The 55,233-nt window shown below is 35.2% G+C and carries 42 protein-coding genes, 1 pseudogene and 1 riboswitch (1 of these 44 cut by a window edge); of the genes and pseudogenes, 10 read left to right on the plus strand and 33 right to left on the minus strand.

What is annotated here, in order from left to right; all coding sequences use genetic code 11:
• The 7 genes from H8718_RS08445 to H8718_RS08475 all read right to left on the minus strand — a co-directional run.
• Positions 1–414: the beginning of a transposase gene (locus H8718_RS08445; RefSeq protein ID WP_249332565.1), read on the minus strand. 699 nt of this gene lie to the left of the window's left edge; 414 of the gene's 1,113 nt are visible here — the first part of the coding sequence; its start codon is at positions 412–414; its stop codon lies beyond the left edge, outside the window.
• Positions 415–517: 103 nt separating this feature from the next.
• Positions 518–1,021, minus strand: coding sequence for a response regulator transcription factor (locus tag H8718_RS08450; protein ID WP_249332566.1), 504 nt, complete (start codon positions 1,019–1,021; stop codon positions 518–520).
• A gap of 18 nt (positions 1,022–1,039) precedes the next feature.
• The gene (gene mgtA, locus H8718_RS08455) at positions 1,040–3,745 is read right to left on the minus strand and encodes a magnesium-translocating P-type ATPase (RefSeq protein WP_249332567.1); all 2,706 of its coding nucleotides are present in this window, start codon (positions 3,743–3,745) and stop codon (positions 1,040–1,042) included.
• 255 nt (positions 3,746–4,000) lie between these two features.
• Positions 4,001–4,159: riboswitch (M-box (ykoK) riboswitch) on the minus strand.
• 204 nt (positions 4,160–4,363) lie between these two features.
• Positions 4,364–5,179 (minus strand): EcsC family protein, encoded by an 816-nt coding sequence (locus H8718_RS08460; RefSeq protein ID WP_177671592.1) that lies wholly within the window; start codon positions 5,177–5,179, stop codon positions 4,364–4,366.
• Between the two features lie 19 nt (positions 5,180–5,198).
• Complete coding sequence (locus H8718_RS08465) at positions 5,199–6,446, minus strand: histidine phosphatase family protein (RefSeq protein WP_249332568.1); 1,248 nt, start codon at positions 6,444–6,446, stop codon at positions 5,199–5,201.
• 71 nt (positions 6,447–6,517) lie between these two features.
• Entirely contained in the window at positions 6,518–6,844 is a 327-nt protein-coding gene (locus H8718_RS08470; RefSeq protein WP_249332569.1) for a thioredoxin family protein, read from the minus strand.
• A gap of 34 nt (positions 6,845–6,878) precedes the next feature.
• Positions 6,879–8,720, minus strand: coding sequence for a sensor histidine kinase (locus H8718_RS08475; RefSeq protein ID WP_249332570.1), 1,842 nt, complete (start codon positions 8,718–8,720; stop codon positions 6,879–6,881).
• A 185-nt stretch (positions 8,721–8,905) separates the two neighbouring features.
• On the opposite strand from H8718_RS08475, the gene H8718_RS08480 reads away from it, so the two are divergent.
• Positions 8,906–10,957 (plus strand): alpha-N-acetylglucosaminidase, encoded by a 2,052-nt coding sequence (locus H8718_RS08480; RefSeq protein WP_249332571.1) that lies wholly within the window; start codon positions 8,906–8,908, stop codon positions 10,955–10,957.
• A 159-nt stretch (positions 10,958–11,116) separates the two neighbouring features.
• Here the strand turns inward: H8718_RS08480 and H8718_RS20795 are convergent, their stop codons facing one another.
• The 9 genes from H8718_RS20795 to H8718_RS08520 form a co-directional block, all read right to left on the minus strand.
• A complete protein-coding gene (locus H8718_RS20795) occupies positions 11,117–12,034 on the minus strand; it encodes a helicase-related protein (protein ID WP_330597612.1) in 918 nt (305 codons plus the stop codon).
• 33 nt (positions 12,035–12,067) lie between these two features.
• On the minus strand, positions 12,068–12,886 hold the full coding sequence (locus H8718_RS20800; RefSeq protein ID WP_330597613.1) for a DEAD/DEAH box helicase: 819 nt from the start codon (positions 12,884–12,886) through the stop codon (positions 12,068–12,070).
• Between the two features lie 64 nt (positions 12,887–12,950).
• A complete protein-coding gene (locus tag H8718_RS08490) occupies positions 12,951–13,961 on the minus strand; it encodes a glycoside hydrolase family 18 protein (RefSeq protein ID WP_249332572.1) in 1,011 nt (336 codons plus the stop codon).
• Positions 13,962–14,082: 121 nt separating this feature from the next.
• The gene (locus H8718_RS08495) at positions 14,083–15,027 is read right to left on the minus strand and encodes a YybS family protein (RefSeq protein WP_177671598.1); all 945 of its coding nucleotides are present in this window, start codon (positions 15,025–15,027) and stop codon (positions 14,083–14,085) included.
• 36 nt (positions 15,028–15,063) lie between these two features.
• Positions 15,064–19,197 carry an AAA domain-containing protein gene (locus H8718_RS08500; RefSeq protein WP_249332573.1) on the minus strand — a complete coding sequence of 1,378 codons (4,134 nt, stop codon included), beginning with the start codon at positions 19,195–19,197 and terminating at the stop codon, positions 15,064–15,066.
• Positions 19,198–19,356: 159 nt separating this feature from the next.
• Positions 19,357–21,003: a Na/Pi cotransporter family protein gene (locus tag H8718_RS08505; protein WP_249332574.1), complete on the minus strand. Its 1,647-nt coding sequence runs from the start codon at positions 21,001–21,003 to the stop codon at positions 19,357–19,359.
• 157 nt (positions 21,004–21,160) lie between these two features.
• Positions 21,161–21,403 (minus strand): hypothetical protein, encoded by a 243-nt coding sequence (locus H8718_RS08510; protein ID WP_249332575.1) that lies wholly within the window; start codon positions 21,401–21,403, stop codon positions 21,161–21,163.
• A 181-nt stretch (positions 21,404–21,584) separates the two neighbouring features.
• The gene (gene queG, locus H8718_RS08515; protein WP_249332576.1) at positions 21,585–22,574 is read right to left on the minus strand and encodes a tRNA epoxyqueuosine(34) reductase QueG; all 990 of its coding nucleotides are present in this window, start codon (positions 22,572–22,574) and stop codon (positions 21,585–21,587) included.
• Between the two features lie 92 nt (positions 22,575–22,666).
• Entirely contained in the window at positions 22,667–23,371 is a 705-nt protein-coding gene (locus H8718_RS08520) for a Crp/Fnr family transcriptional regulator (RefSeq protein ID WP_249332577.1), read from the minus strand.
• A gap of 195 nt (positions 23,372–23,566) precedes the next feature.
• Here H8718_RS08520 and H8718_RS08525 point away from each other — a divergent pair, with 195 nt between their 5' ends.
• Genes H8718_RS08525 through H8718_RS08540 form a run of 4 tightly spaced genes read left to right on the plus strand, consistent with a single transcriptional unit; the run spans position 23,567 to position 27,007 of the window.
• Positions 23,567–24,421, plus strand: coding sequence for a DUF3100 domain-containing protein (locus H8718_RS08525; protein WP_249332578.1), 855 nt, complete (start codon positions 23,567–23,569; stop codon positions 24,419–24,421).
• Positions 24,422–24,868, plus strand: a complete 447-nt coding sequence (locus H8718_RS08530; protein ID WP_249332579.1) for a hypothetical protein — start codon at positions 24,422–24,424, stop codon at positions 24,866–24,868.
• 14 nt (positions 24,869–24,882) lie between these two features.
• Entirely contained in the window at positions 24,883–26,217 is a 1,335-nt protein-coding gene (locus H8718_RS08535) for an amidohydrolase family protein (protein WP_249332580.1), read from the plus strand.
• A gap of 13 nt (positions 26,218–26,230) precedes the next feature.
• Positions 26,231–27,007, plus strand: a complete 777-nt coding sequence (locus tag H8718_RS08540; RefSeq protein WP_249332581.1) for a sulfite exporter TauE/SafE family protein — start codon at positions 26,231–26,233, stop codon at positions 27,005–27,007.
• A gap of 93 nt (positions 27,008–27,100) precedes the next feature.
• On the opposite strand, the gene H8718_RS08545 is transcribed toward H8718_RS08540, so the two are convergent.
• The 7 genes and pseudogenes from H8718_RS08545 to H8718_RS08575 form a co-directional block, all read right to left on the minus strand.
• Positions 27,101–28,624: a sulfatase-like hydrolase/transferase gene (locus H8718_RS08545; RefSeq protein WP_249332582.1), complete on the minus strand. Its 1,524-nt coding sequence runs from the start codon at positions 28,622–28,624 to the stop codon at positions 27,101–27,103.
• A gap of 507 nt (positions 28,625–29,131) precedes the next feature.
• Positions 29,132–29,449, minus strand: a pseudogene (locus tag H8718_RS08550) (LamG domain-containing protein); the annotation flags it as partial.
• A 263-nt stretch (positions 29,450–29,712) separates the two neighbouring features.
• The gene (locus H8718_RS08555; protein ID WP_249332583.1) at positions 29,713–29,925 is read right to left on the minus strand and encodes a DUF5348 domain-containing protein; all 213 of its coding nucleotides are present in this window, start codon (positions 29,923–29,925) and stop codon (positions 29,713–29,715) included.
• Positions 29,926–30,124: 199 nt separating this feature from the next.
• Positions 30,125–32,056 carry a bilirubin reductase, long form gene (gene bilR, locus H8718_RS08560; RefSeq protein WP_249332584.1) on the minus strand — a complete coding sequence of 644 codons (1,932 nt, stop codon included), beginning with the start codon at positions 32,054–32,056 and terminating at the stop codon, positions 30,125–30,127.
• A gap of 80 nt (positions 32,057–32,136) precedes the next feature.
• Positions 32,137–33,000, minus strand: a complete 864-nt coding sequence (locus H8718_RS08565) for an AraC family transcriptional regulator (RefSeq protein WP_177671612.1) — start codon at positions 32,998–33,000, stop codon at positions 32,137–32,139.
• Between the two features lie 182 nt (positions 33,001–33,182).
• On the minus strand, positions 33,183–36,692 hold the full coding sequence (locus H8718_RS08570; RefSeq protein WP_249332585.1) for a TIM-barrel domain-containing protein: 3,510 nt from the start codon (positions 36,690–36,692) through the stop codon (positions 33,183–33,185).
• Positions 36,693–36,721: 29 nt separating this feature from the next.
• Positions 36,722–38,011 (minus strand): Gfo/Idh/MocA family protein, encoded by a 1,290-nt coding sequence (locus tag H8718_RS08575; RefSeq protein ID WP_249332586.1) that lies wholly within the window; start codon positions 38,009–38,011, stop codon positions 36,722–36,724.
• Positions 38,012–38,183: 172 nt separating this feature from the next.
• On the opposite strand from H8718_RS08575, the gene H8718_RS08580 reads away from it, so the two are divergent.
• A complete protein-coding gene (locus H8718_RS08580) occupies positions 38,184–39,104 on the plus strand; it encodes a helix-turn-helix domain-containing protein (protein ID WP_249332587.1) in 921 nt (306 codons plus the stop codon).
• A 169-nt stretch (positions 39,105–39,273) separates the two neighbouring features.
• On the opposite strand, the gene H8718_RS08585 is transcribed toward H8718_RS08580, so the two are convergent.
• The 3 genes from H8718_RS08585 to H8718_RS08595 all read right to left on the minus strand — a co-directional run bounded on the left by H8718_RS08585 (position 39,274) and on the right by H8718_RS08595 (position 41,987).
• Positions 39,274–40,662 (minus strand): phosphodiester glycosidase family protein, encoded by a 1,389-nt coding sequence (locus tag H8718_RS08585; protein WP_249332588.1) that lies wholly within the window; start codon positions 40,660–40,662, stop codon positions 39,274–39,276.
• A gap of 63 nt (positions 40,663–40,725) precedes the next feature.
• Complete coding sequence (locus tag H8718_RS08590) at positions 40,726–41,004, minus strand: helix-turn-helix domain-containing protein (protein WP_249332589.1); 279 nt, start codon at positions 41,002–41,004, stop codon at positions 40,726–40,728.
• Positions 41,005–41,351: 347 nt separating this feature from the next.
• The gene (locus H8718_RS08595; protein ID WP_177671618.1) at positions 41,352–41,987 is read right to left on the minus strand and encodes a hypothetical protein; all 636 of its coding nucleotides are present in this window, start codon (positions 41,985–41,987) and stop codon (positions 41,352–41,354) included.
• Positions 41,988–42,269: 282 nt separating this feature from the next.
• Here H8718_RS08595 and H8718_RS20955 point away from each other — a divergent pair, with 282 nt between their 5' ends.
• Positions 42,270–42,629 carry a DUF454 family protein gene (locus tag H8718_RS20955; protein WP_249332590.1) on the plus strand — a complete coding sequence of 120 codons (360 nt, stop codon included), beginning with the start codon at positions 42,270–42,272 and terminating at the stop codon, positions 42,627–42,629.
• 44 nt (positions 42,630–42,673) lie between these two features.
• Positions 42,674–42,967 (plus strand): nitrous oxide-stimulated promoter family protein, encoded by a 294-nt coding sequence (locus H8718_RS08605; protein ID WP_249332591.1) that lies wholly within the window; start codon positions 42,674–42,676, stop codon positions 42,965–42,967.
• A gap of 672 nt (positions 42,968–43,639) precedes the next feature.
• Here the strand turns inward: H8718_RS08605 and H8718_RS08610 are convergent.
• The 3 genes from H8718_RS08610 to H8718_RS08620 form a co-directional block, all read right to left on the minus strand.
• Complete coding sequence (locus tag H8718_RS08610; RefSeq protein WP_249332592.1) at positions 43,640–43,918, minus strand: GNAT family N-acetyltransferase; 279 nt, start codon at positions 43,916–43,918, stop codon at positions 43,640–43,642.
• Between the two features lie 108 nt (positions 43,919–44,026).
• On the minus strand, positions 44,027–45,844 hold the full coding sequence (locus H8718_RS08615; protein WP_249332593.1) for an ABC transporter ATP-binding protein: 1,818 nt from the start codon (positions 45,842–45,844) through the stop codon (positions 44,027–44,029).
• Between the two features lies 1 nt (position 45,845).
• Positions 45,846–47,570 carry an ABC transporter ATP-binding protein gene (locus tag H8718_RS08620; RefSeq protein ID WP_249332594.1) on the minus strand — a complete coding sequence of 575 codons (1,725 nt, stop codon included), beginning with the start codon at positions 47,568–47,570 and terminating at the stop codon, positions 45,846–45,848.
• A gap of 209 nt (positions 47,571–47,779) precedes the next feature.
• Between H8718_RS08620 and bsh the strand changes: the two genes are divergently transcribed.
• On the plus strand, positions 47,780–48,769 hold the full coding sequence (gene bsh, locus H8718_RS08625; RefSeq protein ID WP_249332595.1) for a choloylglycine hydrolase: 990 nt from the start codon (positions 47,780–47,782) through the stop codon (positions 48,767–48,769).
• Positions 48,770–48,780: 11 nt separating this feature from the next.
• Positions 48,781–50,052 (plus strand): conjugated bile salt MFS transporter, encoded by a 1,272-nt coding sequence (locus H8718_RS08630; RefSeq protein WP_249332596.1) that lies wholly within the window; start codon positions 48,781–48,783, stop codon positions 50,050–50,052.
• A gap of 132 nt (positions 50,053–50,184) precedes the next feature.
• Here H8718_RS08630 and H8718_RS08635 read toward each other — a convergent pair whose 3' ends face one another.
• From H8718_RS08635 to sdaAB, 4 genes are all read right to left on the minus strand, one after another.
• Entirely contained in the window at positions 50,185–51,540 is a 1,356-nt protein-coding gene (locus H8718_RS08635; RefSeq protein ID WP_249332597.1) for an MATE family efflux transporter, read from the minus strand.
• A gap of 208 nt (positions 51,541–51,748) precedes the next feature.
• Complete coding sequence (locus H8718_RS08640; RefSeq protein WP_177671624.1) at positions 51,749–52,783, minus strand: PTS sugar transporter subunit IIC; 1,035 nt, start codon at positions 52,781–52,783, stop codon at positions 51,749–51,751.
• A gap of 33 nt (positions 52,784–52,816) precedes the next feature.
• Positions 52,817–53,698, minus strand: a complete 882-nt coding sequence (sdaAA, locus tag H8718_RS08645) for an L-serine ammonia-lyase, iron-sulfur-dependent, subunit alpha (RefSeq protein ID WP_249332598.1) — start codon at positions 53,696–53,698, stop codon at positions 52,817–52,819.
• On the minus strand, positions 53,685–54,377 hold the full coding sequence (gene sdaAB / locus H8718_RS08650) for an L-serine ammonia-lyase, iron-sulfur-dependent subunit beta (RefSeq protein ID WP_249332599.1): 693 nt from the start codon (positions 54,375–54,377) through the stop codon (positions 53,685–53,687). The genes sdaAA and sdaAB overlap by 14 nt, the downstream gene beginning before the upstream one ends.
• Positions 54,378–55,233: the final 856 nt, after the last annotated feature.

Consider the following 55,233-nt stretch of genomic DNA (forward strand, 5'->3'; position numbering starts at 1 on the left):
ATCCGTTACACCTTCATCTAAATCATAGTACTCTGCTGACCATAAATGATCAAAAATCTTTTCAATCCTAATGTCTACCTCTGAAGGATTTTGATTTATACTTGTTATTACATACGTCTTATCCCACAAATCCCCGTCTGTACTTTTAAGCTGAGTAAACTTTTTGCTTAAAGATTTGTAGGTTTTCTTCTGCATATTTTTAAGTATTTTAGTAATATTAAGCTGTTTTTTTGAGCTAATAAGTAAAGAAAATGTATCAGGTTTTAACTTTATATGCTCTACCTGTATACATAGCTCATCACATAGCTGATGGATAAGCTCCACAAATCTTCTTTCTACTTCCTCTACTAAAACTGCTTTGTGCTTATAGGTATACCATATCATACGATACTGCCATGTATCTCTTTTATTCATCTTATTTCCTCATTACATATTTTTGATGTATAAGCATTATACTACCACTAGCTAAAAGCTTCAACATCTATAAGGTTTGTACCCTTTAAAAGCACTGTTTTTTCTACTCTATGTTGCTACTACATTTATAGCCAACCCCCCAGACAGTAAGTATGAATATAGGATTCTTTGGATTAGGCTCAATCTTTTTTCTTAGCTTTCTTATATGAGCCATAATATTACTATCATCAAAAGTATAGCTCTCTTTCCAGACACTATTATAAATCTGATGTTTTGAATAAACTTTCCCTTTATTACTTGCTAAAAGATAAAGAATATCAAACTCTTTTGGTGTAAGTTGTATGATCTGATCTCTATAATAAACACTTCGATTGGCACCATCTATTAGTAAATCACCACATTTTATTTTTTCTACTTTTCCCTCCTCATAAGACATAACATCCATCTTATTTATAATTAATGAACCATACTCATTTTCCTTTAATCCACTCAGCCCTTCTAATAAATCATTAGCAGCTTCAATATCGTTATTACCTTCTTTAAGCTGGTGGTAGATCCATTCACATAGTTTTTGATCTATAGATATTACTAAAGCTTTTTTATTCATTTTTCTCACTCCATCCTATTAAAGTAATTCACCATATTTTCTTACATACAATTTCTTTAATAAGGTGGCTAATATCATATAGCAAAGTATAGTACCTATTAACCATACAAAATAAACAGGTGGCATCCTATACATTCCCAGAGCTGTTCCTACTGTTGTATAAGGAATAAGGGTTCCTACCAATATAGCAAGGGTTGTAATAAGTGTTACTGGCAATGATGCCTTACTTTGAATAAATGGTATTTGAGGTGTTCGAATCATATGGATAACAAGTGTTTGAGACCATAAAGATTCTACAAACCATCCTGCATTAAAAAGTGCCATAAATAAGGCTTTATCTACACTTGGGTCATTATAATAACCTCCACAAACCATTGGACAAATTACAAAGAACATCAAAATATAAGTTGTAATATCAAATACTGAACTGATTGGCCCAATCCATAGCATAAACTTACCAATAGATGAAGCATCCCATTTTCTAGGTTTCTTTAAAAAATCTTCATCCATGTTATCCCAAGGTATAGAGATACAAGAAATATCATAAATAAGATTGAGTACAATAAGCTGAATAGAACGCATTGGAAGAAATGGTAAGAATGCACTTGCTACTAAGACTGAAAACATATTTCCAAAGTTTGAACTTGCAGTCATTTTAATATACTTAATCATATTACCAAAGGTCTTTCTTCCTTCAATCACGCCATCTTCCAGCACATTTAGATCTTTTTCTAAAAGAATAATATCAGCTGATTCTTTAGCAATATCTACTGCTGTATCTACTGAAATTCCAACATCTGCCTCCTTCATAGCAGCTGCATCATTAATACCGTCTCCCATAAAGCCAACAACATGGCCATTATTTCTTAAAGCTCTTACAATTCTTGATTTCTGCTGAGGTGAAAGCTTAGCAAAGATATTCTTTTTCTCTACTGCCTGCGCTAACACTTCATCACTCATCATTTCAATCTCTCCACCAAGTACAATTTTATCTGTACTTAATCCTACTTGTTTACAAACAGATTTTGTAACTCTTTCATTATCCCCTGTTAAAACTTTTACTGCTACTCCATATTCCTTTAAGGATTCTATAGCCTTCTTAGTACTTTCTTTTGGTGGATCTAAAAATGCTAAGTAACCCATAAGAACCATATCTGACTCATCTTGAATAGAAAATACACCTTCTACTGATGGATTTGTTTTTTGAGCTACAGCTATAACCCTCATTCCTGAATCATTAAGTTTGGCTACTGTTTCTAAAATTTCTTTTTTAATTTCTTTAGTAAGTGCTTTAACTTCTCCTTTATACTCAGCATAGGCACTTATACCCAGCATTTCCTCAACTGCACCTTTAGTGATAAGCTGAGTTTTTCCCTTCTCATCTGCTAAAACAACGCTCATACGACGTCTTTGAAAATCGAAAGGAATTTCATCTACTTTATTATAAATAGTGAATAAATCTTTTTTACCCATTTTTTCTGCAAAGTCAATAATTGCAATATCCATTAAATTCTTTAATCCTGTTTGATAATAGGCATTCATAAATGCATGTCTTAAAACGCGTTCATCTTCATTGCCATGAATATCAAGATGATATTCTAAAACCACTTTATCTTGTGTCAAGGTTCCCGTTTTGTCTGTACATAAAATATCCATAGCTCCAAAGTTTTGAATAGCATTAAGGTTTTTTACAATCGTTTTCTTTTTTCCCATTTCAATTGAACCCTTAGCTAAGCTTGTTGTAACAATCATAGGTAGCATTTCAGGTGTTAATCCTACCGCTACAGATAGAGCAAACAGTATTGCCTCCATCCAATCACCTTTTGTAAATCCATTTACAAATAGTACAACGGGTGCCATAATCATCATAAATCTAATTAAAAGCCATGAAACTGAATTCACCCCACGCTCAAAGTTAGATTCTGTTTTCGTTTCAATAATAGCCTTTGATAAATTTCCAAATAGGGTATGGTCACCAGTAGCTACTACAACACCTAAAGCTGTACCACTTATGACATTTGTCCCCATAAACGCTAAATTAGGACATTCCATTGGTGTTTTATACTGTGTATCTCTTCTAATCTCTACTATCTTTTCTACTGGTTCACTTTCTCCTGTAAGGGCTGATTCACTTATAAATAAATCTTTTGCTTCTATAATTCTCATATCAGCTGGTACCATATCACCTGCTGATAGACACACAATATCTCCATGTACTACTTCCTCAAGTGGTATCTCTACTTTACCCACTCGCTTTCTTTGTACGCAAGTAGTTATTTTAACCATTGCACTTAATTGTTCTGCATCTTTACTTGACCTTGTTTCTTGAACAAAACGAAGTGTACCACTAATAGTAACCATAGTTAAAACAATGATTACTGTTGTAAAATCTGCTTCTCCTTGTCCTGCAAGAATAATATCTGTAAAAACTGAAATCGTTGCTAATACAAATAGTACAATAATAAAGGGATTAATAAATGCTTTTGCAAATCTCTTCGCTAAAGAATTTTTTTGCTCATGAGTAATTTTATTATCTCCCCATTCCTCCCTTAGTTTTGTAACTTGCAGCTCATCAAGTCCATTTAGAGAAGTATTAAAGTTCTCTAAAACAATTTCCTTATTTGTACCTGCTACATTTAATAGCCATTTATTTATGCTAATAGCCTGCAATTCTTGTCTATCAACTATTCTTGCTTTTTGTCTTCTTAAAATGCTTTTTTTCATGTCTTTATCCTCCAATCATTTTCTTGAAATAAATTTAGATTTGGAAAGACACGAAATCCGATAACTCAGTTATTTAAATAGCTAAATATTCAGTTTTAAAATTGTACGGCAGGAAAATGGAATCGTTCTCCTACCATTATCCGATCCCGTGCCTATACTACTACTTCCTGCTTCCATTTTCCTCACCTCCTTAAGACAAATGCACATAAAAAAACCCCTTTGCCAAAGCATCACAATGACAAAGAGGGGTATCCTTACTAATCTCATCGTTCAAGCTTTAGCATCGTAGGGCGGTGAAATTGTGTTAGGTTATGCCTTGGTTTCGACATCTCCTGCTGACCAACTCATAGTGTCTCCACTATTTCGCGGTAACAATCCATATCCCTACGGTAGCCTCACCTACCGAAGTTATTTTATTTTAATGATACTCTTATTATAGCAAAAAAATCTTATCTTTCTAGGACTTTTTTCTTGCTTTTTCCTTGCTTTTACACCCCCTTCCTACTTCCTAAAGATCAGCTTTATGTTACCCTCTAGCTAAATGCTTCAATACGTATAAGCTCTACATCCTTTGAAAGATAATTTAATCCTACCTAAAAGTTTTATGACCTAAGGTTTTTAATTTATGAGTTTTTCTTTTAAATAGCGCTTTTTGTACTTTACTTTCGCCATCTCACTAATATCTTTCATAATGGTAAAATTAGAAAAGCCACCTACGACACCTACAACAGGTAATCCTTGTATAAATTTAGCTATAAGCATAGCTTCTGCCAAGCAATGTGCAGTTTCTTTAATAACAGAATCTAAATGCTGCGTGTCCTTTAGCCTCTGTTCGTCACCTTTTGTAATTTCATCTAGATGCCTATTGTACATAGCCTGCACTTCTTCTTTGGTAACCCCTGCACAAATTAAGTAAAGAATATAAAGCTTCTCCTTATCTTCTGTATAGTCAAAACCATAGGATAAACTAATTTCATAAATATTTTTAAGTAGCATACCTATAAGGAGCGGAATATCTGGCAATCCTATACCAAGTACCCCTAACACACCACCTTCTACTGTAGTAAGTAACTGATTAAGTAAAATACCCTTACTAGCACTCTTATCTATTTTATTAATATTTTTATGACTCATTTGCCTTTGCACAGCATAATGCTTAATATCAAAAGCCGCACGTTTATCTTCCTTATTATAGCTTTTCTCTATAACGCCTATACCCTTTTCAAATACTAGCTTAAAACCGGATTCAAAAGCAGCTTCTAAGGTCCGTTCAAGCTTCTTTGGAATTTTCTCTTCTATCTTTTCTTGAATAGGTGCAATTTTTTCTTTTACAAACTTAAATTCCTTTTTCTCCAATATCTTAGTTTCTTTCTTCTCTATTTTCTGTAGCTGCTTTTTGAGTAATTTATTCTTTTTTAAATCTTCTTTTTTCACAAACGTTTTTTCTTCTCCTTTACCTTACAGTATAATACTTTACTTGTTCTGTAATACTACCTACTTGGGGTATCTGAAGCTTACTAATCACATACCAATAGAAAGCTTTGACATCCTCCCATAAATAATAAGGTTTACAATAAGGCCGAATAGGGAGAGTCATAACCTCCTCATTATAAAGCATTTTCACTAAAATAGTCCCTTGATGCGAAGACTTATAAAAAATCCATTGTATATTACCTGCCATAGGTGCTACCTGACTATCACACCAAATCTTGGCCACTTTGCTTATATGATCAGTCTGCTTAGAGCAGCAACATAACTTTAGCAAACTTGCAAAAGGAATAAGTGTTTCAGCATGTGCAAACCTTAAATCAGCAGATACATTTCCTGTTTGCACGGCCTGCTCTGAAGTCTTTAGAAAGTCTTCTAAAAGTGCAAAAGCAATATTGGTAGGTAAATCTTCTCCTCTATAACTGGGACCTTTTTCTAAGAAATTTCTTAGATTTGCATTTTCCCAATAATAATAAAGTATTTTATCATCAAAATATCTATTTATCCCTAAATCTACTGTTAAGTTAAAAGTATTAGCATAGATGGTATATAAACTTGTTCCTAACTCTAAAGCCTCTTCCTGTCTTAGCTTATAACTTGATTTAAAAAATTGTGCCATAAAAGGCATAGAAATATTTTTTCTCTCTTCAAACTTTCTAAGGGAGTCTTTCCACTTTCCATTTTCTTTATAATTTAAATAAGCTAGGTTTAAATCAAAAAATCTTAAAATAGGATCTATCTCACCATTGCTCAAGGCAACAAAATTATTAGAAGGCGTATACTTAGCCAGCTCTTCTAAAAAAGCCTCCATACTTTGCTTAGCACGTGTAACATAGGTAGATACAGCTCTAACTTCTCTTCCAAAAATCTGTGGAAATCTTTCGTACATACGTCTAGCAATACCCTGCTCTTCCTTTACGCCAAGTGGTGTCAAAAGTCCATACTTCCCCTCTGATAAAGCAAGAAAATCACCTATTTGCTTTTTGAGTATACATCCTGATTGGGTAAGTTGATTTCGGCTATCTGCTTCATCTAAGGTACTATAAAGTACTTCTGCTTGATTAGGACTTGTCACATACCTTGACCCATGCCTACCTAAATGATTCACATAAATAGGATAGTATCCTTTAGGTGGTGATTCCTCCGGAATGCCTTTCTTGTAATAAGGCATCTCCGTCCCCAAATACCATGTGCTTGTATGAAACTCCTTCATTGTATCAACTCTTCTCTATCCTGATACAAAATTATATTCTTAAATTTAATGTCTCATACATCTTCTATCACCTATTCTTCTAACATAGATTGATAACGTAAAATTCTTTCCTCAAAATTTAAAAGATTTACATGTTTACTTTCTCTTACCACTTCTTTGGCTCTAACAAATAAAATAAATATAGGTAAAGTAAATACGCCATAGTCTGCTGCAATATGAGGCCACTTCATTCCATTTACCTCTATCCCTTTCACATAAGGATACGTCCTAAGCATAGCTTCTAACTTGCTACGAATCGCCTGACAGGCTCCACATGTACTTCCGGTAAAATAGAGTACTACCATTTCATGCCCATTAAGCTCATCCTGAATCTGCTCTTTGGTTGTTACTTCTTGCATATAGTCTATCCTTTCTAAAATCCTTTAACTTAAACTATATTAAATCTGAAAACTCAAATTTAGTACGTTCAACAAACTCCATTTTACTATATAAGCTAGAATAAATAGGTTCATCTGGTCCCTGTATATCTGGTAAGCTTATAATAAAACGAGTTCCTTTACCTAATTCACTTTGCACAAAAATCTCACCATTATGCATGTTAATAAAAGATTTTACAAGATACAAACCTAATCCACTGCCTTCTCCTACTTTAGTAAAACGATTATTCACTTGGCTAAACTTTTCAAAAATATTATCTAAATAATCTTTTGGTATGCCTACTCCGTTATCTTCTACTATAATTAGAACATTATCCTCACCTTGCTTAACCGTAACGAATAGCTGAGTACCTTTGCTATATTTAATAGCATTAGAGAGTAAATTCAAAATAATACGCTCCATAAGCTCTAAATCAAAATAAAGTATCTTCTCTTCCATCTCCGTATCAAAAATCATTTCTATATGGTTTTGCTCACAATAAGCCAGCACTGATAGGGCAGTATCTTCTATCACACTCACTACATTATAATTTTGAGGATTATATTTAAAATAACCAGAGTCAATTTTAGTGGAATCAATTAAATTAGAAATAAGTTTTAAAAGCCGTGAAATATTTTGATTACAAATATCAAAACATTTACTGTAATCTTTTTCATCTAACTGCATTCTCTTAAAATTTACCCTTAATAACTGCAAGGCACTATGTATTAAGTTAACAGGTGTTTTAAACTCATGAGAAAGATTAGCAAAAAATTCATTTCTTAAATTCTCGAGTTCCCGTTCTTTTTGTACTTGAGACGTAATATCAGTTACTACCAGTATCCAGCATCCATCTGGCATAGCTTCATACTTCATATTAATCCATCTTTCTTTACCGTCTCCACGTAAAATTCTTCCTTTTGCTTGAAAAGGTTCATTATAATTTATCGGCTGTATCTTTGCTAAATCTTCCTTATATACTTTATCTAATATATAGTTCATTTCTATATCTTCATGGAGTTTCTTATAGCTCTCACCATAAATTTGCTCATAGGCATCATTGACCTCTATAACCTTTCCTTCTTCTATAATCATAATAGCATCTGATATATTATCAAAGACTTGCTTAAAACGCTTTTCACTATGGATAATTTTTTCTTCTGCTCTCCTTTTTTCTGTAATATCTCTACATATGCCTATGATGCCTAGTAAATGATTATCTGCTGACCAAAATGGTACTTTTAGGGACTCCATAATACGTGCATCACCAGATGGCAAAAAAATCTTTTCCTCTATAGCAATACCTGCCTTGGATTCTATGACTTTTTGGTCAAACTCTTTATATTTATGAGCCTGTAATACAAGAATATCTATCTCTGAATCCTTTTTACCTATGATATAATCTTTATCTTTATTGATTAAGTTTGCTAATGCCTTATTACATGTTATGTAAGTTTTATTAACGTCCTTATAAAAAATAATATCCGGAATAGAATCTATAAAAATTTCTAATAAGGATTGTTGCTTTTTGAGTTCATTTTGCGCTTCTAATAGTATCCTATTTTCAAAATCATATACCCATATCACGAACTCGTCATCCGAAAGCTTCTTAATAGAAAATTGAGCTTCTGTATATTCTCCTGATGCTATGGTTTCTTGTAAGCAATAGTCCCAATCTCTATTTATAGCTTTAAAAAGATGTATTTCACCTAGTGTTCTATTGCACCAAAATTCTTCTTCTGTATTACTTTCATATATTTGCAAAGTATATTTAGTATGTTTTTTTACAAGTCTTCCATAAAAATATTTGCCTGGCGTTGTATCTAATATTCTACTCTTTAAACTTGCATCTATCATGATGTGCCTCCTCAATCTATTAACGTCCTACCAAACTACTTATTATACTACTGTTAATATTGAAAATTTTCAACATTATATTCATATATCACCTATAATAATTGTATAAATGACAATTGACAAATATAAACATTTCATACTAACATAGAATAAATTAATAAATTTAAACTTTTATGAGGTTAAAAATGGGACAAATACAATCTATCTATTCATTAATGGAACGTTTTTCTAAAGGTATCAGTAATTATTTCCAAATTGAACTTACTAAACGTGAGCCCAATGAAGAAGAATGGTTTAAATTAAGCTCTTGTAATCATCAGTATTATATTCAATCTAATACACTAAATGGTGCTTGCAGTGCCTTTGGCTATTTTATTAAACACGTATTAGGCCTAGAAATCGAGACCTATTACGGCAAAATACTCCCTACTGAAGCTTTTCCAACGCTCGATACACCTATTTATAAAACAACACCTTTTACCTACAGGTACAACTTAAATTTTTGTACATTCAGTTATTCTATGGCTTTCTGGAGCTTTAAAGAATGGGAAAAAGAAATTGATCAGATGGCTATGCATGGTATCAATATGATGCTAAATATTGTAGGTCAAGAAGCTGTTTACCGTGAATTACTTCTAGAGCTTGGCTATACAGAAGAAGAGGTGGGACATTTTATATGTGGTCCTAGTTATTTCGCATGGTTTTTCATGGAAAATATGAGCAGTTGGGGTGGCCCTCTTCCTTTAAGCTGGTATAAACAACAAATTGCCTTAGGACAAAAAATAAATGACAGACTTTTTGAGCTAGGCATGGAACCCGTTTTTCCTGGCTATGCTGGTATGGTGCCACAAGACTTTAAAAAACGTTTTAACACTGAAGTCATTCATAAAGGGATTTGGTGTGGTTTTGAAAGTCCAGATATTCTACTACCTGAACATAACCTCTTTAAAAAAGTAGCTCATCTTTACTACAAACATCAAAGTCAGCTATTTGGTACACGTACCAAGTACTTTGGCATGGACCTTTTCCATGAATTCGGTGCACCTGATCATATTAATTTAAGTACCAATGCTAAAGCTATACAAGACGCTTTAGAGCGTGATATACAAAATGGTATCTGGGTGATGCAAGGATGGGGTGGTAATCCAAAACAAGGTGTCCTCGAGCTACTTGATCATAATAAAGTACTTATTTTAGACCTTTGGGGTGAATCAGAGCCTCGATTTAATGAAACCAATGAATTTGATCAAACACCTTGGATTTGGTGCATTATCAATAACTTTGGGGGTAAACAAGGCCTATTTGGCAACCTAAAAAACATCCTAAACAGCACAGCTTTACTCGCTAGTGATAAAACGCTTCGTTATTGCCAAGGAATTGGTATGGCTCCTGAAGGCATTGGGACTAATCCTATTATCTATCAAGCACTATTAGATAGAATATGGGAAACAGATGCTATTTCTGAAGAAGACTGGATTAAAACCTACCTTACAAGACGTTATGGCCAACTTACTTCTAATTCCTCTAAAGCATGGAAACTTCTCCTACATGGTATCTATAACTGTCAAATTAAACAGCAAGGAGCCTGTGAATCTATTATCTGTGCAAGACCCCATAGAAATATTAAAAATGTTACCACCTGGGGTCCCGATACTTACTACTACGATTTTAATGAAGTTAAAGAAGCCCTTAAACTTCTTATAAAAGATTATAATGAGCTTAAGAATTATGATGGCTATCTATATGACTTAGTTGATATTGCAAGGCAAGTGATAGCAGATAAAGCAAGACTCTGTTACTCTGACCTTCAACAAGATTTCCATAATAGCGCACTTCAAGAAGACTTCTTAAATCTTATTAAAGTACAAGATGCACTCCTTAGTACAAGAGAAGAATTTCTTCTTGGTAACTGGCTAGAGCTGGCAAAGGCTAAAGCGACTACATCACAAGAAAAAGAATGGTTAGAATTTAATGCTAGACGCCTTATTACTTTATGGGGCAATGAAGAAGGTTCCAAGCTTCTAAGAGACTATGCATGTCGTGAATGGGCCGGACTCACACTAGACTTCTACTACAAAAGATGGCAAACTTACTTCCATGCCCTCTCACGTGGTACTGAAAATCTTATTGATTGGTATGCACTAGAAGATGCTTGGACTAGAGAGCTGAGCCTCTTTACAACTAAACCCGAAGGGGATATCCAGCATATTATTCATACATATATACTTACAGAATAATACCCTTTAAGCACTATGATCTCTAGACTGTAAGGCTTAAGACCAAAGTGTAATATAAGAGAAGTGAATATAAATTTAACTTTACATTCACTCCTCTTAATTTTTATCTTCTATTTTTTATTCTCTCTTTCTATCCTATTATACCTTCTGCTTGATTCCTTAATTAATTTTTATATTGACTAATAACTGATTGATTTTTTCACTAATCTTTTCTCTTTCTGCATAAACCCATTCTTCATCAAATTCTAGGCCAAAATTCTTGGAGAAAGAATAATACAGATTAATCTTTTGATAATAGGTTTCAAGGTTTTCTAAAGTCCTCTCTCCTTCTACTGGCTTAGTAAGTGTAGCACTCTTTCTTATAAAGTACTCACTAACAAACTCTAAGAAGGTATCACACAGTACCTCATTGCCTACATCAAAAGGCAATTTCATAAGTTTCCACTGCACTGATTCACTCAGCTTATACTTTTTAATCCTATCTAAAATAATCAAATAATCTCTTACATCCATCTTACGATATAAGGGAATTTTTTCTTCCCTTGTTGCCCATAAGGCTAGCTTCTCTTTAAGAGGCAATTCTTCTATGGCAAGTAAAGCTTCACTAGGACCTAGTACAGCTTCACCAATAGGCTCATCTTCACAAGAAATACTTTCTTTAATAAAGCCAGCCTTCCCTCCTGCTGCATTCACATAACCTACCTCATAAATGCCTTTACGACCTGCCCGTCCAGCAATCTGCTTCACTTCCTGTGAAGTAAGATATCTAACTTCATCTCCATCAAACTTTTTAATATCCATAAATACAATACGTCTAATAGGCAGATTAACACCCATGCCTATAGCATCAGTCGAAACAAGTAGTTCATTTTCTCTTGTAATAAATTCCTGATACTGAAGTCTTCTCACTTCTGGTGGCAAATCTCCATAAATAATGCTAGTCTTTATCCCCCTATCTTTATAGCGTTTAGCCAGCTCAAGTACACGCTTTTTAGAAAAGGTAATAAGGGCATCACCCGCCATAGCACCTTTCAGGTCGAAATACTGCTCCTCTACCTCAAGAGGCACATTTCTCATATAAGTTTTAACATCTATAACATCCTGACAGTCTTATAGTATTCTAAGAAGTAAGTCTTGGGCATTTTTTGCTCCGCAAATGTGTAATTCTTTGCACTGAAGTCCTAATAGTGCTCTTGTCCATGCAACACCTCTTTGAGAGTCACCAATCATCTGAATCTCATCTATTACAGCTACCTCATAATGTTTATCTATATTAAGCTTCTCTACAGTTGAACTGATATGCCTAGCCCCTTCTACTAGCATTTCTTCTTCGCCAGTAAGTAAATTGCATTTAACCCCTTCATCATTAAGGCGTTCATAAATTTCTAATGCCAATATACGAAGTGGTGCCAGGTATATACCCGAATCCGCTTCCATAAGACGCTTAATCGCATGATAAGTTTTACCTGTATTGGTATCCCCTAGGTGAAGATAGACTTTACGCTTCATGCCTCTTGCAAGGGTATACTCATCCTTTGGATTAGCTGGAAAGTGTATTTCAAAGGCATGTGCGATTTTTTTAGGAATATGCACTTTCATAAGCACTGTCAAAATACCGGAGTTTAAATATTCCTCTGGATTTTCTGCAATAATTTCAGAAAGTTTATAAGCCTTTTTGTTTTTCTCGTTATAGTCTTCTAATATACGCTGTGATAGATTATCTAATAAAGTTCTATACCCTTCATAAATAGCGTCGAATCCTTTTATGCCTTTGCCTTCCATCTGCTTCAGTACCTTTAGCTTTTTACGCACGGCGGCCTCATGGCTCCAGAGCTGTGAAACTCTCGTATAGGCTGCAATCTCTTCAATTTGCCCTAACTGCTGCTTGAGTATTTTAAATTCCTTTTCCATTTGACGACTTTTCTTCACAAAAAAACAACCCCTATTCGTATAGACTCCTAGAGGTTATTTTAAACTGATATATGTTTTTTATTTATAGATTTTCATAAATCACATCAAAGAGTTCACCTTTTACATCTGCATCATGTACCCAGTAAAAGATACCTGCCATATGATGTGCTTTTGCATACTCACATTTACATTTAACGGACTCTTTGTCATCATAAGAGAAGAATGTACTACCATTAAAAAGGTAAGGAGCTTTTGCTGCTTCATCAAAATATTTCACATAGCCATTTTTGCTTTCATACTTCTCTACAATCTCTGTATAGCCTGGTCCCCAGTTATTAAGCTCTGTTGACTCCTGGCGATAACCATGATTCACATCTGGCACATGATTCCACTGCTGTGAATAGAAAGCTGCACCTATTAGAATTTTCTCTATAGGTACACCAGCTGACACCATCAATCTTATATGATAATCAGCACTATGAGGTCTAATACCATCTCCTGCTGGCTCATATAAATTGGTGTGGTGACCTGTTATCTTGCCTCCCGTATTAGAATCATAAGTCATCAGGTTAATGAAATCTAAATAGGCATGGCTTGTATGTATTTCTGTACGATCTAAATACCACTGCCCACTTCCCGCTGCTGTAGTCAGCCAGTATTTTCTACCTGTCTTCTCGCCTAACTCATCTAACGACTCTCTATAAGCTTTAAACAAAGCTGTCTGCTGATACTTTTCTTCGGTAATACCTGTATCTCCAGGGAACTCCCAGTCACAGTCAATACCATCTAAATCATATCTTTTTACAATGTCCATTGTAGAGGCTACTAACTTCATAAGTCCTTCAGGCGTCCTCGTTGCTTCTCCATGTCCATGGTTATTGCCACCACCTGTAGAAACTAAAATATTAAGGCTTGGATTAGCTTTTTTGATACGCTCAAGCTCTTTAATGTGCGCTTCTTCTAATTCCATCACCGTAATATCCCCTACCATTGGTGCAAAGGCAATATTAAGATGAGTCAGTTTTCTAGCCTGCTCATCTGTTACTGTTTCCATTCGTCCTTTATTTACATACCCAACAAAATACTTACTCATAACTTTTCTCCTTTTATAAGTGCTCTAACTTCTATTTGTACAGAATAATTTACACTTATCTTAGATTATAGTAAATATTTTGTGTAATTAAAATAACTTATTTATATTTTTATTTTATATTCTAGGCTATCTGACTATTAAGGATCTTAATCTGCTGGTCTCTTACATGATAGAGCGTATCTACTATAAATCCTGCTATTATTAAAATTACTGCTGTTAATCTAAATCTGCTAAAGAGCATAATAAAAATGCCTAACCCCATTCCTTTTGTAAGGCCTATAGATTTTGTCTTTGTATAAACATATTTACTTACAAAATGATGAGCATCTCTTAGTACAAAATAAAGCGCAATCCACTGCACAGTACCGAGTACAGTCTTAACATATAAAGGCAGTTTAAATAACATAAGAAACTGAATGCCAACAAGGTAAATGGTCCATCTATTTGTGATGCTTCTAGAACAGCATAAGTAACCGCCATATACTTTAAGATTTTTAATTACCTTAAACTTATATTTAGCTTGTCCATTCAATAAGTGCAATCTACTAGCAGCTAATAAAATACCTATATAAGTAATAAGACTTGTTCCTACTGGTAAACTAGCAAGCCCTATAGAGACAGCGACTTCCTTTGTCACATCCGGTACCGGGAAGGATTCTAATGTCTGCCATAACTCCTTAATAATACTCATGCCTAAAATATTTTCGCAATAAATATCAATAAAGATAACGATAAAAGCCCCACCAATAGAACACCATAGTAAATCATCCATTAAAGTAGACTTTCTAAAAATAGCTACCGAACAAATAAGTCCTATTATAATACTTTGAATCATCCATATAGCTGTTGGAAGATTTCCAAGTCCAAAGAAAATAATACTCACCGAAATTATTCCACATAGACTCGTATACTTAAAGCCGCATTTCATATAGACAAGGCCAATAAGAATAGGCAGTGCCAAATCTAGATAGAAAGTATACCCAATTCCTGTCATCATAACAAAGACTGTGCTTGCTACAATAAGGGCTGATAGCATTCCTCCATAAGTTAATTTTTGTGTATTCATTATATGTCACCACCTAATATTGGACTCTTATAGACTTTATCTCTTCATTTTTTCTTGTATTTCATCTACCAATTGATTTAATGCTACTTCTGGATTTTGGTAAAAACGTGATGCACTCACATAAACCATCTCCCAACCAATACGTTCAAGAACAGCAAGGCGATTGATTTCTTCTTCTAAAGCTGTGCCCTCTTGATATTTTTCACTCTCACATACAAGTCTTACTTCCCTCTGCTCTCCTTCTATAACAAGACCTGTAAGACATGCACCTGAAGGACTATGGCTGCGTACTTTAAAGCCTCTTCCTTCTAATAAGGTCTTCATCTCCTGTTCAAATGGCACTAATTCTTCTTCAAACTGTTTCTTTTCTAAGGTCTGTTCTTTACCACAGCTTCGGCAGTATGCAAAGAGTTCCTTACGAATATCCTCTTCTTTTAAGTCTGTATCTGGATTAAAGGAATGCATGATAAACACTTGGTCACGTCCACGGCTCATAGCTACATTATAACGTTTTTTATAAAGATTATCACTGCCATAAGTCATAAGGCGAAGTGTTTCTTTATCTCCCTTAGCATCTACCATAGAAATAAAGATAATATCTCTTTCGTCACCTTGGAAGTGCGCTGGACCACCACATAAGATATGACGTTTTTCATAAGCACGAGCTGTCATTTCTTTTTGCAGTAGGCTATCTATATAAGCCGCTTGTTTATCCCCTTTTAAGCTGATTACGCCAAAAGTTTTACCTGTATAAAGATCATTGGTGCAGCATGCTAAAATTTGATTGACAATAGCCTCAGCCTCTACCTTATTAATCTGCCCTTCTTCCTTACCTTCCGGTAAATAATTCATGACAATACTTGGTTTTAGGACTTTAGAGTTTTCTCTTAATGGCTCAATCTGCCCCTTATAAGCCAGCTGATTGCTATAACCAATCAATTCTGGGACACATCTAAAGTGTTCTCTTAATCTAACTGGTTGGTAACCTGATAGCTGTGCTAAGTCATAAATTGAAAAGCGTCCTGAATAGAGATAATGGTTTGGCACATCTTCTAAGTAAGTTTTAATAAGACGTTCAATCTCTTCTGTATTTTCTCCTACAGCTAATGGGCTTACCTGTTCATCATCCCCTACAATCAGAACTTGCTTACCTAGGTATAAAGCAATAAGTGCTGTTACATCTGCTTGACTTGCCTCATCAATAATCACTACATCAAAGACATTTTCTCTTGGGTCAAAGTGTTCAGCTACTTTATCAAGCGGCATGATCCATACAGGTACAGCCTTCTGGCATTTTGGCATAAGCTTTCTTGCCTCTTGTTTAAGAAGTTCACGATTTCGCCCTTTGCCTGCCCCCATTTTCAGGATAACTTGTTTCCAGCCTTCTATAGCTTGAATCTCACTACGGTTAGCATCAAAGTCCACAAGTTTGTGTAACCACGCTTTGTCACATACAAGTTGTTTGGTATGATAATTTAAGCGCTTTTCTACTTCCTGCATCTCTTCTTTAATCACATTAGCATTTCGTTCGTGACGCTTTGCTAATATATCTACGAATTGTCTCCAAAGCCATGCCTCTTCTACACCAGTTGGTACAATAATTTCTTCGCCTTCTTCTTTGAAAGCCTCTAAGTAACTTGCCCATCCCGGCGCTGCAAAAGCTAGTTTATCTAAAAGTTCTGCTTTTCTAGCTACTTGCTTCTTTTTAGTTCTTGCTTCTAGGAAATCTTCATAGGCTTTTTGGTACTGCTCTAAATCTTTTGTCTTTAAGGAGACTTTAAGCGCTGTTAAAATGTTACTTTCTTTAATAAAGGTTAAATTGTTTAACCACTTTTCAAAGCTCTCTTTTTCTCTAGCTACTTTAAGCTTCTCACATCTTGCTACTTGATAATCAAGCACCTGTAAAACTTCTTCTATGACTGTATGGTAAAGATAATGTACCTGACCATAACTGCTCTGTGTAAAGTCTTGCTGTTCCATAAGCCCTTCTATATCTACACCATATTGAGCTAGCTGTCTCGCAATAGGGAGCCATTTCTTTTTATACCAATCTAAGTATTTTAGAATAGCTTCACCATATTTCTGGCAAGTAAGTTCAAATGGCTCTTCCATATCTTTAATAGCAGGTGCACCTAGTGGTACCATTTGTCTTTCCCATCTTGCTTTTAGAGATTCTCTTTGCTCTTTAAGCACCATATGGTGGATGAGTACTTCAAACTCCTGCATAGTCTCTGGCTGCTTGTTATTGATGCGACTTGCCTGAATAAGGGTTTTCATTTGAGGATTTAAAAGAAGGGTCATCTTAGAAAGCTTACCTGAACTTTGTAGCTTCTGATTAATCTGACTATAAAGGTCTAATGGCTTAATCTTCTCATCAATTGGTAAAATTTTAGGCTCATAAGCCATCATCTCATCTGCATAAGTTAGGCTAAGCTGATATACTTCTTTAATCTGTGCAGCCAAAGTTTGCCACTGCTCTTTCGCCTTATCTTCTCGTCCTGCTTCTAAAGTCGCCATACACCAAGGTGCTTCTAAATGGACCTGTTCTTTAATAAGCTTAATGCTAGCTATTAATTCTTTTAGAGCTTCTACTTCGTATAAGCTTTCATCTTCTTTAAAGTAAGTAAGCCACTTTGGTTCTTTTTTCTTTTTGAAAACCTTTTCTACTTCTATGTATTGTTTTAACTCCTCAGCTGTCAAGATATTTGCCATATCTATATCCAAACTACAAATAAGGCTATCTTCCTTTGTAAGGCTCTCTTTAATATGATAAAGCTCCTGAATTTTCTCTTCGCTAAGAGGGAGTAAAGAGCCTTGTCTTACAGGACCCGGTAACCAGCTGCATGTCGCTCTCTTCTCATTAATATAATGCGCTGCTTCTAAAGGTTTATAGGTTTTGCCTGCTACTTTGATTGGTGTGTATTCCACAAGCTTACTATTTTTAAGTTCACCATTTAATTTATCTAAGCTTCTAAGGCAAGCCTCTCTATTTTTCTCATGCATGGCTACACGTCTAGATAACTCACTTCTCTCTAAGGTAGCACGTACATGATGAATGCCCTCTAAAGTTGCTTCTAATTCTTTTCGGCTTTCTGCATCTTTTAAAAGACTGATACAAAGGGTCTGCAGTTCAGGTATAACATGCTCTTTAACTACGCCTAACGCCTTTTCGCTATAGCTTGTTACTAAGATACGCTTCCCTTCTGCTAATAAGTGCCCAATCATATTGGCAATAGTATGAGTCTTCCCTGTACCAGGTGGCCCTTGTACAAGTACAGCTTCATTTCTTTCTAAATGCTTAGCTACTAAAAGCTGTTCTTTATTAGCTGGTTTAGTAAATAAAATCTTCTGATCAATACCATTCACATCTAAAGCAAGCTTTTTCATAGTTTCTTTGGCATTTTGATTCTTTCTTACAGCATCTCCTGCCCCTACAATATCGGCAATAAAAGGGGTAATCTGCTTTTTCTTCTGTAAGTCTTCTAAAATATAATCAATGGCTACCTGAAAACCTAGCTGTTTCTTTCTTAAAAAGAGTGTTGGATAGTTTGCCTCTAGTGTAATCCCCGAGTCCTCTTTAAACTGCTCACGCACTTTCATGCAGAATGTCTGTATTTCACTAGGCTCCAGTGGGCTTACTGCTTGACTTTGGAAAAGCTTGATAAACTCAATAACTGCTTCTTCCTCTATACCTTCTACAAGACCTAATAACCCTTGATACAATTCTGGTGCTTTATCTGTGAGTACAAACGAAAAACTTTCAGACTCTGCATCAAAAACTAGAGTCACAGGTTGTAAAACTAATGGATGGTCAATAGCATCCATTCCTTCTACTTTTAATTGTCCATTGCCATAAACAAGCTCGAGTATTTCTGGCTCTTTTTTTAGCCTTGTATAAACGCTATAAATTCTGTTATAAATCCCCTCTACTTCGACAGCCACGTTCTCTTTTAAGAGCATGTCCTCTGTAGGCTTTTTAATAATGCAGATTGGCTCACCTATTACTTGGTTTTGCCACTTTGTTTCAATGCAAGGATGTTTGGGCCACGTTTTGAGTAGCTCTAGCCATTCCCTGTCTTCTTGGTTGGTAATAACCGGACTCTTCATGCTATGATACGCTTTTAAAAAGGTATATAGATTCATGACGCGGTCTATTTTATTATTTGCCATATTGCCCTCTTTCTTTTGTTATATTTATTTAAATGAATTTTTCTATGATTATCTAACTCTATAATTCTAGCATAATTTTTCTATATAGCCAAAGTTCTTTATATGTAAAGTACCTTGTCCTATCCTCTATTAGTGCCGAATAGAACAAGGCATTTTATTTTATATTTCTTCTAATACAACTTGTGCAATATTTGAGGCATGGTCTGAAATACGTTCTATATTATTTAAAGTATCTAGAAAAGCGATCCCTGCCATAGGCTCACAAACCTTTTGCACTAATCTTTTAATATGATTCGTACGCATATTACTTTCTAGCTTATCTACATGATCTTCTAAAACCATGGCCTTTTTAGCTAACCTATCATCAGTAACCTCATAAGCTTTTAGAGCTGTCTCTAAACACTGAATCCCCATCTCATTAATACGTGTCAGTTCTTTTCTCGCTTCATCAGAGAATTTAGAGTCATCTTCTATCATAGTGGCAGCAAGCTCAGCAATATTATCTGCATGATCCCCTATTCTTTCAATATCACTTACGATGTGAAATAAATTAGTGACTCTTAAAGATTCCTTTTCTGTTAAAGATATATTACTTAGTTTAACGAGATACTGATTAATGCCATTTTGCAATTCATTAATTTCTCTTTCTGTATCAAAAACCTCTTGCACTTTATCTCTATTTTTCTCAAATAACGCTTGCATAGCAACTTCCATATTATTTTTTGCAATTTCTCCCATACGTACTACTTCTTTGACTGCATTTTCCACAGCAAAAGAAGGGGTTTCAAACAAACGTTCATCTAAGTGTTGTAATTCTCCGGGCTTCGCCTCATTCTTACCTTTCACAAGATGCTCTGCTAAATAAACTAAACTACCTGCAAATGGGAAGAGTAGTAAGGTATTAACTACATTAAAAATGGTATGAACAATACTAATTTGTGTTACATCAATCATCTGACTACCTAAACCTGGTGCTATAAAAGTGAAGATTACAATAGCTAAAATTCCAAAAATAACAGATCCTAAAAAGTTAAAAATAAAGTGAATCGCTGCTGCCCTTTTGGCATTAATATTAGCACCGATACTAGAAAGAATAGCTGTAATACAAGTACCTATGTTCTGGCCAAGAATAATATAGATAGCTGAATTCCATGGTACAAGTCCTGCTAAAGCTAGTGCCTGTAGGATTCCTACTGAAGCTGAAGAGCTCTGGATAATAGCTGTTACACCTGCTCCTGCTAAGATACCTAGTATAGGGTTGCTTCCTAATACAACAAACATATTTTTGACTGCTTCTAATTCCCTAAGTGGCTTAGCCGCATCACTCATCATATCTAGACCTAGAAAAAGTGTACCAAAACCAAAGAGAATAATGCCCGTATGCTTAGCCCCTTGCTTTTTAGCAAACATAATTAAAGCTATACCTACAGCAATACATAAGGGTGCAAGTACAGAGGGCTTTAAGAAACTTGTCCATTCCCCTAATGACACAATCCATGCTGTAATAGTAGTTCCAATATTAGCTCCCATAATCACCCCTACAGCCTGCTTAAGGGACATAAGACTGGCATTTACAAAACCTACTACCATAACAGTTGTCGCAGATGAACTTTGAATAAGTGCTGTAACCCCTGCTCCTACTAGTACACCTAATAACCGATTACTCGTTAGAATACTGAGGAGCTTCTTCATTTTAGGCCCTGCTGCTTTCTGTAAGCCTTCTCCCATATATTCCATTCCAAATAAGAAGAGCCCTAATCCACCGATAAAGCTTAAGCCTATGTCTAACCAGTTGATTTGATTCATATATTTTGCTCCTTACTTTTATCTTATGTTCTTAGTTGATTAGTTCTTAATATGTGCATTTTCAAACCATTTTATGACAAAAGCACCAAGGTCATCGGGTATAACCTCAGTGCTTTTTATATGTACATTATAAACTTTAGTACTCTATAAACTTTTTTTATAAAACCTTCCTAATCTGCTCGAGCCTATAAGCTTTAATGCTTCTATTTTTACTACTTGTAATAAGTACCTCTACCTCATCCTTTTTAATCCTATAAACTTTACCTTTTAATTTAGTTCCTGTCACATTAACAGGTGTACCTAACTTTAGCTCTTTTACACATCCCTCTTCTTGACAGTTACAAGGATTACCTTCATTAAAAATCTTTTTACATGTACTGCAAAAATACGCTTTACTCATTTTATTTCCCCCTAGACTCAATTTAACTTTTATAAAAAGCTTGTATAAAAAACCTGTTACCTTATTATAATAAGCGTTCCCTAAATTTATGACTGCTTTTCTAGCTTTCATCTTTTCTTCTATAAAAGTAAAGTCCCTCTTATGCAGATAATAGAATACTCTGCACTTAGAGGGACCTCATTTATTTCTTTAGTTTATTTAGCCTATCAATATACTCATTAATATAAGGAGAATCTCCCCTGAAAGCCTCAATATCATGACCTTCCCGACTCATATGAATAAGAGCATTTCTTCTAATCACATTTTTGCCTCGCCACCCGCAAGAAGTAGGAGCTATTTTTTCTTTAAAATACTTATTATCCATCCCTGCATAAATAGCTACTTCATCATTCATATGCTCCAGCATTTTAAACTCTTCTAAACTAATCTTTTCTGTCTTTTCATTATAAGGACACTGAAGCTGACAAAAGTCGCACCCAAATACATTCCCCTTTAATAACTGAATTTCTTTATCACTTAAGTCTTTCTTCTGAGTCATATAGGAAAGACAAATATTTGGATTAATGCGTTTTTTATTAATCGATTTAGTTGGGCATTCATGAATGCAGTGGTCACAATCTCCACACTCTTTATATGTTGCTAGTTCCTCAAAGCATCTTTGATCCTGACACTCTATCTCTAAATCTGTTATAATCTCACCTAAAAACACATAAGAACCATACTTCTTAGTAATAACCATATTATTTCTGCCAATAAAGCCTATTCCTGCTAAGTAAGCAATATACCTTTCTGGCAAAGAATTGCTATCCACTAAGCTAATTGCTTCTCCGCCTAACGTCTCAATATACTCACATACCTGATCTAAATATTTTTTAACTACTCTATGATAATCAAGCCTTTTGGTATAAATAGAAAAGCCATTTGACTGTATCTTCTCATCCTCTTCATCATAATAAGGAAAAGCTATAGAGATAATAGTCTTGCCTTTTTCCATATAAAAGTTAGGATTTATACGCTTTTCTATATTCTGCTCTTCAAATTCATTTTGTAAGTTCTGCTTCTGTCTATTTGTATAAAATACTTCTAATTCATGAAACGTCCTGCAAGGTATAAATCCTACAGTATCTAGACCTATAGAACTACAGAAGTCTTGTATTTTTTGTTTTAACATTTATAATCACCGTATTACTTCTTATTTTTTAGCTTACATGGTTCTTATTATAGCCTAGATTAAATCCTTTTTAAACTAAGTCCCTTTTATAGCTAAATTGTTTGCTTTAAAATATGGTGCATTTCTTTTAGTAAAGTCTCATACTGGGTGTACTGTATACATATTTTCCCTTTATGGATACAAATAAGTCCCTGCTCCTTAAGCTTCTTTACACTTCTATTAAGTGTCTTAGTCGTCATACACATTTCTTCTGAAAGAACTTCTCTCGTTTTATGAATGGTAATCTGCTGCCCTTTCTGTATATTTTTTGTTTTGGCATATTGAACAATATACTCCATTAAAAAGAAGATAGCTGGATAAAAAAGCTTAGCACCTCTATTATAAGAGGATCTATATAATTTATAAGCAACTTTTTGTGAGACTAATCTTAAGAACTGATTATCCACTGTAATCCAGTATTCAAAATCTTCCCTAGGAATCTGCAGTACAATACAGTCTGTCAATGTTTCAATGGTTACAGAGGTTGTGGGCATACCTGCTAAAATGGTAACCTCCCCTATAAAATCAATAGGTTCATTTTTCTCTATCATAAAGATGTTCCCATTTTCAAATTCATTAATGACCCTATGCTCACCTGTGCACACAATAGCAAAATAATTAAGCTCATCATTTTTCTGATGAACTAAAGTACCTGCTGGAATGGTCTTAATGACATATTTATCTTTAATAGATACCGGCATGTTTTCAATATAGGGATAGAGCTCTGGCACTTTAATCAATAATTCCTCTAATGACATAAAAATCCCCCACTGTCTTATTTTATCATTTAATCTAGTTTATCTTATTATAATAAACTCGAACTATTTTTTAAAGTTTTTTAATAAATGTTCCCCTTTGTCCTTTTTTTATTTTTATTTTTCAAGTATGATAAAACAATCTTAAACACTATTATATATTTAAATATTAAGTAAAAAAACACGCAGGAGGTTACAATGGAGAATTATACTTATTGTTCGACAAAAGAAAGATTTAAAGCAGAATATAAAATTTATATTGCTGCTTTTATAATGATTATTATCGCTGACTCTATCGGCCAGATTAAGCTCCCTATAGGACCTGGACAACTTCTTTTATTCCCTATTTTTTATGCACTTTTACTCGGTATTATACAAGGCCCTCATGTTCTTAAAATCTTTAATGAAAAAGAAGTAAAAGCAGCTTCTAAGCTAGTTATTATAGCCATCTGTCCATTTGTGGCTAAACTTGGGATTTCAGCAGGCTCCAATTTGTCTGAAGTCATTTCAGCAGGTCCTGCCCTTCTCTTACAAGAGATTGGTAACTTAGGTACTATTTTCTTAGCTCTTCCATTTGCTATATTGCTTGGCCTGAAACGTGAAGCTGTTGGTGCTACACATTCTATTAACAGGGAAACAAATCTAGCTCTTATCAGTAATCTGTACGGACCTGATTCTGATGAAATGCGAGGTAGCCTTTCCATTTATATTGTAGGTGGTATGATTGGAACCATTTACTTTGGATTTTTAGCTACAATCTGTGCTGCAACTGAGCTATTTCATCCTTATGCACTTGGTATGGCATCAGGGGTAGGTGCGGGAATTATGATGGCATCTGCTACATCTAGCCTTGTAGAAATCTATCCTGCTCAAGCTGATCAGATTTTAGCCCTCGCTGGAATGAGTGAAACAATCTCTGGTATTACAGGTATTTATGTTGGCTTATTTATAGCTATCCCATTATGTAATAAACTTTATAATTTCTTAGAGCCTAAAATCGGCAATTTATGGGGTAAATCTCAAAAAACTCAACTTAAATCGGAGGACATGTAAATGAGATATAAAGAACACATAGTACTATTACTTATTGTTGGACTAGGTATTATCACAGCTAACTTTGTAGGATTTAAAGTAGCCTTTTTAGAATCACTACCTGGTACACTTATTTTACTTGGTATTGCTTTTATTGCTTTTATCCTAAGTAAACTTTTACCATTCAAACTGCCTATTGTAGCTTATTGCTCTATTTTAGGCTTACTTCTAGCTTGTCCTATTTCACCTGTGGCAAGCTATGTTATTGAAGCTACATCTAAAATCAACTTTACAGCTCCCCTTACTATTGTCGGTGCCTTTGCCGGTATCTCTATTGGTAGCGAAGTAAAAACTTTTGCTAAACAAGGCTGGAAGATGGTCATTCTTGGTCTTTTAGTTATGACAGGTACTTTTGTAGGTTCTGCTTTTATCTCTCAGATCGTACTTAAGCTGACTCATGCTATTTAGAAAGGAATTCTCTCATGTCTATACAAAAACAAACTTGTGACCTTATCATCCAAAACTGCTCTATTTTAACAAAAGATTATACTATCCTAGAAAATCAAAGTATTGCAATCTGCGAAGGAAAAATAGTAGCTATAGAGGATGCTTTTACTCTAGCTAATACTTATACCGCTTCCTCTATAAGAGATGGGGCTCATAAGCTCTATATGCCTGGCCTTGTTGATGCTCATATGCACACTAATCAACAACTTTTACGCGGTCGCATTATAGATGAGTTACCTATGATTTGGACACGCATTATGCTGCCTTATGAAAGTAGCCTTACATCTGATACTGTAGAGCTTAGTGCCCAGCTTGCCGCACTTGAAATGATTAAATCTGGCACAACAGCCTTTGCTGATGCCGGTGGTAGCTTTATGGATACAGCTGCTACAGTTTATCTTCAGTCTGGTCTACGCGGCGTACTGACTTACTCTACAATAGACCAAGGTAATGTGCCTGATACTATGAAGACTTCTACCAAAGAAGCTACTAGACGTACTAAAGTACTTTATGATGCTTACCATTTAAAAAATGATGGCTTACTTCAAGTATTCTTCTCACTTCGCTCTATTCTTTCTTGCTCACCTGAGCTTATCCAAGAAACTTTTGGTATAGCCAGTGAACTTGATACAGGTGTGCATGCTCATATGAACGAGTATGGTAATGAAGTAAATTACTGCCTTGAGCACTTTAAAATGCGTCCTTTAGAGTATCTAGAGTCACTTGGTGTACTTGGTCCTCACTTCCTTAGTGCTCATAGCCTTATGCTTTCTGAAGCAGAGAAAAGCATACTTGCTCAGTACAATATTAAAGTTGCTCACTGTCCATTTAGCAACTGTGGTAAAGCTGTCCCTCCTACACCTAGCCTATTAGAAAAGGGAATTACCGTTGCCTTAGGTACAGATGGCACAGCTCATGGTGGTATGAGTCTTTGGAATGAAATGAAGATTTTCCGCTCTGTTATGAATGTGACTCATGGCATTCAGACAAGTAATCCTGTCATTATGCCAGCAAAGACTTTATTACATATGGCTACACAAGGAGGCTCTGAAGCTATTAAACAAAGTCATCATACAGGCCAGCTTACAGTTGGTTATAAAGCTGATTTAATCGGTATTAACATTGATCAGCCACACCTTTATCCTACACATAATCTAGTCAATACACTTGTTGAAAGTGTTAACGCTAATGATGTAGTGGATATGATTGTAAATGGTAAACTTATCATGAAAGACCGTCACGTTCTTACATTAGATGAAGAACGCATCTTATATCATGCCAAAAAATATTTCTCTGCACTAAACTCATAATAGGAGGTTATTTATGTTTTTTATTCTTAGTTTGGCCAACCTAATTGTAGGTGTATTGGTAGGTATATCAGGCATTGCTGGATTTCTGCTTCCAATTACCTATGCAGGCCTATTAGCAATGCCTCTTAGCAGTTCTCTTGCCTTAAGCTTTACTTCCTTCCTAACTTCTGGTGTTATAGGTGCCTATAAGTATCACAAAAATGGGCAAGTGCATCTAAAATCTGGTACTGTCTTAAGCATAGGAAGTTTAATAGGGGGCCTTATAGGTGTACAGCTTAACTTACTCATTCCAATGCCTATTGCCAAAATACTTCTTTATCTTGTTGTACTTTTTTCAGGTTTATCCATCTTATTAAAAAAAGATGCTACCCAAACAGATGAGACCCAAGAACTACCTAGTCATTCCTTACTCAATCACATACCTTTTGCCATACTACTTGGTATTGTAACAGGTACAATCTGTTCCCTCTCAGGCGCAGGCGGTCCTGTTCTTGTCATGCCTCTTATGGTAAGTCTGGGTATGCCTATTAGACTAGCTGTAGGAACAAGTTTATTTAACTCTATTTTCATTGCACTACCAGCTTGCATAGGGTATATAGCTCAGTGCGACCTTACAAGTTTATGGCCACTTATTCTAGCAAGTATCTTCTTTCAATCTATAGGTGTCCTTACAGGTGCCAAAATAGCTGGTAAGATTAATATTAAACTCCTTAAACGTAGTGTCGCTTTTCTCTCAATAGGTGTATCTATTTATATGCTTTATTCAGCTATCACAAGCCTGATCCTTTAAATGTCTATATAAAAATAATGAACAAAATCCCTAGGCCTTTACTTAAGACTAGGGATTTTGTTCATTATAGTTAAATAAACCTAATAATCTTTTCTACTTACTTCGTACCGCTTCTTTCATTTCTAAACCCGTTGTATAATCTAACTGCCTTGGTTCATATTCCTCGTTCTCTTTTTGTCTTGTAAATCCAGTATAACTCCAGGTAGGCTCTGCAGAATCTGTCCTCCATGGCCTATCCTCCCAGTAATATCCTCGGAATGGATCTCTTGTACGATTCATTTCCTCTAATAAAGCATTATGGAGCTTGTTACGTATAGCTTCATATTTAGTATTTTCAATAAGGTTATTCACTTCATAAGGATCATCTTGTAAATCATAAAGCTCATCAGAAGTAAGTAAATTAATAACTAGCTTATATCTTCCATCAAAGATAGCCCTTACAATCTGTATCCCCCCAAAACCATCATGGTCTACCTCATACCTTCCAAACTCCATACATATATGGTCTTTAACCCTTTTTCCTGTCCTAATTTGTTCTTTAAGACTTTGACCTACAAACATTTTTGGTATAGGTACGCCCATGAAATCAAAAATAGTAGGAGCCAAATCGATATGTGAAACAGGATGTGAGTCTACTATCCCTTTTTGCTCCCAACCTTTACACTTCATAATAAGTGGAATATTCGTAATCTCATCATACATAGCAGGTCCTTTAGCACAAAGTCCATGTTCTCCAAAGAATACGCCATGGTCACTCGTATAAATAATAAGTGCATCTGGTGCATACTGCTCTATAGCTTCTACTACCCTACCAATTTCTTCATCTACAAAAGTATTACAACCAAACAAAAGTTGATGCCCTATACCCTTTCCATAGTTGGTTGCTTCATCTATCCTTTCCTGACTACGTTTTACTTCCCCCTTTTTTAAACCTGCCCATACTTTTTGATGTTGCGGTTTATGCTCTAAATTATCTAAATGAGCAGGTGTAACAGGTACTCTGTACTCTTTATATGCCTCTGAATAAGCTTCTGGTGCCAGATAAGGATCATGAGGCTCATCATAAGATACGACTAAAAAGAAATCCTCTGCGTGATGTTTTTCTAAGAAGTCAATGGCTCTATTCGTGCATCTATACCCATAAGTAAAGCTTTTTTCCACACCCACTGTATGAATGGTATTAGGATCTCTTGAAGCTATTCTTTCCTCTGGTGTAAGCTCTTCCAAATATGTCCTCATATCATACCAATACTGTGCATCCCATCCATCTGGACATCTACCCATTCCAAAGTAATCTCCACCATCTAGATGCCATTTTCCAACATATGCTGTATGTATACCATGATCTGTTAGTCTTTGCCCAATGTGCTGTACATCCTGGCCTATTCCCATAGAGTTAGTCCATCCCCCAGTAGAATGTGGATAAAGTCCTGTAAATAAAGCTGCTCTTGCAGGTTGGCACACAGGTTGTGCACTGTAAGCCCGATCAAATCTTATTCCCTCTTCAGCTAAAGCATCAATATAAGGTGTCTTCATTTGCGGGTGTCCATAACATCCCACCATATCTTTTCTTTGAGTATCTGTCATAATAAAAACAACTTTTCTTATATTTTTCATTTTCTATCCCCACAGTTTTTTAATTATTAAATACAGTTCATACTATATTTTATCACTTATTATAAACTTTTCAAAATATTTTACCCCTTCTTTCATTTCTCTTATAATCCTTGCATACATTGAAATAAAAACTAAGGAGCCTTTATGCCAATTAGCACTTCAGAACAAGTCACCTATATTACTCTATATTTTTTTGCTCTACGCAACTATGGAAGGTTTTTAAATCGATTCTATTTTTATCATTTTCCTTATATAAAATTTATAGAATACGCTTTAGCACTCATACTTTTATTTTTATTTATCCATATTATTTACCGCTATTCCCTTTACTTTGTAAGACTCATGCTTATTCTCTGTCTCACCTTTGCACCATGGTTAGTACGACTTATCTAGTTAATACCAGATATACTTATAAAGAATAAGACACTCTCTTTTCTACAGCAAAAAGCCACACCTATGCAGTTGTTTCAAAGAAAAATTGTATAGGTGTGACTTTTACATTTTTATTTAGTAACTTTCCTCAAAATGATTTTCTAGCTTTATCACTCTTATCTCACCTTTAAAATAATGGGTATGACTACTTCCTGCATGATTTTTGATTGCTCCTAATAATAAACTATTTCTAGTATTGATTTCCAATCCCTCTTCTTGCATCTCATCTACCTTTTCATCCCCTATATAAAGGATGTAAGTCCCATCATGATAAATGAGTTTAATCTCTACCCATTCCCCTAACTCAACAGGTACTTTTGACTCAAGTCTTACCTCTTTCTTTAAAGAAATATCACTTATAATAAAGTGTATAATGCCTTTCTCTATTTCTAAAGTAAAATCATCTACTTTATAATTCCCTCTCTAATTTATTATTTTTTTAATATTTAATCAAATATATATTAATTTAGATTATTTCTTTATACAACTATTTAATAAAAAGAATTTATGTTATCCTTTTTAATAAAATCTCTTAGACAAACCTCAGCATACTTGCTATCTTCTACAGTTACAATTTTTTCGATTATAAGAGATAACTTAAAAAGAGCACCTCCAACTGGAGGTGCTCTTTTTATATGCTATATTTCAAATATCTATTAGGCTCTAACTGGTAAGCCTTCATAGAGGTAAACAACTAAGAAACCATCTGTAAAATAGTATTCTCCAAATTCGTCTTCCTCTACTTTTCCTTCTAACCATTCTTGTTCATCTTCTTCAAAGATTGTAATATCTTCCCCACCAGCCCAATATGTTTGATCATCTAGTGCGAAGTATCCTTGCTCATTTCTAAAAAGCATACCTTCTTTCATCTTGTCACCTCATTTATAATATAGATAGCTATGGCTATTATAATACGTGATAGACACTTTTTATACCCCTATAAAAAAGAAATCTCATTCCAGTCCTTGTCTCTTCAAATAAATAGAGAATATCCATTGTTTTGTTCAAACATAATATAGCCTTCTAAAATAAAATGAGTATGAAATGAAATCATGCTTTTTAGTGGCTTTACCCTATTTGATTAGCTGCATCATAGCCTGTGCAAATAGCATGATTAATATCTTGGGCTTTCTCTTTACAATCTCCTACATAAACAACTGGTATACCTGCTTGTACTAATGGCTCCTGATCAAACTTGTTAGGCTTAGCACCTACTGCCATCACAACATAATCACATGGTATTTCTATTATTTCTTTATCTTTATTTTGAGCATATACAACTTGCGGTGTAATTTCCACCACTGTATAGCCTGTATAAAGGCCTACATGATGTGCTTTAAAAGAGTCAAATAGCACTGGTCTGACAGTTGTTGACTCTTCTTTAGCAATTTCATCCATCATTTCTACAATGTTTACTTGACAACCCCTATAAGCCAATGTCTCAGCAGTTTCTGCACCTACTAAACCACCGCCTATAACAACTACTTTTCCTGCACATATTGCCTCATCTGCTAGTACCTTCCAAGCATCTAATACATGTACTGCATCTGCTCCTTTAATAGGTGGCATACTATTAGATGCACCAACTGCTACAATAACATGCTCTACTTGGTCTCTTAACAAATCTGTGGCATCTACTTTTTTTCCTAATTTAAGTGTTACACCTAACTTTGTTAAACTTGCTCCTAAATACTGTATTACTCGATTCATTTCATTTTTACGTGGTGGTACTTTAGCAATTTGGAGCTGTCCACCAATTTGAATATTTTGGTCATAAACAATAACCTCATGCCCTTTCAAGGCTGCTACTCTTGCTGCTTCTAATCCTGCTGGACCTGCCCCTATAACACCTACACGTTTTGAAGTTACTGCAGGTGTTATTATTCTTTCATACTCATACCCATTCTCTGCATTAAGTACACAGCTTAAGAATTTACGGTTTTGAATGCTATCTGTACAGCCTTTATTACACATCATACAGTAGCGAATGGTATTCATTTGATTAGCTTCTGCTTTTTTAGGCCAATCTGGATCAGCAAGAAGTGGACGACCTATTCCCACTATATCAGCTTTACCTGCCTTAAGAATAGCTTCACCCATTTCAGGTGTTACAATACGACCTACTGTAGAAACTGGAATAGAAACAGCTTCTTTCACTTGCTTCGCATAGTCCGCAAAGAATGCATAAGGTTGTGTCCCCATAGCTGGAATGGTATCCCCCATGTTACCTGTATGATTAGCTTGTGCCACATGAAGCATATCTACACCTGCTTCTTCTAAACACTTAGCAAGCTCTATACCTTCTTCAATCAATACGCCACCTTTACCCCTTAAAGGATTTGTACTGATAATAGGCAACTTATAATCAATAGTCAAGTTTGGCGCAGCCTCTTTAATTGCTCTAACTACCTCTAATGCAAAGCGAATACGATTTTCAAAGGCACCCCCATATACATCTTCACGATGATTTAATAGCGTAGAAGTTAATGAACCTACAAGACGGTCTCCATGTACTTCTATAATATCTACACCTGCCTTTTCTGCTCTTTTTGCACACTCAGCAATCTTCTTTATAATGCCCTTCAGATTTTCAACAGATACTTCATCTACAAAATGTAACATATCATGATGTAGTTTAGCCCTTGCACCTTGCATATCGCCTTGTCTAAATAAAGCGTTAACAGCATCTACATCGTATTCAGGATGAAAAAGTTGAAGACCTAACTTTGCCCCATATGTATGTACAGCATCTGCTAATTTTTTATAGCTCGGAATCTGACTATCATCAAAGAGCTTAGGTGTTGGAGAAATAGTTTGGATAGGTGTGACATCCCCTATGACAATATAGCCTACACCACCTTCTGCTAAACGTTTATAAAAGTTTAAACTTTTTTCTCCGATAGAACCATCTCTTTCCTCATAACCTGTTGTAAGTGGTGGGAACATCACTCTGTTCTTTAAAGTAATTTTACCCACATTAATAGGTTGAAATAATTGCATATAAAAGCCTCCTTTCTTGATAATTCAATGTTATCAAGAAAAGGATGAAAAAACATATGTATTTCTTTATAAAAAATATATTATTCCGTACTCGTCATAGTTTTATTTCTTATTTCAATTTCATATTTTTTAGGACTAATACCTCGTATCTCTTTAAAAGTTTTACTAAAGTGATATGCGGAAGAAAAGCCTAATTGTCTAGCAATCTCTTCAATGTTATAGCAATGACACTTAATAAGCTGCTCTGCTTGATGTACCTTCAATCTTAAAATGTATTGACTTGGAGATTTATCGAATATAGCTATAAAGGCTTTGTACAAAGAATTGGAGCTTACGCCTATAGCCTGGCTCATTGTTTCTACTTTAATAGGCTCGCTTAGATGCTCGTGGATATAAGCCGTAGCCTTCTGAATGACTTGATTATATTGAGGATAATCATGTTTTTTCTCAAATTCTAAAACTTGTTTTTTCTGCTGGGCACGAATAATATGAATAACCATTCGTAAAAGTCCTGAATACAAAATACTATCATACCCAATAGCCTTGTTATTGGTCTCCATAAAGAGTTTTGCAAACATAGTCTCAAAATTTACAAACTCATCTTGGTATAAAACATGCCCGTTTGCAGTAATTAACTCTGCAAAATAACATGAGACATGCGCTGGCTCTACATCAAATTCAAAACAATAATATTCATAACACGCCTCATTTTTATTCTTCACTGTATAACTTGTGTGGGGACTTACCACAAACAAGCTCCCTTTTTTATAATGATATACCTGCTTTCCAACTTCCAAAACAGGTGTTGCTTCACGGTAGTAAATAATCTGAAAATGCGTTGGATAATGAATTTCAACAGTTTCCCCTAAAGAAATTTTAAGACCATAATCTACCAAATTAAGTTTAAGATGATTAATTAATTCTTTTGCATCCTCATATACCATTGAATCATTTTCCTTCCCTATTTGAGTAATCGCATATTATATAAAATATTATAGAATATACCCTACTCTTTTTCAATCTTCCTATCTTACTCTAAAAATATGCTTTCATTCACTATTATATTTACTCACTACTTTTAAAAATAAAAAATAGACCTGTTAAACCAGGTCTATTTTCAATAAGCTTAATATTTTAAGTTTGGCCCTACCAAAAGTGTACTCACTCCACTTAAATCTACCACCCCATCTACTTTAGCTACTAAGCTAAAGGTTGCAAGGATACCATCTTCTTGGAGTAACATGCCATTTCCTTTATTACTAAAAGCCACAACCAATCTTGTTTTTTCATCTTCTTTTAGAGCTGATGCATTAATCATATGTTCTGTTAAGGCAGATGAGCTTGCAATCACTTCTTTCTTACATCTTCTACCTAAGCAGTTTCTATGGTCATAGCGATTGGTATCCAGTGTAAGTACCGCTTCAAAGGCATAGACATCTTGTAGGTCTTTCCCCACTACTTGTACAGTAAAAGTCTCTCCTGCTTTAACGTAGTCTACATTTGTAACCAAGGTAATTTCGCCCTTTGCCTCTTCATCCTGTACTTCTAATCCACCATCTAATTGACTCGCTACAAGACTTAAATCATACACATCAATACGTCCATTATAATTCACGTCACATTTAGAAACATAATCCCAGTCATTATCACCATAAGCTACACCCATATAGTTGGTTACAAAAGTTAAATCATTTTCATCCACTTTGCCACCTCCTGTATAATCCCCAATCTGAACAGCTTCTGTTCCTTCTACTTTATAGGGTTTAAAGTGGATAGCATTGGCATAGTTTTGATTACCCTCTAAAGCTTCTATCTTAACATGCTTTGCCACTATTTCTTTAAATTCTACCAAATGTGGTGCATCTTGGTCTGGCCAAATACCTTCTTTCACTAAGGTTTTGTAATGGCGTCCATCTTGGCTAATAGCTAAATTATATTTTGTAATATTGCCTTTGGTACCTTTTCCTCTAGATTGGTATTCAAACTTATTAAGTTTATACGCCTCTTTAAAATGCATTTCATAAATAACTGGTAAGTCACCTTCTCCTTCTGACTTAGAAAGCCACATGGAATTATCATCTCTATTAACTGCTTTGGTTGCATCGTATCCTGGACGCTCACTAGTTGCACTAACTTCCATCTGTTCTCCTGCAATGACATTTTTAAGATGAGATTCTAAAGTTGTAAGTACCACTTCATGACTCCAACTGGATGTTCCCTTTGTATTACGTGCTCTTACCTGATAAGTATATGAAGTGGTGCATTCCAAGTCTCTATGTAAAAATGGATTAGATACATTTTCAAAGAGGATGCCATTTATTTTCAAGTCGTATGCAGTAGCTTCTGCTGTCTCTTCCCAGCCTATCTGAATACTTAAATCTTCAATTGTAATACCTTTAAGCCCCAGTGGTATTTGTGGAATAGCCTCATGCCTAACAGGCTGCTCTCTTTGATCATTATGGATATCTATGACTTCTATAGCTAATGCTTGTCGCACTGACCAAGCTGCTGTTTTAATATAAATGACACCGCCTGCTTCAGCTGAATCAAAATAAACCACATTACCAGATCTTACCTCATAAGCTTCCCTTGTATCTACTTCTATCCAGTTTTCTTCTGCCAAAGCCTCTATGCCCTTAATCGCTTTAGGCGATACTTTTGAATGGATTTTAAATTCATAACATCTTACTTCTTCCATACCTTCATAATGTCCCTCAGCCGGAGCAATATGAATTGTTACATTACCTCTACCACCTTTTGGAGCTGTAACTTTAATTTTAGTTAAAGCATGAGCACCTTCTTTATATGCTTGTGTACAACCATCATCTTCATACATTTCAAATCTACTTGTTCCATAAGGATAAATATCTAACGTTAATGGATGAGCTTCATTTGGCAACTTATCCCCATCAAATCTGCCTAATGGGTACATAGGAATAATAGCGCCATTCTTCACAAAGAGTGGTAATTTCTCAAGAGGTGCCTCAAAAGAGTTAATCACTCTTCCACCTCTATATTGCTCACCTGTAAAGTAATCAATCCAGATCTGATCAGCATCTGGCAAATAAATATTGTCTCTTATGGTAGCCTCTTCATAGACAGGTGCTACTAAAAACCAATCTCCTAACATAAATTGATGCTGTGTGTCTTTGGTTAAAGTATAAACATCTTCGGGATATTGCCATAACATAGCACGCACAATAGGACTTCCTGTCTTGTAGCTTTCATAAGCATAGCTATACATATAAGGTGCAAGACGTAATTTTAAATTAAGATACTTCCTATTATAAGTTGTATAAGGCTCTCCCCATACCCAAGGTTGTTTATCACGAGGTGCCCAGCCTGACATATTAATGAGAATAGGTGTGAAACATTTCCACTGCAAATCTCTTACTTGGGTCTCAGCAGAACCTGCAAAAATAGCATCTATATCAGAGCCGCAGTAAGCATGTCCTGATAAGCCTGCTCCTATGTAAGTTGGGATATGCATACGAATATATTCCCAGTTACCAAATTGGTCACCACTCCATACTGCAGCATATCTTTGGCTACCTGCCCATCCACAACAGGTCCATACGTAACCACGGTCTTTGCTGTTGTTTTCAATCCCTTCATAACATACTTTAACAGCATCTAAACCAAACTCATACCCAGGCCCCACCCATGCTACGTCTGTTTTTACTACACGAGAACCAAACTCCGAAACCTCTTTAGCAATTTTATCTACACTATTTTCTGTCCATAAGCCTACTTTGAAACCTAACTTTTCCGCTTCATTAATAAATCCTTTAAGATCTGTATAGCCACATCCATAGCCATCATTAGGCAGCATCCATCCACGAGGCATATCATGTTCTTCATAAGCTTTAGCTACCTTCAAAGCATCCATGGTTTCTTTATAGCAATTGGCATCCCCTGGCATAAGTCCCCATCTTGGAATAAGAGGCGCTCTACCTGTTAGCTCCGTATAAACTGAAAGTACTTCATGTAGCCCTTCTCCAAAGCAATAGAAAGTATCTAGCTTCCCTTCTTCATGAGTAATCACAGTCTGCTCTTTAAAATCATAGTGTCCGTTTGTAAAAGTATTCCTAAATTGTCCATAGCCCTTTGTACTCATGTAAAAAGGTGCTGGATTAGAAACAGATCCCTTATTCCAATGGGAAATTTTAAGTTCAATATCTATAGTTTTATTTTTATGTGAGAAGTAACCATTTTGTACGCCACCACCATAAAAATATTCCTGGCTGTCCCCTTTAAAAGTCTGTGTAATTGTATCTTCTGTATAAGTAATAGGCTCATCCTCTGCAAAAATAAGAGTCTGCCCATCCTTTTTATAAGCCTCTAATCTAAAAGCTCTTTTATAAAGATGTAAAATGACTTCCTGACTTGCCACCTTGTAATAATCCTTAAACTCTTCTACTACCACTTGAGGTACCCCATACTGCGTTTTGAACCCTTCTTCATCTTTAGCAATGATTTTGCCCTGCGTGTCATCTGTAAAAGCCCCAGTTAGGTCTAATCTAAAACGTATTAAATCCTCTTTCCAAAAGACCAGCTCTCCCTTTTCTTTTTCAAACCCTAAATGAATCTTGTTACCTACTTGGTATAAACTTTTTATTTTTCCAACCTGGCTCATTGCGCATCCCCTTTAACTTATTTTATGGTTTAAGCATTTCTTAAAGTGTCTAAGTTAATACATTCACCACCTGCTAATCTGGACTGCTCTGCAGCTAATGCAATGTAATGACTTTCTACAGAGTTTTCTACAGAGGTAATAGCACTTGTAGGTTGTTTACCTTCACTAATCATTTCTATAAACTCTTTCACAATTCTTAAGTCACCACCACCGTGACCTGAAAGGTTTTTAGCAAGTTTGGAAATATCAATCACTTCTGGTTTCTTGCCAAAGACTTTGATTTCTAGAGTATTCTTTAGCATATCTGCTACAATCTCACCTTTAGTACCCATAAGCTTTGCATAGCGTGAATTATCATATGTAAGGCCGCACATTGTAAAGCTCATAGTTGTGCCATCTGTCATTTCTAGGTTTACCACTTGATGGTCTACTACATTATTATTGCAGTGGTACACACACTTTCCATATGGTCCATTTTGAATAGCTTCTGTAATGGTTTCAAGTGTAGGATGAAGGGCCAATACTTCAAGTGGCCAACCTGTATAGCCAGTCTTTACACCCATTCTTTCATGTTCAATATAGATTTTTTCTGCATCAAAAGGACAGTTCTCTTTAGCTTTACAGCCATCTAAGCAGCGTTTTGCAGCTCCTTCAGGCGCATTTTCTTCTTTAAAAAGATAAGTGCTCCCAAAAGAAGATACACTCTTGCAAGTTTTGCCTGTAAGCCATAAGTATAAATCCATATCATGACAGCATTTTTGAAGGATCATCGGACTGGTTTCATTAGAATTGCTCCAGTTTCCCCTTACAAAGCTGTGTGCTTGATGCCAGTAGCCTACATTTTCAATAGCCATGACCGATACAATATCTCCAATAGTTCCTTCATCAAGAATTTCTTTTAACTTTGTATAGAAAGGTGTATATCTTAAAACATGGCATACAACCACTTTGCGATCACATTCTTTGGCTACCTTTACAATTTCACGGCATTCATCTAAGTCCGGTGAAATAGGCTTTTCAAGTAAAAGGTCATAGCCTTTTCTTAAAGCTGGAATAGCCTGAGCCACATGTTGTCTATCTTGTGTAGTAATAAACATTACATCTGCTAATTTGTCTTGTGCAATAAGCTCTTCTGCACTGCTAAAACATTTTTCAGGGGCAACATTATAGTTTTTAGCTACTTCTTCTACTTTAGCAGGGTCAATATCTGCTATCGCTACAATTTCCATTTCTTCAGGAAATAATTTTGTTACTGGTGCGTAAGCATCTTTCCCCCTATTTCCAAGCCCCGCTAATGCTATAGTTAACTTTTTACCCATCTCTCTTTTCTCCTTCTCTAAAATAATTTTGAAATTACTTTTTATATAGGTATTATAGTTAAATTTAATTTACTAAAACATATTTGATAATCCATTATATTTACACAATCGTCCGATATTTTATGTTATACTTTTCTCAATCGTCTTATTTTTATTTTAAGGAGGCTTATTGATGACTTATATTAGCACCAAACTTAGGCAACCTATTCGTATCACTGACATTATCACTATTCACTACTTTGAATATATGAAAAACTTCTATTTCCCTGGGGAGTCTCATAATTTTTGGGAAATGCTTTGTGTCGATAAAGGTGAAGTGGAAGTTCAAACAGACCATAAAACTTATACACTGAAGCGAGGTCAAATGATTTTTCATAAACCTATGGAATTTCACGCTATTAAGGCCTTAGGTAAAGCCGCACCTAATCTAATTGCTATTTCTTTTAAATCTCCATCAACACAGATGTCCTTTTTTAATAACAAAGTTTTTTCTTTAAATACAGTAGAAAAAATACTTATTTCTAAAATTATTTCAGAGGCTAAGTCTGCCTTTTCAACACCTCTTAATGTACCTTCCATCGAACAGGTAGAACGCTCAGACACAGCCTTATTTGGAGCTGAACAATTAATTAAAATTTATTTAGAGGAGTTATTAATAGCTCTTATAAGAAAAGAAACTCATACCCCTCCTCTCAAACATGCACCTTTTTCAAAGACTTCTAAGGCAAATACCTTTGAGTCTATTACAAATTATTTAGAGGCCCATATTTGTGAAATGCTCACTGTAGAAACTATTTGTAATGATAATTTAATCAGCCGCTCCTGCTTACAATCTTTATTTCATGAGAGAGCCAATAGGGGTGTCATAGATTACTTTCATAATCTTAAAATTAATCTAGCTAAACAACTCATTAGAGAAGGCAACCTGAATTTTACACAAATTGCTGACTTTCTCTCTTATAGCTCTATTGGGCACTTCTCTAATCAGTTTAAGAAGTTTACACAAATGTCTCCTTCTGAATATGCTTCATCGATTAAGCTGCTATCCGAGAATACCGCAAATAGCTTTTCACAGATTTTCGTTTCTGAATAATTTTTCTATACCTTCTTTAAATGTGATTACATACAAAAAGAAAGCTTAGCCTGATTCTACTTGACTGAGCTTTCTCATAACTTATTCCTTTGATCGCACATATAAAAACCTTAAAATGCAGTCTATATTTTTATAGCATTTTAAGGTTTTCGTGCTTTACGTGCTCTATTTACTTTTGAGTAAAAACAATACTATTATTGACTTTACGACCTGGGCTCGTCTGATAAGTTCCATTATAATATAATCCCGAAGAGGCTCCACCATCTAAGCACATAGCATTTTGTAAGCCTAGTGCTTTTGCAATTTCTTTCAGCTCACTAATACTTGCTGATGTTGTGCCGACTATCACTTTTCCGTCTGCTGTTGTGCCTATGAAGCTTCTAGATGCCACTTGCGTAAGAATCTTTGCTTCTGTAAAACCTTCTTCTTTTGGTGCTGGGGTAGAGTTGCCATTAATAAGCAAGCTTGGTCCTGCACTTAAAGCATTTTGTACCTTATTCCATTCATCCTCACTTGTATGGCTAGGTTCAAAGGTTACTTCATAGCGAATGGCATCTCCTATATTAAAGCTATTTGCTCTATCCTCTCTCATAACTAATACAAAGCCATCTTGAGGTACTTGTACAGATTGTGTAACCTTCTTGGCAATCTCATTATTACTGCATACAACCCCTATATAACCTGGCTCTAGTTTAATAGTACTGCCATATTCCGGTGTATAAATAACCGTTGCACTGGCATCCCCAGTTGGTCTATTGATGCGATAGGTGAGCCATCTTGGTTCATCATTCACATAACCTTGAACTCTTGTTTTAACAAAATCTATTAAAACCTCATTGTCAGATGTGAAACCTATGGTACAACCGATGTCTGTAATATGTAGAGGTTTACCATCTTTGACAAGTGTACCATCTGGATAAGGCGTATCTCCATTGTAGGCTGCAAAATAAGTTCCATTAATAGCTACTTTCCCTGCTTTACCTAGATTTTTCAGGTCATCTACTTGATTAATCTTACCTCCAGCTGTTTGAATACGCGGCACAATGCTGGCATTATTCATATCAATCGTTACATATTTAACCGTTTTACCTTTAATAGTCTTACTTTCATATTTAAAAGCTTGTCCAGATGAATTAGATTTCTGAGGTGTAGGCTTTTTTACTAAAGTCCATTGCTTCTCAAGATCTCCTAACGAAACGGAAACTACCCCTTCATTATAACCAACGTTAGCACCAAGTGCTTCCCCTATAAACCTGAGCGGTACATAAGTTGTTCCCTCTATCATTTCAGGCGCTGCATCTAAACTTACTTTTTCCCCATTAATACTTGCTTCACGGCAATTAGGCTTTAATTCTACTACTTTATCCCCCAATGTAATTGCTATTTTTTGACTAGCCTTATCAAAGCTAACCTTTGCTTTTAATTCTTCACTTACTAATCGAAGTGGAATTAAAGTGGTTTGATTCACAGATACACTTTCAAGTGACGCACCATATACAAGCTGACTCATGCATACAGTTGTAAATATAAATGGAAATACTTTTTTAAATCGTTTCATCCCTAACTCTCCTTTATACCTTTATCTTTCTTCTTTAAATATTTGTTTTTATTCGAAATTATTTTAACACAAATCAATTATTTTATCTAAAATAAAAAAAGAAACCTCAGCTGAATGCCCCTCAACTAAGATTTCGTCTATAGATGTATTAAATAATTTACTTAATGCAAACAAGTTATCTATCGATGGTAAACATTGTCCCCACTGCCACTTATAAATGGCTTGAGGTCCTTCAAATCCAAAATACACTTGTAAGTCCTTTACAGATAATCCATTTAGCTTTCTAAGCCTTAAAATATTAGCCCCTGTGGCTTGTACATCAATTATTGGAAATGTGTTCATTGCCTACCTCCTAAAAAACTAATACTTTATTATAGCTTATCTCTAAATCACTTGCAACTTATGAAAATAAAATATTGCAGCTATACAGCCATGGGAAAAATCCAGCAGTAATAAGTCAACCTGACAAAACCTCTTTCATGGATTTAATCGATAATTGAGTATTAAATGCTAAGCATTAATCCAAAAAGAACATTGAACATTAGACACTAAGCACTCAGCATTAAACACTAAACATTTAAGTGCAATTTGCCCCTTGGCATCCAATAGATCTATGATCTTGTTCTTCCATAATAACCCTTATGGAGGGGACTTAATTGAGGATTTACGTATAACTGCAATAAATTAGATTAAACGTTGATTTCAATCATAGTCACACTATTAGAAATCTGCAATACTGTATCAACTTCTGATTCAAAGTTTTCAATCTCATCTTTCATGGTTTTAATAAGTTTTTGGACTTCTAAAGCATCTACTAAACCATATTCATTAGCCTGACGGTAAGGCTGTGCTATGGCATCATGACTTGCCTGAGTGATTTTTTCTTTTCCTTCCTTACCATATGCTGTATTGAGAAGTTGTTCAATACTATCATCTACTCTAGCATTTTCTCTAGCTACACGATCCGCTGCCACGATGTACTCATCATTTAACTTTTCTAGTAAAGTCTTTTCATATTCAATAGCACTTTTTTTATCAATAGCTTCAGCTACAGTCATACGTTTACCTGCTACCTCTACTACTGTAATAGCATTAGACTGAATGATAGCTGCCTTAATGGCATTTCTTCTTTTAATTAAATCTACAATAGATTGATAATCTGCCTTCGCATTAGCCTTAAAGGCTTCCTTAGTCATCTTTCCATTAATATTAGGTACAGAAACTTTTGCTGCGCCTACAAATTCACCTTCTTCTATCTTACGATGAATACGGCTATCTAATAACTTTAATTCATTTAAACCTTTTGTCACCAACATTTTTTCCATCTCTCTATCCTCCAATACCTTACTACTACGCCATGCATCTATTCATAAGTTTATTGTAAGGGATATTTAAATATGTTGCATTAAACCTGTAGTTTAAATTTATCTCCGTTTTATAGTGATAATTATTTTCATTTATACTTTACTTTTTCTCTTTTTTACTCTATTCTATTAGAGTACTTTTTATTTTGATATTATTTATCAATATCAAATACATATTACCACAGAATTAATTTTAAGATTTAAAATATACTCAATAACTATTTCAGAAAGGATATTCTATTTATGTCTAAAGTTTTCTATATTATTATAGGTACTTTTTCTCTAATCTTAGGAATCATTGGCGTTCTATTACCAATTTTACCAACTACCCCATTTCTATTACTTACCTCTTTTTGCTTTGCAAAAGGATCTACTAAGTTTCACCAATGGTTTATCCATACAAAGCTTTATCAGAAACATCTTGATAGCTTTATAACAAACCGTTCAATGCTTTTAAAAACAAAGATATGTACATTAGCTTTTGCCTCTACTATGTTACTTTTTCCACTTATAATCCTAGATAATATGTTCATGAGGCTATTCATCATTTTTCTATACCTTTTTAAATACTATTATTTTATATTTAGGATTAAAACTATCTAAATGAAAATTTAACTTTTTATCTTTATGAAGGGAGTATCTCATCCGTGAACCGTATCGAAACTGAAAAACAAGTTGTCACTCATATGATTGAAATTTACTGCAAAAAACAGCATTCTAGTTCTGCCCTCTGTCCTGAATGCTCTGCTTTAAAAGACTATGCTCTTAAACGTCTTTCTCATTGTAAGCATGGTGAAAATAAGACCTTCTGTAGTCAATGCACAACTCACTGCTATGCCCCTAAGTATAAAGAACAGATTAAAAAAGTGATGAAGTTTAGCGGTCCTAGAATATTTTTTGTACATCCTATTCTTGTTATTAAACATATGCTAAAAAAATAAGCAGAATAAAAACTGCATGGTATTATTCCCATACAGTTTTTATTCTGCTTTATATCTCCATGCTCTCATTTTACACATAAAAAGCCGAGCCCCATGCAGCTCCCCCTTAAAATAACTGCATAGACTCGGCTTTTTATATGTGGCAAAGTTAATTAGCTTAATTTTCATAAGCCATATAGGCTTAAGGTTTGAAAGGGAAACGCTTTTCTTTAGGCACTCGCTCGTTACTGTGATGGGTATTGTCCGTAACTGCCGTTTACAGGGATGCCAATGCATATATAAAGGCCCAGGTGGGAGGTAGCACCAAGTGACGTAGAGAACTGCTGCTAGATAGGCGTGCACTTCCAGGTACTTTTGCCAGAAGGCTTAATGAAAGATAAGCACTATAGAAGTTGAAGCTTATAGGCCTTGCTGCCACGACATAGGCCTAAAGGGCTGTAAGCTAAGGAGCCTTCATTACTGGAAGAGGGGACCAGCAGCTAAGCTGTTAGCTTACGAGGTGTAAAATGCTTCTATTACCTAGGATGTGTTTTGCATTTTACATATACTATATAGTCCTATGTAGTGAAAATTCTTCAATTTTTCCAAAAAAATTTTAGATTTTTTATAATGTGCATCTAAACCTTTTGCTTTAATCTACAGTTTATCAACTCATTTAATTTCCCATTTGCTTTATGAGTTAACTTTTATTTGTTTCCATTCATCCTCAAGGATAGCCATTAAAATATCATCAGCAAACTCTTTTCCATTCCAAATAGCATCACGCAATACTCCCTCATGTTTAAAACCTGCTGACTGGTATGCTTTTTCAGCAGAAGGATTAAACGAAAATACATCTAATTCCAAACGATGAAGTTTTAATTTTTCAAAGGCAAAATCTCGTGTTGCTTTTATGGCCCATGATCCAATTCCTCTACCTCGTTCAGCTGGGTGGAAAATATGCTTCTGCATCTTCTACTTGTGCAAGCCTTAGGACAAAACCATCTTTTGTCCATGTTTGATTTATTTTATTCATTATGTATGCCTCCAAATTCTTGTTTCTGAAACTACTAGAGTCACTTAAGCAAACTGAGCCTCATAAAGAGAACAATAGAATCCTCTCTGCTCCATGAGACTTTCATGTGTTCCCTGCTCTACCACTTCTCCATCCTTAACGACTAAAATCGTATCCGCATTTTGAATGGTAGAAAGACGATGGGCAATGACAAAGCAAGTTTTATTCTCCATAAGTTTTCTCATAGCCTGCCCTATTTGCAATTCTGTTCTTGTATCTACGTTAGAAGTTGCCTCATCTAAGATGAGCATAGGTGCCTCTAATAACATAGCTCTCGCAATAGTTAGAAGTTGTTTCTGCCCTTTGGAAATATTAGAACCTTCATCGCTAATCACGGTATCATATCCTTGTGGTAGCCTCTGAATAAAGGAATGGATTTTAACAGCTTTGGCTGCTGCAATCACTTCTTCTCTTGTTGCGCCTTCTTTACCATAAGCTAGATTGTCATAAATCGTACCATGGAATAACCAGGTTTCCTGTAGTACCATGGCAAATGATTTTCTAAGACTCTCGCGCGTTAAGTCTTTACTCGGATGATCATCCACTAAAATATTACCACTCTGAATATCATAGAAACGCATTAAGAGGTTAATAAGTGTCGTCTTTCCTGCCCCAGTCGGACCTACGATAGCAATGAGTTTGCCTGGTTCCACCTTTAAGGACAGGTCATGGATAATGGTTCTTCCCTCTTCATATCCAAACTGAACATGACTAAGCTCTACCTTTCCTTGTACTTGTTCCTTACTTCCAAGTACAATAGCCTGCTCCCCATCTTCTATCTCATTCATCTCATCAAGCAAACTAAAGATTCTTTCTGCCGCCGCTAGAGATGACTGCAGTTCGCTCACAATATTAGCCGCCTCATTAATAGGTCCAGAAAACTTTCTGGAGTACAGGATGAAAGAAGAGATATTGCCAATTGTCATTTTCCCCGCTAAGAACAGCATAGCTCCAAATACGCTAATTAGGGATAAAGACAAGTTATTGATAAAGTTAACACATGGTCCTGTCATCGCCCCATAGTATTCTGCTCGGTAATAGGCATCCACCGCCTCTTCATTTTTCTTACGGAACTTAGCCAATACATTTTCCTCTTGTGTATAGGCTTTTAAAGTCTTCTGCCCTGATACCATTTCCTCTGTAAAGCCATTAAGTAACCCAAGTTTTGCTGAACGATCTCTAAAGAGTGGTCTTGTCTTAGTTGTAATAAACTTTGTAATCCCTATAGATAAAGGCACTGTAAAACAAAAGACTAATACTAAGCTCTTAGAAATCACCAGCATCATAGAAAGTGCTCCTGTTACTGTAATCAGCGTGGTCACAATCTGAATCAGATCACTTGATAACGACCCATTAATGGTATCAATATCATAAGTAATTCGGCTAATAATATCCCCCGTCTGTCTCGTATCAAAATACCCTACTGGTAGTTTTAAAAGCTTATCAAATACATCTTTTCTCATACGCTTTACTACCTTTTTACTAATGGTAATCATTAAGATGGATAACCAATAAGAAAGCAAACTTGACACCAGGTAAAATGCCACCATCCAAGCCGCATAATAAAATACTTTTTCAAACTGCACCTTGCCTACTCCTACTATGGCATCTACTGCATACCCTGAAAGCATAGGCCCAATAAGTGCTAATAGATTACTTCCCACTGTTAATATAAAAGCTACGAGCAGTAACCATTTGTATTGCATAAGGTAAAGGGTTAGCCTAAGAAGTGTTGCTTTTTTATTTATTGCGCGATTACTAGCTTTCTGCCCTTTGATATTTTTACCTGCAGCTAACTCTCCCACAAATCCACGTTGGCTCATCTTAAGCTACACCTCCCATCTGCGACGCACTAATCTGTCTGTAAGACTCACACTGCGCAAGTAGCTCCTCATGTCTACCATAACCAATCATTCTACCCTCTTCTAGCACAATAATGTGGTCTGCTTGCATTACAGAGCTGACTCTTTGAGCTACAATAATCTTGGTTGTCTTCTTAAAGTGCATATTAAGTTCCTGGCGCAACATAGCATCTGTCTGATAGTCTAGTGCGCTGGAGGAATCATCTAGGACTAGAATCTCTGGATGGGCAGCTAAAGCTCTTGCGATAAGAATTCTCTGCTTCTGTCCACCACTTAGATTAGCCCCCTTAATATCTAAGGCTTCCTCTAAATTATTGGTTTTCTGATCCACAAATTCCTTGGCTCTTGCATAAAGCAAGGCTTCTTCTATTTCCTCTTCACTTAAATCTCTTCCTAGATTAACATTTTCCAAAATAGTATCTTCAAAAATCATGTCATTTTGAAAAACTACACCAAATTTACTTCTTAGTTCTTGCAAAGGAATACTTTTAATATCTCTACCATTTATTAAAATACGTCCTTGCTTCACATCATAAAAACGTAGGAGTAAGCTCACAATAGTGCTTTTTCCTGCACCTGTTCCTCCTAAGATTCCTAAGGTTTCTCCCTGCTTCACTTCAAAACTAATATCCTTCAGGTCATCTTCCTCACCTTTATTATAAGTAAATGAAACATTCTCAAATACTACATGATATTTTTGTTCATCTGCATAAGTGTTTAGAGCTTCTACTACTTCCATATCATCTTCTAACTCTAAAATCGTATCAATACGGTTAGCTGAGGCAATTGCTTTTGAAAGAATGACAAACATCTTGGATATAGAAATCATAGCATTTAGGATAATTGTAAAGTAAGTCATGAAGGCTAAGATTTTTCCCACTTCACTTAATCCACTATTTACTCTAAAAGCGCCTACAATTAATACGCCTACTAAGGCTAAGTTCATAATGACACTTACACTAGGATCAATAACAGCCATGAGCATTCCGGCTTTCTGCTCTTCTCCTACTACCTCATGATTAATGTTTTCAAAGCGATTCCTTTCATAATCCTCTTTAGACAAAGCCTTGATAACACGAATGCCACTAATATCTTCCCTAACAATCCTCACAAAACGGTCAATGGACTGTTGTAACTTAGTGTACATTGGAATACTTCTTTGTGATACCTTAATCATAATCCATGCTAAAAACGGTAAAGTAATAATAAGCACACAAGCTAACACTGGATCTAATGTTAATGTTACAAAGATTCCACCTATTAAAAGAATCGGCGCTCTTACCCCTAAACGTTGTATTCTCCCTATCATTTGATGCACATTATATGTATCCGTTGTAAGCCTTGACATGATTGAAGGCTTAGTATAAGTATCCATATAAGAATCCGATAAGTACATAACCTTTTCAAATAAATCATTTCTAATATGCTCTGTTGTATCTCTTGCCACCTTAGATGCCATTCTATTGGCAATGACATTAAACGATACGGCTAAAAAGGAGCAAACAATCATCATAAGTCCCCATAGATAAATCTGTCCCTTGTCTTTAATAGGGATGATTGTATCGATCATATAAGCTAAAATCCAAGGTAAACAAAGGTCCATAATAGAACCCACAAACTTAATCATAAACCCTATACTCATACGAAAATAATAAGGTTTTAAATAATAGGTTAATATTTTTTGCATAGCTGCCTCCCTTCCTTAACTGCTATTATATTATTGTTCTCACGTTTACTATTTTAACATAGTTAAGAATTTAGTTCCAAATTTTACTCTATTCATTTGTTCCTCAAGCAAAAGTTATAGCTTACACTTAAGATTTAAAGAAATAACATATTATTACTTTCTCTAGTAAATACTATCTTTAAAATATGATTTATATTTGGAGGATATATATGTGTACAGCTCTAACACTACAAACTCAAGATGGCTATAATCTATTTGGAAGAAATATGGATATCGAATTCTCTTTTAGTCAATCTATTCTTCTTATCCCAAGAAATTTTAACTATACAGACAACATAACAGGTAAAACTCAAAAATCTAAATACGCTATTATAGGTATGGGGACACTACTAGGCACCTACCCTGCGTTAGCTGATGGTCTAAATGAAAAGGGACTGGCCTGCGCTGGATTAAATTTCCCGGGTTATGTCCATTATGAAGAAAATGTCCTAGAGGACAAAATTAACTTAGCTCCTTATGATGTCATCTTTTGGATACTTAATAATTTTGATTCTATAGAGGCATTAAAAAAAGAACTCCCTCATATTAATATTGTCAAAAAACCTTTTAATGAATCTACACCTTTACCAACACTTCATTGGATTGTAGTAGATAAAAAAGGAGCATGTATTGTTATCGAAAAAACGAAAGAAAAATTAAGTATTTATGATAATGCCATTGGTGTTTTATCGAACGCTCCTACCTTTGATTGGCATATGACTAACCTTAGACAATATATAAATGTGGACCCTCATCAACCTATTGCTACCTCTTGGAATAATCAGGAATTAGCTCCTCTAGGGCAAGGTTTAGGTTCTTTTGGCCTCCCTGGAGATTTTTCTACGGTATCTCGTTTTGTAAGGATAGCCTTTTTAAAGTCTAAAATTGGCAATCCTATCAACGAACTTAATGGTATCAGCGAATTTTTCCATATGCTTAATAATGTATCTATGGTAACCGGCTCCGTTATTACACCACAAGAAAAAAATGATATTACGCTTTATACTTCCTGTATGTCTCAGCAAAAAGGAGTCTATTATTATACCACCTATAATAATAGTAGAATAAATGCCATTGATATGAATAAGGAAGACTTAGATGGAGATCAGGTTAAAGTCTTTCCATACTTAGATACTCAAGATATCAATTATCAAAACTAAGGAGTTTAACTATGGATTATAATCAGTCTAATATAGCATCACCAAATCGTAATATTAAAAAAGCTTACTTTATTGTATTTGTATGTATGATTATGCAAGCAATCCCTTTTGGGGTTGCTCAAAATATACAACCCTTATTTATCCCTTATGTTACTAGTAAATTTGGGTTTTCACTCGCTTCCTTCTCTTTAATCTTTACCTTTGGTGCCATTGCCTCTGCAATATGTTCACCTTTTTTAGGTAAATTATATGGGAAAGTAAATATTAAATTTTTATTTTTAATAGGCGTTATCTTATCCTCTCTTGGATTTATGGGTTTTAGCTTTGCTCGTAAACTTTATCAATTTGATATTTTATCTGCTGTATCTCAGGTCGGATGTATTATGTTTTCAGGATTAGGTGTTCCTTTTATTATTAGCCACTGGTTCCCCAATAACGGTAAAGGTAAAGCCTTAGGTATTGCTTTTTCAGGTGGTTCTATTGGGAATGTATTCTTACAACCTATCACTTCTCACCTACTCGCTGCATCAGGTCCTAGTACGAGCTATATTATATTTGGTCTACTTTCATTAATTGTAGGTATTCCTTTAGTTATATTCTTCATTCGACTACCAAGAGATCAGGAAGTTATTAACCCAAGTCATACCTCAAATGCTCAAGAAAATACTACGATTAAAGGCTATGAGGGCACAGGTGCAGAAGCTGTTAGAAAAAATATATATTTTTGGCTATTTTCCATCGGATATGCTATTATTGCTATTCCAATCGCCGCATTAAGTACCCAATATGCCACTTATTTTAAAAGCGCCCTAAATCTACAACCTTCTTTAATAGGAATATTAGGCTCAACCTTTGCTCTATTCTGTTTACTTGGAAATGTAGTGGGAGGCACCCTATTTGATAAATTAGGCTCATTAAAAACAATGGCTATTTCTGCAATACTCATTATTATAGCTATTGTATCTTTACTCTTGTCTGCTCATTTCCATTATATATCCTTTTTATTCTCGATCTCATATGGTTTAAATGTTTATTCCTATATGTCTGGGCCTGCATTTATGTCTAGTGATGTGTTTGGGAGAAAAGAATCTAGTGTAACCCTTGGTACTATTAGCTTACTATTTGCTTTAGGCTTTGCATTTGGAAGTTCATTATTTGGACTTATTGTTGACCACTTTCAATTTACTGTTGCTTGGATTACCATGTTAATTTGTGTCGTAATAGGCTATGCCCTTTTACTGATTTCAATTATGAAATATAAAAAGCAAACTCTGCACACCTAAAACACCAAACCTAGTGTCCTCATTTCGAAAATTTAGTATATTTACCAAACTAAAAGAACCCACGAATTTTATTGCCTAAAATTCGTGGGTTCTAATCATAAAGGTGAGTTATATCTTGTAATTGTCTCAGTATTAGTTTGTAGCGGGCTCTTTAGCCATTTCCCGTTCTACTTTACGCATCTTAATAAAGTAGACAATTATAAGTGGTGTAAAGGCTGCAATCCATGCTGATGGGTCTGCTAAACAGATTCCTGTAAAGCCAATAAGTGCTGGTAAAGTATAGGCAACCACTGCACGTGCCACTAACTCAAACACACCTGCCATCATAGGGATAAAGGACTGTCCCATAGCTTGAAGTGCATTTCGGTAAACAAAAATAAGTCCTAAAGGTATAAAGAATATACCCGCATAGTTTAAGACTTGGGTTGAATAGCTAATAACTTCTGGGCTAGGATTTTCAAGGAAAAATCCTACAAGGTATTTTCCAAAAAGGAATAGCACACTGCTTGACAATATACTTGTAGCAATAGATATACATGTTATGGTTCGAACCCCTTCTCGAATACGATGGTATAATCCTGCTCCTAGATTTTGTCCTACAAATGTAGCAGTGGATACCCCATAGGTTACTAAAGGTTGCATCACTAACTGAATGACTTTGGATGCTGCCGTATAAGCTGCCATTACACTTGATCCAAAAATATTAATGGCACTTTGAAGGGTCATAACCCCCATTGCTGTGATTGAAAACTGCAATGCCATAGGAAGGCCAATGTGAAAATGTGTACGGTAGTAACTTGCTGGCACTTTAAAATCTTCTTTTTTAAGTCTTAGAATTTGGAACTTCTTATAACTATAAACAATACATAGTACAGCAGCTAATCCTTGGGCAATATTGGTAGCATAAGCTGCCCCTGCTACTCCCATATTAAAGTTGATAATAAATACTAAGTCTAAAACTATATTCACTATAGAAGCTATAATAAGGAAATATAATGGTGTTTTACTATCCCCTAGTGCACGCAAAATCCCTGCAGACATATTATAAAACGCTTGAGTAAAAATCCCCGCATAGATAATCCCAATATATGTACTGGCATACTGAAATACATTCTCAGGTGTATTCATAAGCTTTAAAAGTGGTGTTTTTAAAATAAGCATCACCATTGTTACCACAAAGGTTACAATTACAGTCAAGGTAATATTACTCGCAATTGCTTTCCTAACACCTTTCTCATCTTTTGCTCCAAACCGTTGAGCAACCATAACAGAGAATCCACTGGTAAGCCCTAATAAAAAACCATTGACCAAAAAGAACATAGATCCTGTCGAACCTACTGCTGCTAATGCCTCTTCTCCTAAAAATTTCCCTACGATAATGGTATCCACCATACTGTAAAGTTGCTGAAAGATATTTCCAATAAGTAATGGGATTGAAAACCATATAAATAACTTAAAAGGTTTTCCTTGTGTCATATCATTTGTCATATTCATACTCTCCTTACTTTTTTAAACCATCCTTCATTATAGCCCATTCCTTATCTTTTGGCGATATAAATATGCTTTAAATTTTTATACAAATTTCTTATTAAGCATACCTATTTCATTTCTTTTATTCTAAAATAACGTTGCTAACAAAAAGGAACCTACAGTAAAAGTAAGTTCCTTTTTATGCCAAAACTTATTTGAATTATATTTAAACAGCTTGTGAATCTTCTTCACCTCTAATTTCAGCTGCTGTACGAATTTTATAGTTTTTAAAGATTTTGTAGCCTAGAAAACCACTAAAGATACTTACGATTATACAACCTGTAGCAGCAATTAAAACTTGAACAGGAGGATTGTAAGCGAACATCACTGCAAATCCAGCGATAGGTGTTGCTGTACCAGGAGTCATATTTGTAAGTCCCATAAGAGCAACGATAATACCACTTAGTGCACCACCCATGAAGTTAGTCACATAAACAGGAATAGGATTAGCACTAATTAAGTCTGCTTGTGTTAAAGGTTCGATAGCTACTGCAATTGTATCTTTTTTACTTCCAAACTTCATTTTTTTAAAGAACACGAAGTTTAAGAATGAAGAACCAAATACAGCAAGGGCACCAATTGCCATAGGTACACCTGTAAGGCCTAACATGGCTGTAAGTGCCATTGAACTTAGAGGGGCAGTAGCTACTACAGTGATGATCCCACCAAGGATAATACCCATAAGAATTGGACTAGCAGTAGTAGATGAAAGAAGCACTTGTCCGATATTTAATAAAGTTGCATCTACAATAGGTGACATGATTGTAGCAATTAAACGTGTTAATGGTGCTGCAATAACAATGATTACAATAAGGTCTAAACCAGCAGGGATTTTTTTCTCAAAGAACTTAATCACATATGAAATTAAGTAACCCGCAATGAAACCAGGTAGTATACCGAATCCAGAACAAGTTAAGCCTACTAACACAGCATATGCAGGTGAAACACCCAGCGCTAAAGGTACAAGAATACCAGCAGCTACACCACCTAAGCTACCATTAGCAGCACCTACACCTTGTAGGAAAGTAATATTGAGTACATCTCCAAAGAAAGCTGCATGAAAAGCCTCAACCAAGAAGCTAGCACAAGCCGCATTAGCAAGTGCGCCCATTGCTTTCATACCATTTGGTGCTTTGTAACTAAAGAGTGTAAAGAGTCCAAGTACAAGAAGTAAAAGAATCGTTCCGATTAGAATTTGCATAATTTAAGCCTCCACAATGATGTCAAAAGGATTTTAGTTTGAGCCAAATACTTGATTTTTAAGTTTGATACCAGTAGGGGTAATAGCAATACCACCTAAAGCTGTTTCTCTTAATTCTGCAGGTAGAGAAGTACCGACTTTGTACATAGCAGCAAGTGCATCATCAAATGGAATTTTAGAGTCCACGCCAGCCATCACTAAGTCTACTGTAGCAAGAGCACTAATGGCACCAGAGATATTTCTCTTCGCACAAGGAATTTCTACAAGACCTGCTACCGGGTCGCACACAAGACCTAATACATTTTTGAAGATGATAGCAGCCGCATCTAAACTCATTTTAGGTGTACCACCCATCATTTCTACAACAGCAGCCGCTGCCATAGCAGCACCAGAACCGCATTCTGCTTGGCAACCACCTTCAGCCCCCGAGAAAGTAGCATTCATACCAATAATCATCCCTACAGCGCTTGCAGCGAATAAGCACTGAATCAGCTCTTCATCTGTTTTGTGAAGCTGCTCACCTGCTGTTAGTACTACAGCTGGCAAGATACCACAAGAACCTGCTGTTGGGCAAGCTACTATTTTACCCATAGAACCATTTACCTCCGCTGAGGAGAGTGCCATAGCCATAGCTTTTACTACACCCTCTCCCATCAGAGATTTGCCTGATTTTAAATACTGTTCTAAACGATAAGCATCTCCACCAATAAGCCCACTTAAAGAATAAACTTCTTTCTCACGGCCTAAAGTTGCACCTTCTCTCATGGCATCAAGTGTTAATTGCATGTGAGCAAATAAGCCTTCACGCGTTACACCTTTATCTTCAACTTCCCTTGCAATAGCATATTCACTAAGTGAAATATGATGTTCCTTACAGATTTCCATAAGTTCAAGTCCAGATTTAGCAATTTTCATTAGAGTCCCTCCCTGCTTGGTTAATAACAATAACACGATTGATTCCTTCAACTTGCTTAATGCTTTGTATGATGTGATCAGGTACAGCATGATCTACTTCAAAAGTCATGGTAGCACCCATTCCTTTTTGGCTTCTTACGAGCTTCATAAAGGCTATATTAATCTTTTCTTCATAGAATAAAGCAGATATTTTAGCTACTGTTCCCGGAATATCATCATGACAGGTAATAATTGTCGGATATTCACCTGTAATTTGAACTTTGTTACCGTTGATTTCGTTAATTTCAACTAGTCCGCCACCAATAGAAGAGCCCAATACTTCCCATTTTATACCTTCGTTATCAGTGATTAAAAATTTAACCGTATTAGGGTGAACTTGACCTAAATCAGCAGGAACGAAATCTACTTTAATCCCTTGAACCTCTGCTAGTGCTAGTGCATCTTTAAGGCGAGGATCGTCAGGGTTCATGCCTAATATCCCAGCAACAAGTGCTCTATCTGTACCGTGGCCTTTATAGGTTTCTCTAAAAGAACCATGTAAAAGGAAAGTAACTTCTTGAATAGGTTTATTAACTATTGTTTTTACGATCTTCCCAAGTCTAGCTGCTCCTGCTGTGTGTGAGGAGGAGGGACCAATCATAATTGGGCCTAAAACGTCGAAAACTCCAATATTCGCCATATAAAACATCCCTTCTTAGTAAATTATTTTAAATATAGGTGTGTTTGTTAATAATTAGATTATAAAGCAGGGGGTAGGGGTATGTACAGTTTTTACAACCATATTCCATAATTTACATATCACAAGTATACATACTATATAAACTAGCAGGGTTATTTTTGAACAAATTAAACATAATAGACAAATTACGATAGAAATCCGATAAATTTTTATCAGTATCATTGGAGGTTTTGTAAAAAATAAAGGCTAGAACCAAAATCCTAGCCCGAATAACTATTTACTTTAGAAAGTATTATGTTCATCCTATAAGAATATCAACTCAATTAATATCTATTCTAAATATCACCATATTTTTCCACAAAATCCTTATTGACTAAAAATAAGAGGCAAACTTATAGGCCACCTCTATGCAGCTCCCATAAAATTAGGAAGGTCATTAAGCTATATCCACTTAATGAATTTGTATTCCTATGAATAGTAATCTCATTAGCCCAACACAATCATATAGCAGTGCACTAGAGTTCTAATTTAAAATAGGATATTCATGTAGCTTTTATAGATAGTAAATACCAGCGTTGTATTGTTTATCAAATCCGTAGTACCTTAGTGAACTAGCCATTATGTATGAGGCAAGGTTTCCACAGTAAAGTAATAAGTTTAACTACAAAAATATTCTCTGAGGAAGGATCCTTGTCATGCACTTTTAGGTTAAATATATTCAAGTAAAAGATGATCACTGAATATTACGGGCTCAAAAATCCACCCTTTCACTTATAGATACCACTAATTCGTCACAATGATACCATCTTCAAAATTAAGATGTTTCATATAATAAAACCACTGATTCACGCTTGAA

It is taken from the genome of Zhenhengia yiwuensis (genome assembly GCF_014384995.1).
GTDB classification, from domain to species: domain Bacteria; phylum Bacillota; class Clostridia; order Lachnospirales; family Cellulosilyticaceae; genus Zhenhengia; species Zhenhengia yiwuensis.

Excerpts from the sequence above, each read along its gene's own strand:
- H8718_RS08450 (WP_249332566.1), bottom strand. The coding sequence starts at position 1,021 with ATGAATAAAAAAGCTTTAGTAATATCTATAGATCAAAAACTATGTGAA.
- mgtA (WP_249332567.1), bottom strand. The coding sequence starts at position 3,745 with ATGAAAAAAAGCATTTTAAGAAGACAAAAAGCAAGAATAGTTGATAGA.
- H8718_RS08465 (WP_249332568.1), bottom strand. The coding sequence starts at position 6,446 with ATGAAGGAGTTTCATACAAGCACATGGTATTTGGGGACGGAGATGCCT.
- H8718_RS08470 (WP_249332569.1), bottom strand. The coding sequence starts at position 6,844 with ATGCAAGAAGTAACAACCAAAGAGCAGATTCAGGATGAGCTTAATGGG.
- H8718_RS08475 (WP_249332570.1), bottom strand. The coding sequence starts at position 8,720 with ATGATAGATGCAAGTTTAAAGAGTAGAATATTAGATACAACGCCAGGC.
- H8718_RS08480 (WP_249332571.1), top strand. The coding sequence starts at position 8,906 with ATGGGACAAATACAATCTATCTATTCATTAATGGAACGTTTTTCTAAA.
- H8718_RS20795 (WP_330597612.1), bottom strand. The coding sequence starts at position 12,034 with ATGAGAAATGTGCCTCTTGAGGTAGAGGAGCAGTATTTCGACCTGAAA.
- H8718_RS08490 (WP_249332572.1), bottom strand. The coding sequence starts at position 13,961 with ATGAGTAAGTATTTTGTTGGGTATGTAAATAAAGGACGAATGGAAACA.
- H8718_RS08495 (WP_177671598.1), bottom strand. The coding sequence starts at position 15,027 with ATGAATACACAAAAATTAACTTATGGAGGAATGCTATCAGCCCTTATT.
- H8718_RS08500 (WP_249332573.1), bottom strand. The coding sequence starts at position 19,197 with ATGGCAAATAATAAAATAGACCGCGTCATGAATCTATATACCTTTTTA.
- H8718_RS08505 (WP_249332574.1), bottom strand. The coding sequence starts at position 21,003 with ATGAATCAAATCAACTGGTTAGACATAGGCTTAAGCTTTATCGGTGGA.
- H8718_RS08510 (WP_249332575.1), bottom strand. The coding sequence starts at position 21,403 with ATGAGTAAAGCGTATTTTTGCAGTACATGTAAAAAGATTTTTAATGAA.
- queG (WP_249332576.1), bottom strand. The coding sequence starts at position 22,574 with ATGTTAAAACAAAAAATACAAGACTTCTGTAGTTCTATAGGTCTAGAT.
- H8718_RS08520 (WP_249332577.1), bottom strand. The coding sequence starts at position 23,371 with ATGTCATTAGAGGAATTATTGATTAAAGTGCCAGAGCTCTATCCCTAT.
- H8718_RS08525 (WP_249332578.1), top strand. The coding sequence starts at position 23,567 with ATGGAGAATTATACTTATTGTTCGACAAAAGAAAGATTTAAAGCAGAA.
- H8718_RS08530 (WP_249332579.1), top strand. The coding sequence starts at position 24,422 with ATGAGATATAAAGAACACATAGTACTATTACTTATTGTTGGACTAGGT.
- H8718_RS08535 (WP_249332580.1), top strand. The coding sequence starts at position 24,883 with ATGTCTATACAAAAACAAACTTGTGACCTTATCATCCAAAACTGCTCT.
- H8718_RS08540 (WP_249332581.1), top strand. The coding sequence starts at position 26,231 with ATGTTTTTTATTCTTAGTTTGGCCAACCTAATTGTAGGTGTATTGGTA.
- H8718_RS08545 (WP_249332582.1), bottom strand. The coding sequence starts at position 28,624 with ATGAAAAATATAAGAAAAGTTGTTTTTATTATGACAGATACTCAAAGA.
- H8718_RS08555 (WP_249332583.1), bottom strand. The coding sequence starts at position 29,925 with ATGAAAGAAGGTATGCTTTTTAGAAATGAGCAAGGATACTTCGCACTA.
- bilR (WP_249332584.1), bottom strand. The coding sequence starts at position 32,056 with ATGCAATTATTTCAACCTATTAATGTGGGTAAAATTACTTTAAAGAAC.
- H8718_RS08565 (WP_177671612.1), bottom strand. The coding sequence starts at position 33,000 with ATGGTATATGAGGATGCAAAAGAATTAATTAATCATCTTAAACTTAAT.
- H8718_RS08570 (WP_249332585.1), bottom strand. The coding sequence starts at position 36,692 with ATGAGCCAGGTTGGAAAAATAAAAAGTTTATACCAAGTAGGTAACAAG.
- H8718_RS08575 (WP_249332586.1), bottom strand. The coding sequence starts at position 38,011 with ATGGGTAAAAAGTTAACTATAGCATTAGCGGGGCTTGGAAATAGGGGG.
- H8718_RS08580 (WP_249332587.1), top strand. The coding sequence starts at position 38,184 with ATGACTTATATTAGCACCAAACTTAGGCAACCTATTCGTATCACTGAC.
- H8718_RS08585 (WP_249332588.1), bottom strand. The coding sequence starts at position 40,662 with ATGAAACGATTTAAAAAAGTATTTCCATTTATATTTACAACTGTATGC.
- H8718_RS08590 (WP_249332589.1), bottom strand. The coding sequence starts at position 41,004 with ATGAACACATTTCCAATAATTGATGTACAAGCCACAGGGGCTAATATT.
- H8718_RS08595 (WP_177671618.1), bottom strand. The coding sequence starts at position 41,987 with ATGGAAAAAATGTTGGTGACAAAAGGTTTAAATGAATTAAAGTTATTA.
- H8718_RS20955 (WP_249332590.1), top strand. The coding sequence starts at position 42,270 with ATGTCTAAAGTTTTCTATATTATTATAGGTACTTTTTCTCTAATCTTA.
- H8718_RS08610 (WP_249332592.1), bottom strand. The coding sequence starts at position 43,918 with ATGCAGAAGCATATTTTCCACCCAGCTGAACGAGGTAGAGGAATTGGA.
- H8718_RS08615 (WP_249332593.1), bottom strand. The coding sequence starts at position 45,844 with ATGAGCCAACGTGGATTTGTGGGAGAGTTAGCTGCAGGTAAAAATATC.
- H8718_RS08620 (WP_249332594.1), bottom strand. The coding sequence starts at position 47,570 with ATGCAAAAAATATTAACCTATTATTTAAAACCTTATTATTTTCGTATG.
- bsh (WP_249332595.1), top strand. The coding sequence starts at position 47,780 with ATGTGTACAGCTCTAACACTACAAACTCAAGATGGCTATAATCTATTT.
- H8718_RS08630 (WP_249332596.1), top strand. The coding sequence starts at position 48,781 with ATGGATTATAATCAGTCTAATATAGCATCACCAAATCGTAATATTAAA.
- H8718_RS08635 (WP_249332597.1), bottom strand. The coding sequence starts at position 51,540 with ATGACAAATGATATGACACAAGGAAAACCTTTTAAGTTATTTATATGG.
- H8718_RS08640 (WP_177671624.1), bottom strand. The coding sequence starts at position 52,783 with ATGCAAATTCTAATCGGAACGATTCTTTTACTTCTTGTACTTGGACTC.
- sdaAA (WP_249332598.1), bottom strand. The coding sequence starts at position 53,698 with ATGAAAATTGCTAAATCTGGACTTGAACTTATGGAAATCTGTAAGGAA.
- sdaAB (WP_249332599.1), bottom strand. The coding sequence starts at position 54,377 with ATGGCGAATATTGGAGTTTTCGACGTTTTAGGCCCAATTATGATTGGT.